Source organism: Metabacillus sp. SLBN-84 (genome assembly GCF_053629595.1).
Genome location: NZ_JBRJIP010000001.1, coordinates 288,356 through 346,026 on the forward strand (window position 1 = coordinate 288,356; position 57,671 = coordinate 346,026).

The window sequence follows — 57,671 nt, forward strand, 5'->3', positions numbered from 1 at the left end:
AGCGATCGCAAAACTGATCACGGTTGCCGAATCGCAAATCGGCAGCAGGCAGGAAGCGGCAGCTGCAGCAGAAAAAGTCATTTCAGAGGTCAAGCAGCATGCATCCGATGCACCTGTCCTTGGGATTACCGGTACCGGCGGGGCAGGCAAAAGTTCACTGACAGATGAATTGATCAGGCGTTTTTTAAATGAAGTGCCTGAAATTAAGATTGCCGTCATTTCCATTGACCCGACAAAACAGAAAACAGGCGGAGCTCTGCTTGGTGACAGAATCCGGATGAATGCGATATTTTCTCCTCGGGTATATATGAGAAGTCTTGCGACGAGACAGTCCAGATCAGAGCTGTCGCTTGCCATCCATGACGCCATCGCCGTTGTGAAAGCAGCAGGCTATGATTTAATTATTGTAGAAACAAGCGGAATTGGGCAGGGCGATGCAGCCATCACTGAGATTTGCGACATGTCCATGTATGTCATGACAAGCGAATTCGGTGCGCCGTCCCAGCTTGAAAAAATCGACATGATTGACTACGCGGACTTGATCGTCATCAACAAATTTGAACGTAAAGGGTCCCAGGATGCAAAACGCCAGGTGCAAAAGCAGTACCAGCGCAGCCATATGCTGTTTGAAAGTCCTGCTGAGGATCTTCCGGTTTACGGAACGATTGCAAGCCAGTTCAACGATCCCGGCACAAACACCCTGTTTGTAGCTCTGCTTGACCTCATCAACAAAAAGAAAAATAAAAACTGGTCTTCAAGTCTGCCTGTTGTCAAAGATGTTGAAAAACAGAATGTCATCATTCCGACAGACCGCCGCTACTATTTGAGGGAGATCAGCGAATCTGTCCGGAACTACCACAAAAATGCCGAATATCAGGCTGATACTGCCAGAAGACTGTTTCAGCTTCAGGGTGCGATTGAAAGTGTCAAAGAGCAGAACGGGGCACCCGAGGTGATTGACTCTCTTGAAGCAATTAAAAAGAAAACAGAAGAAGAGCTTTCTCCGGAATCAAAGCGGATCCTTGACGGGTGGGGAGAGCTAAGGGAGAAATATGAAGCGGATCAGTTTGTGACAAAAATCCGCGATAGAGAAATTGTGACATCATTAAAGACGGTTTCCCTGTCAGGACTCGCGATTCCGAAAGTCTCGCTCCCAAAATACAAAGACTACGGGGAAATTCTAAAGTGGGTCTACAAAGAAAATGTACCTGGAGCATTTCCGTATACCGCCGGCGTCTTCCCGTTCAAGCGGGCAGAAGAAGATCCGAAGCGGCAGTTTGCAGGGGAAGGAACACCGGAACGGACGAACCGCCGTTTTCATTACCTTTCAAAAGATGACCCTGCAAAACGCCTGAGCACCGCATTCGACTCTGTTACCCTTTACGGAGAAGACCCTGCATACCGTCCCGACATTTACGGGAAAATCGGCGAGAGCGGAGTCAGCATCTGTACGCTTGATGACATGAGAAAGCTTTATGCAGGCTTTGATTTGTGCGCGCCGGCCACATCTGTTTCAATGACCATCAATGGACCTGCGCCAATCATCCTGGCCATGTTCATGAACACGGCCATTGCCCAGCAGGCTGAAAAGCAGCGGACAGAGCTTGGACGGGAGTTAACGGCAGAGGAAATGATGCAGGTAAAACGAAAGAACCCTTCAAACGGTCCGCGGAACGGTTCAGGCAGACATTCTGAAAGAAGACCAGGGACAGAACACCTGCATCTTCTCAACAGAATTTGCCCTGAAAATGATGGGGGACATCCAGGAGTACTTTATCAATGAAAAAGTGAGAAACTATTACTCTGTCTCCATTTCCGGGTATCATATTGCAGAAGCGGGAGCAAACCCGATTTCACAGCTTGCGTTTACACTCGCAAACGGGTTTACGTATGTCGAATACTATTTAAGCAGAGGCATGAAAATCGATGACTTTGCGCCGAACCTCTCGTTCTTTTTCAGCAACGGCCTTGATCCGGAATACACCGTCATCGGACGTGTGGCACGCCGCATCTGGTCAACCGTTATGAGGGAAAAATACGGGGCAAACGAACGGAGCCAGAAGCTGAAATACCACGTTCAGACATCCGGCCGTTCTCTGCACGCCCAGGAAATCGACTTTAACGATATCCGCACAACACTGCAGGCTCTTATGGCGCTTCAGGATAACTGCAACTCGCTGCACACAAATGCGTATGATGAAGCCATCACGACACCGACAGAAGAATCGGTCCGCAGAGCCATGGCCATCCAGCTCATCATCACAAAAGAGCACGGACTCGCCAAAAACGAAAATCCGCTGCAGGGCTCTTTCATCATTGAAGAACTGACAGACCTTGTTGAAGAAGCTGTCCTTAAAGAATTCGACAGCATCAACGAGCGCGGCGGAGTGCTTGGTGCAATGGAAACCCAGTATCAGCGCGGAAAAATCCAGGATGAATCCATGTACTACGAAATGCAGAAGCATTCAGGTGAACTCCCGATCATCGGCGTCAACACGTATATCAATCCGAACAAGCCATCTGAAGATTCCGTTGACAACATGGAAGTAGCCAGGGCCTCTAAAGAGGAAAAAGAAACACAAATTCAAAACTTAAAAGCATTCCAGGAACGCAATGCCGCTCAAGCTGATGCAGCCATCGAAAGACTGAAGCAGGCAGCCATCCACAATCAGAACATCTTTGCTGAACTGATGGAGACGGTCAACTACGCAAGTCTCGGCCAGATCACGCAGGCACTATACGAAGTAGGCGGACAGTACCGCAGGAATATGTAGGAAGAGGGAGCTCCCGGTTTTAGAGGGGGCTTCTTTCTTTTTGTGAAAGGAGATCACTGATTTTGTAGAATGGTGCCATCAAGAAGAGAAATTCCTGGGTTGATGGTACTTACCGGGAAGAATAGAACCATCAAAAGGAAGAATGTTTTGGTTGATGGTACTCATCCGGGAGAACAGTGCTATCAAAAGGAGGAATAATCAGGTTGATGGTACTTATCAGGAAGAACAGTGCCACCAAAAGAAAGAATATTCAGGTTGATGGCACTAATCTGGTAGAACAGTGCTATCAAAAGGAGGAATCCGGAGGTTGATGGCACTTATCGGGAAGAATAGAACCATCAAAAAGAAGAATCCGGAGGTTGATGGCACTTATCAGGAAGAATAGAACCATCAAAAAGAAGAATCCTCAGGTTGAAGGCACTTATCAGGAAGAATAGAACCATCAAAAAGAAGAATCCTCAGGTTGATGGCACTTATCCGGGAGAACAGTACCATCAAAAGGAGGAATCCTCAGGTTGAAGGCACTTATCAGGAAGAACAGTACCACCAAAAGAAAGAATCCTCAGGTTGATGGCACTTATCCGGGAGAACAGTACCATCAAAAGGAGGAATCCACAGGTTGAAGGCACTTATCAGGAAGAACAGTACCATCAAAAGGAAGAGTCAGCTGGTTGAAGGCACTTATCAGGAAGAACAGGACCACCAAAAGAAAGAATCTTCAGGTTGAAGGCACTTACCGGGAAAAACAGAACCACCAAAAAGAAGAATCCACAGGTTGAAGGCACTAACCCGGAAAGAAATTTTTTCCCAATGACTTATCTTCCCGTTTTATGTAAAATGAAAGAAATAGAAAACTTCGGACTGTTCCGAAGAGAGGGGTTTTTCTGAAAAATGAGTACATATAAAATCTGGTTCAACCGCTGGTTCTCGGTTGCCTATCACTATATTGATATGATTCGGAACAATGAAGACGGGATTAAGTTTGAAGTGTACGGGACGCATCCGGATGCTGATCATGTCATGCTTGCCAACTGCGATTATTCAGAGGTTGAACCGAAGTGCGAAACGGATGAGGAATATGTTCAGTACTGTCTTGATTTCTGCCGAAAACATGGCATTGAGCTGTTCATCCCAAGGTATAAAATGCTGCCAATTGCAAAAGCGCTGGACAAGTTTGAAGAGCTCGGTGTAAAGGTATTAGTCAATAGAGATGCTGAGCTGCTAGAGGCTATAGACAATAAAGATGATTTTTACGAGATTTGCAGAGAGAAGGGCTTATTTGATATCCCTTCCTTTTATACAGCAAAAACACCTGAAGAATTCAAAGATACATATGAAAAATTGAAAAACGAAGGACTCGGTGTCTGCTATAAGCCTGTGGTCGGAGAGGGAGGATACGGGTTCAGAATCATCGATGACAATGTTGATCCCCTTAAAGAAGTGATGGCGCCGAGCTACCGGATTCCGTTTCAGAGAGTCTACGACGGGCTGAAAGCTGCCGGAGAGTTCCCGGAGCTTATGGTCATGGAATTTCTCGAAGGAGAAGAATACAGCATTGACTGCCTCGCCTTTAATGGCGAACTCATCGCAGCTGTGCCGCGCAGGAAAGGCGGAGGGAGAATCCGGATTCTTGAAAACAACAAAGAATTAATTGAACTTGCAGAGGCATTCACCAAGGAATTTAAGCTGGACTACATTTTTAATATCCAGGTCAAATATAATCAGGGGCTTCCAAAGCTGCTTGAGATTAACCCGCGGATGTCGGGCGGCCTGTATTTCAGCTGCCTCTCGGGAGTGAACTTCCCGTATCTGGCGGTCAAGCTGCTGCTTGGCGAAAAAGTAGAAAAGCAGGAGACAAAGCTTGATATAAAGGCAACCTTCCTGGAAAAGGAAATTATTTTATCTTAGCTTCTATGAAACTTTTCTTCTTTTAAAACGTATGAAATAGTGCGGGCCAGTAAAAGGTTTTTAGTTGAAATTTGCTCAGATATTGGTAGTATAAGACTTGTGGTCACGTTATCGTGACAATAGACCGAATAATACATAAAGAAGTATGGCTCAGGTCTCTGTTTGCAAGTTTCCCCATTACCCAGAAAGGGAGAGTGAAGAAATGGCAATTACACTGCAAAAGGGTCAGAAGATTGATCTGACAAAAGGAAATGCCGGTCTTAAAAACATTATGGTAGGACTAGGATGGGATCCTGTCCAGCAAAAAAGCGGCGGTCTTCTCGGCGGACTCTTCGGAGGCGGCGGAAGCAACGTTGACTGCGATGCTTCAGTATTAATGCTTGATGAAAATGACCGTCTGCTTGATAAAAAGAGCGTCATTTATTTTGGCAACCTTACAAGCAAATGCGGTTCAGTTAAACATACCGGAGACAACCTGACAGGAGACGGCGATGGAGACGATGAGCAGGTGCTGATCGATCTGAGCAAGGTTCCTGCAAATGTTCATAAGCTTGTGTTTGTTGTTAACATCTATCAGGCTGTCCAAAGAAAACAGCATTTCGGCATGATTCAAAATGCCTTTATCCGTGTAGTGGATTCTGCAAGCCGCACGGAACTTGTTCAGTTTAACCTGAGCGATGATTACTCCGGTCTAACATCCCTTATCCCGGGCGAAATCTACCGCCACGGAGGCGAGTGGAAGTTTTCCGCAGTCGGTTCAGGTACAAAAGACGCTTCCATTACAGAAATTGCAAACCGTCACGCATAATTTCTTTCCGGAATCCTGACACGGGATTCTGAAAGACATAAAAAATAACAGGATAAAAGGAGTCGAATTCAAAATGGCAATCAGCTTATCTAAAGGTCAGAAAATCGATTTAACAAAAACAAACCCTGGTTTAACAAAAGTATTGGTCGGTCTTGGCTGGGATACAAACAAGTATGACGGCGGAAAAGACTTTGACCTTGACACATCTGTTTTCTTATTGGATGAAAACGGCAAAGCAGCAAGCGAAGCAGATTTCATTTTCTACAACAACCTTGTTGGCGGAAACGGATCAGTTGAGCATACTGGCGACAACCGTACGGGCGAAGGTTCAGGTGACGATGAAGTCATCAAAGTTAACCTTTCACAAGTTCCTGCTTCTATCAGCAAAATTGCGTTCACAATCACGATTCATGATGCAGAATCACGCAGCCAGAACTTTGGACAAGTTTCCAATGCTTACGTGCGCATCTTGAACGAAGACAGCAATTCAGAGCTTATCCGCTATGACTTAGGGGAAGACTTCTCTATTGAAACTGCAGTCGTTGTAGGCGAACTTTACCGTCACGGCGCAGAGTGGAAATTTAATGCAATCGGAAGCGGCTACCAGGGCGGTCTTGGTTCACTTGTAAAAGACTACGGCTTGGACGTTTAATTGCAGAAGTGTAAATAAACATGAAGGGGTGCGTTGTTTTTATAAACAACGCGCCTTTTTCAAAGCTGAAAGAACAGCAAGGCGAACCGCCCGGCCATCCGGGCGATTCTGCTTTTAATAGTGTCCAGCTCCACCTTCCAGCTCCTCCGCCAGAACAAAATCCCCCAAAAAGTCTAAAAGCGGACTTTTCGGGTGATTTCTTTTCTGTCTGTCGGAGCTAAACGGAAGGTTCCGCATTTCGTATTGTCCAGCTGCATCGCCCAGCTCCTCGGCCAGAACGGCTCCCATAAAAGCAAAACCCGCTTTTTCTGCCGGATCCTTTTCTGTCTCTCCGAGCTAAACAGGCGATTCCGCATTTCGTATTGTCCAGCTGCATCGCCCAGCTCCTCGGCCAGAACGGCTCCGCCATAAAAAGCAAAACCCGCTTTTTCTGCCGGATCCTTTTCTGTCTCTCCGAGCTAAACAGGCGATTTCGCATTTCAGTGTGGAAATTTACCACTTAGTACATCACGAACGGTCCCTGAATGGAGGAACAATCTTGAAACATTTTCAATATTTAAGCAAGGAAAAACGCAGCGAGATTTTTTTATATGAGCCGATTCACTTTTCAAAGGAGACCGAGCGGGAAATGCTTGCCTATGCTCTGGGCGCAACTCTCTATATGCCCGGAAGCAGGACAGCCATTGCAGGAGATGTACTATCTGGTAAATTTCTTAATGGAAAGCACGAAGGACTGACTTCGATGGTCATTTGTCTTGAAGATTCCATCGGCGATACAGAAGTAGAAGCAGCAGAAGCAAATACTGTGAGCCAGATTCAAACCATTTCAGACAGTGTGCTGAAAGGGCAGTTTGACCAGAGAAACCTTCCGCTTATTTTTATCAGAATCAGAAGCCGGGAACAGATGCAGCGGGTGTCTCGGAAGCTTAAGCATCACATTCAGCTGATCAGCGGATTTGTTTTTCCCAAATTCACATCTGAAAACGGGAGAGGGTATTACACAGCGCTGCAGGAAATTGCATCCGATTCTTCTGTTACGCTTTACGGAATGCCGATTCTTGAAACAAAAGAGATTATTTATAAAGAAACACGCTTGAACGAACTGCTTGGCATCAAAGCGATTCTGGATGATTTTTATGAGTATGTGCTGAATGTAAGGCTTGGAGGCACAGACTTATCCGGTCTGTTTGGAATCAGGAGAAGCAGGGATACGACCATCTATGATATTTCAGTCATCCGGGACTGCATTACGGACATTATCAATGTTTTCGGCCGATGTGAAAAAGAGTACGTCATCTCCGGTCCGGTATGGGAGTATTTTGGAGGCGGACAGCGAATTTTGAAGCCGCAGATCAGACAAACTCCTTTCCAGCAGGCATATGGCCATGAAGGGCTTGAATTCAGAGCGAACCTCATTGACCGTTATGACGACGGACTTATTCATGAGATCGTTCTGGATAATACGAACGGGCTTGTAGGGAAAACGATCATACATCCTCTTCATATTAAAATCGTCAATGCGCTGAACGCGGTCACAAGGGAAGAATATTTGGACGCCTCCTCCATCCTTGATCAGGCGCAGTCCTACAACGGCGTGATCCGAAGCGAATTTTCAAATAAAATGAACGAAATTAAACCCCATTACAATTGGGCGCGGAAAATCATCTTGAAATCTAAACTATACGGGGTGTTCCATGAGCAGCAATCATTTATCGACCTTATCAGCGAAACCGCAAACGAACAGCTATACATTTGACCTGCTGGGTCAGCTTTCGGTAGACATCGAATTGACCGGAAATCCTTATCTTCTACCGCTGGACAGGCTGTTCCAGATGGCGGCGCGCATTAACAAAAAGCGCTCGTTTCTTTTTGTCAGCACCGTTCTCGGCAAGCATATTCCTGTTGATCCTTCGCTTGCTCTTCTTACTGGTCAGGCGCTTGCAGCCAGATACATGGAAGTCGTTGAGGCAAAAACGCATCCGGAGCGGGATCAGATTCTTGCAGGATTGATGGGCGGACAGGCAAAGAAAAGCGAATACCGCCATGCACTAGCTAGACCGGCATTATTTATCGGGTTTGCAGAAACAGCGACAGCTCTTGGGCACGCGGTGTTTGAGAACTTCAGAAATGCGGCTTTTTTCCATACGACAAGAGAACAGGTGTCTGAAATGGATTCTATTATTAACTTTGAAGAGGAGCATTCTCACGCCACTTCACACCGGTGCTATGTTGATGAAAAGCTTTTTGATAACACGAGGCCGATCGTTCTTGTTGATGATGAAGTCACAACAGGGAAAACGGCGCTGAATATCATTGAATCCATTCAGGAAAAATTCCCGCGCAGCGAATATACGGTCGTATCCATCCTCGACTGGCGTTCAGAGGAAGATCAAAAGAGATTAAGAGATACAGAGAAACGGCTGGGCATTACCATTCATGAGGTTTCTCTTGTAACGGGACTGATTACAGCAAATGGAGATCCGGTTGCAGAAAGCAAACCCCAAAACCCGTTCTCTGTCTTCACTCCATACAGAAATGGAGGAAATCGTGATTTCTCCGGAAGAAGGCGATCTTACGTCATGTGCGTCAGAACAGCTGTCTTCCCCATATGTGAAGCATACGGGAAGGTTCGGTCTGACTGATGCAGAACAATTGGAGGCAGACATTTATTGCCTGAAGGCGGCAGCAAGGCTGCGCGAAGCCAGAAAAGGAAAAAGAACCCTTTGTCTCGGTACAGGGGAATTTATGTACATTCCTATGAAAACAGCCTCCTACATGGGGGACGGCATCTACTATCAGTCTACGACAAGAAGCCCGATTCATCCTGTTAACCGCGTGAATTACGCTGTGAACAGCGCGTTCCCGTTTTCAAATCCAGAAGACGGGGAAACAGCAAACTTTTTCTACAATGTCACAGAGGGCCAGTATGATGAAGTTTTTGTCTTCTTCGAACGTTCTGTTCCTGAAGAGAGACTGCAGCCGATGCTTGATCAGCTGAAAACTGTTTTCCCGGTGATTCATTTTGTATATTTCAGTACAAACCAAAAAGGAAGTGCATCTGATGAGTAAGGTGGAGCAGCAATTGCCGAAGCCGGCAGCAATGGGAAGTTATTCAGAAAAGGACGTTGTTTTCCTGCTGAAGGACTTGAGCCAAATTAGTCTTGAAAAATCAACACTCGAACGGGAGCAGGCTGTTCAGAGCGGAACACATTATTCTGAGATGCTTCCAATTGAATATAAGCCGACCGATGAATATTTGCAGCTTTTTCATCACTCATTAGACATGTATAAACAAAAGCTTGCAGCTGCTGTTGGAACGGTGTCAGAGCAGATTTTAAAAACAAAGGGCAAGAGCATCGTGCTCGTTTCGCTTGCCCGCGCAGGCACTCCGGTAGGAATTCTGATGAAGCGCTATTTGCAGGAGGTGCATCAGATCGATGTTCCTCATTACAGTGTCTCCATTGTGAGAGGACGCGGCATTGATGCCAACGCCATGAATTATATCGCCCATAACCATCCGGATGAAAGCGTGCAGTTTGTGGATGGCTGGACAGGAAAAGGCGCCATCACAAGAGAGCTTAGAGAAGCAATGGAAGTTTTCAACAGCAAACACGGCCTTGCCATTGATGACTCGCTCGCGGTCCTTGCAGATCCCGGTTATTGCACGGATATTTATGGAACCAGAGAAGATTTCCTGATTCCGAGCGCCTGCCTGAACTCAACTGTATCAGGCCTTGTCAGCAGAACTGTCCTGAACGATGCCTTCATCGGGCCGGATGACTTCCACGGTGCCAAATATTACGAAGAACTGCTGCCGGAAGACGTGTCCAATCATTTCATTGACGTAGTAGTCTCTCAGTTTCCAAACGTTAAAGAGGAGATCTCAAAGCAGGTTTCGCTGCTTGATAAAGAGGACCGGACACCGACATGGAAAGGGATTGAGGATATTAAGCAAATTCAGGACGAGTTTGGCATTGAAAACATCCACCATGTGAAGCCGGGAGTGGGAGAGACGACGCGTGTACTGCTCAGAAGAGTGCCATGGAAGATCCTTGTTAAGGATTTAGGCAATAAAGACCTCGAGCATATCTTCCTGCTCGCAAAAGAACGGAACGTCCCTGTCATTGAATACAAGAATATGTCTTACTCATGCTGCGGGATTATCAAGCCCTTAAACTAGGAGGTACTGCTGTGATTTTTGCAAGTGATCTGGATCAGACGCTCATTTATTCGAGAAGATCGTTCCGTGAGCCGGTTGGAGAAGAGGATATTCAATTGATTGAAACTCTCGACGGCCAGGAAATTTCGTTCATGACGAAAAAAGCGATTTCCATGCTGAAGGAAATAGCCGGACAGATGACGTTTGTTCCTGTAACAACCAGAACCCCGTCCCAATACGGACGGATCTCCATCTTTCAGCAGGAAATCCTTCCGCGCTACGCTGTAACGAGCAACGGCGGACATGTATTCAAAGAGGGGAAGCTTGACGAGGAGTGGAAACAGCATCTTGAAGCACGCATGAAAGATGAGTGTACAAGTTTGGAGGATGTCTCCCTTAAATTTCAGGAGATTGCTTCAGATGACTGGGTGCTGAAGCAGAAAAACGCCGAGAATCTCTTTTTATACAACATTATTGAACGCGGAAATATTCCGGAGGCTCGCCTGCAGGAGTTTATCCTCTGGGCGGACCGTCACGGCTGGAAGCATTCACTGCAGGGAAGAAAGCTGTATTTTGTGCCGAAACCGATTAATAAATGGGACGCCGTTGCCTATGTGAAAGAAGCTGCCGGTGCAAAAACCGTGATGACTGCGGGCGACTCCCTGCTTGATTTGTGCATGCTTGAAGAAGCCGATCTTGCCTTTTCACCGTTGCACGGCGAGCTTGGCGAGTCAGGCGCAAGGCTGTCTGGAACCATACAGCGAACGTCGAAAAATGGAATCTTCGCTTCAGAGGAAATTCTGGAAAATGTCCTGGCGAAAATCAAGCCTGTCCCTGCTGAACAGTAAATAGAAATATTTACCTGTATAAGGTGGTACAATAGGAGCAGGGTGTTCTCAGGGTACCTATGGCTGCACGGCTGATTTTCTCAGTTCTTATTGGAGTGAACGTCTTGGCAACAGCAGAAAAAACAAAAACCAATCTATTGGATAAAAACATTATGAGTTCCGCTCAGGCCTGCAAAGAATGGGGGATTGACGATTCTGCTCTCAGAAAAAGGGTCAATCAGTTTCCGCCGGGCACCATCCGGAAGTTCGGAAAAACATGGGTGGTTACGAGTGAAGGAATGTGCCACGTCTTTGGCGAAAAAAGACGAAACGGTCAGTAAACATGGAGATATTTTCAGAGGAGGGAAGAGAGATGATAAGAACATATAAGCCTGCGCTTGCAGAACATCTGGATACAGACTGGCAGACTCTTCTTTTTATGCCGCTGCCTGAGCGTCCGGATTATGTGAACACTCCCTCTGAAGTGAAAATTCCGCAAGTCGCCATCCGTCTGCTTGGAACACCATTAACAGACGATGAATACTATCAAATGCTTTTTGACCTTGTTCATCACGAGGAACTCGGTGTGCATTTTCTAAGTGAATCTTTAGATAAAAACATCCCGCAGGAAAAATTTCAGGCGATACAGAACCTGCTGATTCTGCATAAAAACGAAAAGCTCTCCGTGAACCGGTTTGTTGCTTTTATGGACAGAGACCGCCTGCTTCCGGTTCTTTCCGATCCGGAGTTAAACCGCCACCTGCGGACTTGTGTCATTCATATGCTTTCGCGCTTCTTTCCTGACAAAGCGAACGACAGTGCCGATTTCCGGCGCATCATTGTTGATTTGATCAAATGGACCTGGAACCACCTGCATCCTGAGCTGCAAAAAACAGACGGCGTCCGGCCGCCTGCGTTTTTCTGGTACGGAAATGCAACGAAAAGCGAACAGTTCTTCCTTCATTTCCTGATCCGGTTCGGATGCGATGTCATCATTGCCCATCCGGAGGGGATAGACATCCTGAAGGAGGAAGATCCGGAAGAAACGGTCAGCAAAATCGTCCGTTTTCCGGGGACTCACAAACTGACAGCGTTCCCAAAGGTAAGGCCTGAGCGCACATCAACTGTGGCATACAAAGCTTCAAAACAAATTGACCAGGTTCTTCATTCAGATGAATCCATGCTCTATAAGCCATGGCAATTCAGAAATTATTCCCCAAATGCACGGACGCTGAAAACAACGTATGATGAACTTTTTATTCTTATAAAAGAAAGAGCATTTCTGCGTCCGGACTTTGAAGTCCGGGATAACATGGTTCATATACCCGCTATTTTTTCAAAAATCTTCGGGGTGACAAAAAACAGACGCTCGTACTGGGGCAAAATTCAGGACCTTGCTGACTATGAACATGCGGCTGTCGTAAAGTACTTTCCGTTTACCTGGGAGGCTAAAGGCAATCCTCATTTTCATTATCAGAACGCTCTGAACGAAAGTCAGGTGCTGCAGGCTGATAAAATGATGGGAAGCCACTGGTGGAAGTATTCAAACCTTCCGACCGGCCTTCAAAAAGGGCTGGCTGATGCGATTTCGAGGTATAGTGCTGATCCAAAACTTAAAAGGCTGGAACAGGAAAGTCCTTATGATCTGCAGCTTTACCTGTTCAATCAGGCGCTTAATATTCCGGAAACCCTTATTAAATTGATGCAGAATTTTGATTACTCCCAGCATGTGCCCCGGCTCATTCTTTATAATAATGAAAACAACGGCTACATGACGCGCTCAGACGCTGCGATGCTTATGCTGATGAATGAATTCGGCCTGGATATCGTGATCTGCAATCCTCCCGGCCATAATGACATTGAAAATTTTGTCGATGAAAAGCATTACGACAGCCACTGGCTAGAGGAAATGAGCTTTAATGAAGTCTACCAGGAGCCGTCGAAATTCAAAAAATTCATCCGGAAAATCTTTTAAGCCGCATCATTTATGCGCGCAGAATTGCCTGTGTGAACGGGCATCCAAACTATATTGAAGGAGGATTTCGCGTATGTCTCAAGTACCTGGACTCAGCAAAACGGATCAGATGGAAGAGGTTCTCGGACAAGGACCGAACAATATGAAGCTTCAGCTTCAAAAAGAGCCTGAGGTTCAAAAGCTTGCAGAGAGCATTGACCACAAGAACCAGGTGGCAATCCTTGAATACGGAAAAGCACCTGCTGATGAAATTTCAGCTTTTTCAGGAAAAATCCTGAACACCATGAAGTCAAGCAGCATGGAAGAATCAAGCGCCCTCCTGAAACATCTCGGGAGAATCATGGACCGCTTTGACCCGAAAGACTTTGCCGAGCAAAAAGGAATAAAGAAATTCTTCAGCCGCGGCCAGAAGCTGGTAGAGAAAATCATGTCGAAGTATCAGACAATGGGCGGCGAAATTGATAAAGTCTACCTTGAAATTGTGAAATACGAGGATGAAATGAAGCGTTCAACAAATACGCTTGAGCAGCTTTACGAACAGAACTTCAACTATTATATGGAGCTTGAAAAATATATTGTGGCAGGAGATATGAAAGCAGCTGAACTGAAGCAGCAGCTGCCGGCATTAGAAGCAAAAGCTGCGGAGGGAAACCAGCTTGCTCAAATGGAGCTTGATACGATGCGGAACTCAATTGAGGTGCTTGAGCAGCGGGTATACGATCTCGAACTTGCCAAACAGGTAGCCTACCAGTCCGCACCGCAAATCCGTCTTCTGCAAAGAGGGAACACAAAGCTGATTGGAAAAATCAATTCTGCGTTTGTCACAACGATTCCTATCTTCAAAACCGGCCTGATCAACGCAATAGCAGCCAAAAGACAGAAGCTCGTCGCAGATTCAATGAATGAGCTTGAAAAACGCACAAATGAAATGCTTGTCCGAAACGCACAGAATATATCAAAACAGAGTGTGGACATTGCAAGACTTGCAGGAAGCCCCGGCATTAAAATGGAAACAATCGAAGAAACATGGAGCATCATCCTAAAAGGCATGCACGAAACAAAAGCCATCGAAGACGAAAACAAACAGCTTCGCGAACAAGGAAGAGTGCGCCTTGAAGAACTGCAGAACAACTTTAAGCAGCTGAATAATGGCCGCTGATAGTTAATAGCAAATAATAATCCGGACTGGCGTTAAATAGTCCGGATTTTTTCTATATTGACCAGTGTACTCTTTGTGAATCTAATAGATCGTTGAAGAGGGGAAGAGATTTAAATGCTTGAAGTAGTGCTGCCAGTTTTATAGGTGGGTGAACCTCAAAAGTGGCGTCACTCCCCTGAGTGCTGCAACTTTTACCGGTGGGTGAACCCTAATAGTGGCGTCACTCCCCTGAGTGCTGCAACTTTTACCGGTGGGTGAACCCTAATAGTGGCGTCACTCCCCTGAGTGCTGCAACTTTTACCGGTGGGTGAACCCTAATAGTGGCGTCACTCCCCTGAGTGCTGCAACTTTTACCGGTGGATGAAGCCCAAAAGTGGCGTCACTCCCCCGAATGCTGCCACTTTTATAGGTGATAGAACCTCAAAAGTGGCGGCACACTCCGCCTAGTAATGACTTATATCTATGGTGTTTCTCATCTTCGATCCGTGTTCATACCTTTGATCATATGAGCAGGATTTTTCAGCACATTAATTATTGATGCAAGCAAAAAAACTCCAGTGAACTGCAGCGGAAGGCACTTGACTCCTGCGGGATGAAGAGGGCACGGGAGACCCCGCAAGCGAAGCTGAGGAGGCTCCCGGCACTCCCCGCGGAAAGCAAGTGACTGGAGCGAAAGAGAACGGGTACAAATGAAATCAAAGTTCAACAATCTATGGGGAAAGACATTATAAAAACATGAGTCTGCGCAGTTTTGACAAAAATTATTCCGATTTATTAGAAGGAAGAAGATTAAGGTAGCATAAAGTGTTAGAATTTGTTTATAATGAATGGTATGACTTGAATACATAGGATTCGGACAGTACTAGCAATCTCACTTCCGGATTTCTTAAAAGATGAGAATAGAACCTGCTCTTATCTACAAATAGATGAACGACTAGAAAGGGAGTGCCTCACTTTGAGTATTTCACAATATTCTAAGGACCAGCTTAAAGAATTGTCAATGGTTGAAGTAGCCTACGACCTGATGACTGAAAAGAAACAGCCGTACGTTTTCATGGACCTGGTAAAGGAAATCAGCCAGATTATCGGTCTTACGAAAAGCCAGGTGGAAGATAAAATTTCGCAATTCTACACAGATCTTAACATCGACGGCCGTTATATTTGTGTTGGAGAAAACACTTGGGGACTGCGCAGCTGGTACCCGTACGAGCAAATCGAAGAAGAGGTTGTGCCTGTTGCAAAACCTAAGAAGAAAAAGGCGAAAAAAGCGGTTGATGAGCTTGAGCTTGAAGACTTCGATGAAGTGGATGAAGAAGAACTAGAATACGATGATATTGAAGAGTATGAAGATGATACGGACGACGATCTGGACGACGATGATCTCGAAGATGATGCAGAAGAAATCGACGAAGTCATTGAAGACGAAGATTTTGATCTTGAAGAGGAAGAGCTTGACGAAGACCTTGATGAAGATCTTGAAGAAGACGAAGAAGAAGATAAATAATCGTCTTGACTTTAGAGGTCCAACTAGGTAGAATCTTATTTGGGCTCTTTAAAAGCTATACCAATGGTTTATATATACCATGCTCCCTTTCGCAACGCGCAAGGGAGCTTTCTTTTTTTAGCGCAGTTAAGCCTTCAGGCTGACATAGGCGCTTTTCCTTTTTTCAGGCATGAAAGACCCCCTGACAACACTTATAAAAGATAAATCGTTCCCATTCGATTGGGAATGTTTTCTTTTGTGCACATTAATCTTATACATCTTTTGAAGGGAGAAGAAGAACAAATGACAAAGTATATTTTTGTTACAGGAGGCGTTGTATCCTCACTTGGTAAAGGGATTACAGCAGCTTCTCTTGGACGCTTGCTTAAAAACAGAGGATTAAAGGTGACAATCCAGAAGTTTGATCCATACATCAACGTGGATCCGGGAACAATGAGTCCGTATCAGCACGGTGAGGTTTTCGTAACAGACGACGGAGCAGAAACAGACCTTGACCTTGGACATTATGAGCGCTTCATCGATATCAATTTAAATAAATACAGCAACGTCACTACTGGTAAAATTTACTCTTCTGTCCTTAAAAAAGAGCGCCGGGGCGACTACCTTGGCGGAACCGTACAGGTTATCCCGCATATTACAAATGAAATCAAAGACCGCGTCTTCCGTGCAGGAAAAGAAACAAACGCAGACGTTGTTATTACAGAAATCGGCGGAACAGTAGGAGACATCGAATCTCTTCCATTCCTTGAAGCAATCCGCCAGATGAAGAGCGATATCGGACGCGACAACGTGATGTACATTCACTGTACACTTGTTCCTTACATCAAGGCAGCGGGCGAAATGAAAACAAAACCGACACAGCACAGCGTAAAAGAATTAAGAAGCCTCGGCATCCAGCCAAACGTGATTGTTCTGCGTACAGAAATGCCGATTTCACAGGATATGAAGGACAAAATTGCGCTGTTCTGCGACATTGATACAAATGCAGTTATCGAGTGCCGTGATGCAGATACGCTTTACTCTATTCCATTGGCGCTTCAGGAGCAGCATCTTGATCAAATCACTTGCGATCACTTAAAACTTGATTCACGCGAGCCTGAAATGTCGGAGTGGATTGAACTCGTTCAAAAAGTAACCAACCTTTCAAAGAACGTTCGTATTGCCATCGTCGGAAAATACGTTGAACTTCAGGATGCCTACATTTCTGTTGTTGAAGCTCTTCGTCATGCAGGATATGCATTTGATGCAGATATCAGCATCAAATGGATCAATGCAGAAGAAGTAAATGCTCTTAATGCACAGGAGCTTCTTTCTGATGTAGACGGAATCCTTGTCCCTGGCGGATTCGGAGACCGCGGAGTGGAAGGTAAAATCCTTGCAACTCAATATGCGCGCGAAAACAAGGTGCCGTTCTTTGGAATCTGCCTTGGCATGCAGGTTGCTTCTATTGAATATGCACGCAACGTTCTTGGCCTTGAAGGAGCACATTCTTCTGAGCTTGACGTCGCTACGCCGTATCCTGTCATTGACCTGCTTCCTGAGCAAAAAGACATCGAGGATCTTGGAGGAACACTCCGCCTGGGCCTTTATCCGGCTAAGCTTGACACGTCTTCACGTGCATTTGAAGCTTACCAGGACGAAGTGATTTATGAGCGTCACCGTCACCGTTATGAGTTCAACAACGAATACCGCCAGGCTATGGAAGATGCAGGCTTCATCTTCTCTGGTACAAGCCCTGACGGCAGACTTGTTGAAATCATTGAGCTTAAAGATCATCCTTGGTTCGTGGCTTCCCAGTTCCACCCGGAATTCACATCAAGACCGACAAGACCGCAGCCGCTGTTCCGCGAGTTTATCAATGCATCGCTTACAGCATCTGAAAAGAAATAACAATAAACAAAACCCCTGACACGCCTGTCAGGGGTTTTTTACATAAATGCGGCATTGTTTTTACTCGTACTCACTTACCATCTCTTTGATCGTAAAACTCAGGGCATAATAGGCAAAAAGCGATGTCATCAGAGCGGGGTAGCCGTAGCGGCTGCCGTCTTCATCCGGAATAAGGGCTTTTTTCAGTTTTGAATCAATATGGACATCGGCAAGCTCTTCCAAGCCGCCCGGTTCTTCTTTCATATAACATGAGACTGCCGCGGTCCCGATCATGTCTTCGCGGAGCTTTTTCGCAAGTTCAACCGCTTCTTTGTCATTTGAACGGTGCGAGAATAGAAGCACGCGGTCAGCATCCGTCAGTGCATTCATTGTGCCGTCCGTAAGAAAAAGCGGTTTTGCACCTGGCAGGGGGTTTGAACCTGCTGTTGCTTCGAGCGTAATCCCTTCAAGCTCTCCAAAGCCGTGCACATAAATCGTGCCGCTTCCGACTGCAGCCTGAGCGAGCAGTCTTGCGCCGTCTTCAATGGCTTCTTCCTCCTGCTCATGAATGCGGCTGAAATGGCCGGTTAACTGGGTTGAAAATATCTTCATCATCTGTCTGAACACTCCTTTACGACTCCATTATAACGAATGAGAGAGCCAATACCTAACCGGACAGGTTCAGAAATTTGTCGATAAGTTTAAGCAGGAATAAGAATACACACAACCGAATAACTATCGTATGTTTCACCGGACTGTTTTATACTAAAGAAAGGCAAATCGGGCATGCGTTAGGCGCCTTATTTGTTTTTATGATGCAAACAGTTTTCCGGACGTTTTGGTTCCTTGCAATACATGCTGACCGGCAGAATAGCTGGATAATCCAAATATGAAGAGGTGCAGGAAGATGAATGAAAAAATCTTAATTGTAGACGATCAATATGGAATCCGTATTTTATTAAACGAAGTGTTTCAAAAAGCGGGATATCAGACCTTCCAGGCAGCAAACGGTTTTCAGGCTCTGGAGATTGTAGACAAGCATAAGCCGGATCTTGTGCTTCTTGATATGAAAATTCCTGGTATGGATGGAATAGAAATCCTGAAAAGAATGCGGGTGGTTGAGCCGGATATCCGCGTCATTATCATGACTGCTTACGGTGAACTGGACATGATTCAGGAGGCGAAAGACCTTGGGGCTCTAACGCATTTCGCAAAGCCGTTTGATATTGATGAGATCCGCGACGCTGTCCGCAAGTACCTTCCAATCCGCTCGAACTGACGCCGCCCTAAATCGGCAAACTTATGTCGAAAAGTTGCCGTTTTTCTCAGAAGTTGGTATGCTAGTGAATGAGAAAAGCCCGTGTACATTTTAATCAGATTACATACATTGCAATCGTTCTGGTCATGCTAGATGTTACGTAAGCTTTTCGGGTTTAGCAAATTAGCTGCATAGGGAGGATATTTCGACATGCCTTTAGTATCAATGACAGAAATGTTGAATAAAGCAAAAGAAGAAGGTTACGCTGTAGGTCAGTTTAACCTGAACAACCTTGAGTTCACTCAAGCGATTCTTCAAGCTGCTGAAGAAGAAAAATCACCGGTTATCCTTGGTGTATCCGAGGGCGCTGCACGTTACATGAGCGGCTTCAAAACAGTTGTAAAAATGGTTGAAGGTCTTATGGAAGACCTGAACGTAACAGTTCCTGTTGCGATTCACCTTGACCATGGTTCAAGCTTTGACAAATGTAAAGAAGCAATCGATGCAGGTTTCACATCTGTAATGATCGACGCTTCTCACCACCCATTTGAAGAAAACATCGAAACAACAGCTAAAGTTGTTGAATATGCTCATTCAAAAGGCGTTTCTGTTGAAGCTGAGCTTGGAACAGTAGGCGGACAAGAGGACGACATTATCGCAGAAGGCGTTATCTACGCTGACCCTAAAGAGTGCGAAGAGCTTGTTAACCGCACTGGCATCGACTGCCTTGCTCCTGCACTAGGATCTGTACACGCGCCCTTACAAAGGCGAGCCTAACCTTGGCTTCAAAGAGATGGAAGAAATCGGCAAAGCTACTGGCATGCCTCTAGTTCTTCACGGCGGAACGGGTATCCCTACTCACGATATCCAAAAAGCAATCTCTTTCGGTACAGCTAAAATCAACGTAAACACTGAAAACCAAATCGCTTCTGCTAAAGCTGTTCGCGAAACACTTGCAGCTAAGCCGAACGAATATGACCCACGCAAATACCTTGGACCTGCCCGCGATGCAATCAAAGCAACAGTTGCAGGCAAGATGAAAGAATTCGGTTCTGCGGGAAGAGCATAATTTATTTTGAAAAAAGAAAAACCGCCTCTGATACACAGGAAACGACAAGGCGGTTTCCTTTTTAAGTGAAAGTAAGCGTAAACAAGTTCTATTTTTCTGATATCTTAGGAGGATGGCAGAATGTTATTTTTCATTGATACAGCAAATGTCGAAGAAATTAAAGAAGCACAGGCACTCGGTGTCTTATCCGGAGTAACAACAAACCCGAGCTTAGTAGCTAAAGAGAACGTATCCTTCCATAACCGCCTTAGAGAGATTACCGGAATCGTATCCGGGTCTGTCAGTGCTGAAGTCATTTCCTTAAAGGCAGAGGAAATGATTGAAGAAGGCAAAGAGCTTGCTGAAATTGCCCCTAATATCACAGTTAAAGTGCCAATGACGCCGGACGGCTTAAAAGCAGTAAAAGCCTTAACGGACCTTGGCATCAAAACGAACGTGACCCTGATTTTTAACGCGAACCAGGCGCTTCTTGCAGCAAGAGCAGGAGCGACATATGTATCGCCGTTTGTCGGACGTCTTGATGATATTGGCCAAAATGGCATGGAGCTGATTTCTACCATCGCACAGATCTTTGATTTACACGGAATTGAATCAAAGATTATCGCGGCATCAATCAGACATCCAATGCACGTGACAGAAGCAGCGCTGCACGGCGCCCATATTGCGACCATTCCATTCAGCGTCATCAAACAGCTCTGCAAACACCCCCTGACAGATCAGGGCATCGAAAAGTTTCTGGCAGACTGGAACAGCAGACAGCAATAGATTGCAAGATAAATAGATAACAGGAATGGCAAGCCTAGGCTTGCCATTCTCTACTAGAAAAGCGGAGCCGACTGTTTAATCCTTTCAGTCAGATAAGAAATTACCGGAAAAGTCCGGGTCCCGCCTTTTTCGGGGATTTTGTTCTGACAGAAGGGCTAGGAGGCGCAGCTGGACAATGAGAAAAGCAGACCATGAAGTTATAGAAACTCAGTCCGCAATAAATAAAACAATGCGATTCTTCCATCCATTCAGGCAATGACCCTCATTTTACATGCCTCCACAGGAACCATATCGTGCACTAAAATAATTTCATATGTCATAATAGGTTAAAGAAAAAAAACTTGAACTTGTATTCTTTGTCGGATTAATGGAAAATATTTGTTGAAAAGAGGCATTTTTTGTTGCTCTTTCGTCTCAACCCGAAACGTCAGCTTGATTTTGGTCACAGTACCACCATTTTATTCTCATAACATGATGGCTTTTCAAAAAGGAGCCGGCTTTTCAGTTCTGAATGAAACTGAGAGGGCGAAACCTGACAAGACATCGAAAAGCCAACTTCTTTGAGAAAGGAGACTATCATGGAAAAATTAAAAATAGCAGGCGGTTACCCTTTAAAAGGGACGGTAAGCATCAGCGGCGCCAAAAACAGTGCGGTTGCCCTTATACCGGCGACAATACTGGCACAGTCACCCGTCACCATTGAAGGTTTGCCCGATATTTCAGATGTACATATTTTAAAGGACTTGCTTGAGGAAATCGGGGGAACCGCAGAGTTTAAGAATAACGAGATGTATGTGAATCCTGCGGAAATGATTTCAATGCCTCTGCCAAGCGGAAAAGTGAAAAAGCTCCGTGCTTCCTACTACTTGATGGGAGCGATGCTCGGACGCTTCAAAAAGGCAGTGATCGGCCTTCCTGGAGGATGCCATCTTGGTCCGCGTCCGATTGATCAGCATATCAAAGGCTTTGAGGCTCTCGGAGCACAGGTCACAAATGAACAGGGCGCAATCTATCTGCGTGCCGAGGAGCTTAAAGGGGCCCGCATTTATCTTGATGTCGTCAGTGTTGGTGCAACCATCAACATCATGCTTGCAGCTGTGCTTGCTAAAGGACAGACCATTATTGAGAATGCAGCAAAGGAACCTGAGATCATCGATGTCGCCACGCTTTTATCAAGCATGGGTGCAAGAATTAAGGGAGCCGGAACGGATGTAATCCGTATCGACGGCGTTGAAAGCCTTCACGGCTGCAGACACTCTATTATCCCTGACCGGATTGAAGCCGGCACGTATATGATTATTGGAGCTGCCATGGCGCAGGAAGTGCTGATTGACAACGTTATTCCGCTTCACCTTGAATCTCTCATTGCAAAATTCAGAGAGATGGGGATTCATGTTGAAACAAACAACGAACAGATCTGGATTGTCGGCGGACAGAAGGAATTGAAATCAGTCGACATTAAAACACTCGTCTATCCTGGTTTTCCTACAGATCTGCAGCAGCCGTTTACGTCACTTCTTACAAAGTCAACCGGAACAAGTGTCGTGACAGATACAATCTATTCTGCGCGCTTTAAGCATATTGATGAGCTCCGGAGAATGGGAGCCAAAATTAAAGTGGAAGGCAGATCTGCTATTGTTACAGGTCCGACAAAGCTTCAGGGTGCGAAAGTGAAAGCGAGTGATCTTCGTGCAGGAGCTGCGCTAGTCGCAGCAGGCCTGATGGCGGAAGGTGTAACCGAGGTAACAGGACTTGAGCATATCGACCGCGGATACAGCCAGCTTGAAGAAAAACTGACAAGCCTTGGCGCGACAATCTGGCGCGAAAAGCTGACAGAACAGGAAATTGAACAGCTTCAAAGTTCTTAAGTAAATAGATACCTATAACAACAGGGGATACATGGGGAGGAAGAAACAATGGAGAGAAGTTTATCAATGGAGTTAGTCCGTGTAACAGAAGCGGCTGCACTTGCATCTGCACGCTGGATGGGACGCGGGAAAAAAGACGAAGCAGACGATGCTGCAACATCAGCTATGAGAGATGTTTTTGACACCATTCCGATGAAAGGAACGGTTGTGATCGGGGAAGGCGAGATGGATGAAGCGCCGATGCTCTATATCGGTGAAAAGCTTGGGACAGGCTATGGCCCGCGCGTTGACGTGGCCGTTGATCCGCTTGAAGGAACAAATATCGTTGCCTCCGGCGGCTGGAATGCCCTTGCTGTTATCGCAATCGCAGACCACGGCAACCTTCTGAATGCACCGGATATGTACATGGACAAAATAGCAGTCGGTCCTGAAGCAGTAGGCTGCATTGATATTAACGCTCCAATCATTGACAACCTTAAGGCGGTTGCAAAAGCTAAAAATAAAAATGTGGAAGATGTCGTCGCCACAATCTTAAACCGCGAAAGACATGAGCATATCATTAAAGAGCTTCGCGATGCAGGCGCACGCATCAAGCTGATCAATGACGGTGATGTCGCAGGTGCCATCAATACGGCTTTTGACCACACAGGCGTCGACATCCTGTTCGGTTCAGGCGGCGCACCTGAAGGCGTTCTTGCGGCAGTTGCCCTAAAATGCCTCGGCGGAGAAATCCAGGGCAAGCTTCTTCCGCAAAATGACGAAGAAATCGCACGATGCGAGAAAATGGGCATCGACACAAGCAAAGTTCTCCGCATGGAGGACCTTGTAAAAGGCGATGACGCGATTTTCGCAGCAACCGGCGTTACTGACGGCGAGCTGCTGAAAGGCGTTCAGTTTACAGGCACCGCGGGAACGACTCAATCTCTCGTCATGCGTGCCAAATCAGGAACCGTCCGCTTTATCGACGGAACTCACAGCCTAAGCAAAAAACCGAACCTTGTCATAAAGTAAAACGCAGCCACGCTGCAGACAGCCGGGTATAGAAATGGTTTGTTCTATTTCCGGCTGTTTTTTCTTGTGGGGAAGACCAATGTGATTCCGCATTTCGTGGTGTCCAGCTGCATCGCCTAACTCCTCGGCCAGAACGGCTCCGTCAAAAAAAGCAAACCCGGCTTTTTCTGCCGGATCCTTTTCTGCCCTTCGGAGCTGACCAAGGCGATTCCGCATTTCGTCTGTGTCCAGCTGCGCCTCCTAGTCCTTCTGTCAGAACAAAATCCCCGAAAAAGTCAAATTCGGACTTTTCCGGTGATTTCTTATCTGACTGCCAGGCCTGATCAGTCGGCTCTGCATTTCAATGTTTCATTCTCATTTCAAAACCCGAAATCTGTTGATTAAATCCATCAAATAAGGTAAAACTAAAGAGTGCTGCGTAATTTGAAAGGGCTGCCTTTCACACTGCTTTTCCTACTTCTAGCCTATCTTCTCTTTCTTCTCTATATCTGATCCTTTTACTAGTTTTTTTCTCGCATATAGATGGAAGAACAACTGTATTTATAATTTATAAAGTGTGGTGCTGTTATGAGCGAGGTTTCTATTTCCAATCTCGAACATCTTAAATTAAAAGAATTATATGAGCTTGCACGTCATTACAAAGTGTCGTATTACAGCAAGCTGACGAAAAAAGAATTGATTTTTGCCATTTTAAAAGCGAACGCTGAGCAAGAGGACTTATTGTTCATGGAAGGCGTTCTTGAAATCATTCAGTCTGAAGGATTCGGGTTCTTAAGACCTATCAACTATTCTCCAAGCTCTGAGGATATTTATATTTCGGCTTCACAGATCCGCCGTTTTGATTTGCGGAATGGGGACAAGGTGTCCGGAAAAGTCCGTCCGCCAAAGGAAAACGAGCGTTACTACGGCCTGCTTCATGTGGAAGCCGTTAACGGAGATGACCCTGAGTCTGCGAAAGAGCGTGTTCATTTCCCGGCTTTGACGCCGCTTTATCCGAACCGCCAAATCATCCTTGAAACAAAACCGAGCGACCTTTCAACACGCATCATGGATGTGATTGCTCCTGTTGGATTCGGACAGCGCGGACTGATCGTTGCGCCTCCAAAAGCAGGTAAAACGATGCTGCTGAAAGAAATCGCAAACAGCGTGACAACCAATCATCCGGAAGCTGAACTGATTGTTCTCCTCATTGACGAGCGTCCTGAGGAAGTAACGGACATTGAGCGTTCTGTAGCAGGAGACGTTGTCAGCTCAACATTTGATGAGGTTCCTGAAAACCACATCAAGGTTGCTGAGCTTGTTCTTGAACGTGCGATGCGCCTTGTCGAGCATAAGAAGGACGTTATTATCCTTATGGACAGCATTACACGTCTTGCCCGTGCGTACAACCTTGTGATTCCGCCAAGCGGACGTACACTATCAGGCGGTATTGATCCGGCTGCGTTCCATCGTCCAAAGCGCTTCTTCGGGGCTGCGCGGAATATTGAAGAGGGTGGAAGCCTCACCATTCTTGCGACTGCTCTTGTTGATACAGGATCCCGCATGGATGATGTGATCTATGAAGAGTTTAAAGGAACAGGCAATATGGAGCTTCATCTTGACCGCTCCCTTGCAGAAAAACGCATCTTCCCGGCCATTGATATTCGCCGCTCAGGTACCCGCAAGGAAGAACTGCTTATTCCGAAAGACCACCTTGAGAAGCTGTGGGCCATCCGGAAATCAATGTCAGATTCGCCTGATTTTGCTGAAAAGTTCCTGAAAAAACTGCGCAACTCCAAATCCAACGAAGAATTCTTCAGTATTCTTGATGCGGAATGGAAGGCAGCAGGCGTTTCCGGAAAACGATTGTAAAATTAGTTGCAAATTAACTGGAAGCTTGTTATACTTTTTTTATGTGCTTTTCCGGAAGAACCTCTTCTGGAAATGATAACTCTGTTTCGGTAAACGAATCAGGGCGGAAGGAGATGAAACGGAATGAAAGCAGCTATCCATCCTAACTACAAAAAAGTTATGGTTAAATGTGCTTGCGGAAATGAATTTGAAACTGGTTCTGTAAAAGACGAGGTGCGCATCGAGGTTTGCTCTGAGTGCCATCCATTCTACACAGGACGTCAAAAGTTCGCTTCTGCTGACGGTCGTGTTGATCGCTTCAACAAAAAATACGGTCTTAAATAATTATAGATTGAAGGAAACAGGCAAGATTTCTGTCTTGCCTGTTTTTTTACGCCGTTTCCCGCTATTTTTGGGAAAAACAGCCATAATAAGCAGTATCCATGTACATATGGAACCTTACAATGAACGGCATTCCGTTCATTTAAAGATAGAAAGCAGCAAAAGGCTCGGGACCATAGAACAACGTTTAAGAAATGAAGGGAGAGGCCGTTTTCATGTATGTTATGAAACAAAGCGGGTGGCTTGAGGTCATCTGCGGAAGCATGTTCTCAGGTAAATCTGAAGAACTGATCAGAAGAGTCCGCCGTGCGCAGTTTGCCAAGCAGGAAGTGAAAGTATTCAAGCCTGCCATCGACAATCGCTACAGTGAAGATGAGGTTGTTTCGCATAATGGCACGGCCGTCATCAGTCATGCCGTTGCTTCTTCAAGCGACCTTTTTAAATACATTACACCAGAAACAGACGTGATTGCGGTTGATGAAGTGCAATTTTTTGACGATGAAATTGTCCAGGTCATCACATCACTTGCCAATCAGGGCTACCGCGTCATCGCTGCAGGGCTTGACCAGGATTTCAGAGGAGAGCCCTTTGGCACCGTCCCTGCGTTGATGGCCGTTGCGGAGCTCGTCACAAAGCTTCAGGCCGTCTGCTCAGTGTGCGGTTCACCTGCGAGCAGAACGCAGAGGCTGATCAACGGAAAGCCTGCATCCTACCATGATCCAATCATTCTGGTCGGAGCTTCTGAATCATACGAACCAAGATGCCGCCACCATCACGAGGTGCCGGAAAAGCCGGCTCAGTCAAAACAATCAGAGCCGGAAACACAAAATTTGTCATAAAGATGAAAGCTGCCTGAATTTTTTATAGGGCAGCTTTTTTTCATACCCTTTTGGGCACCTTACAAATGGAGGTGTTTTTATGAAAATGTTATGGATCCTTTTTTTAATCCTGGTTCTTGGCGCATGCGACAATCCATCGAATCAGTCTGAAATCCAGCCTGAATCAGACAAGGGCAGTGAGCTGAGAAGGACAGGGGAGAGTGTTTCCAATAACCGGGGAACAACTGAGCAGAACCCGAACTTCTTGAATCTGTCCAAAAACAGGGAGCAGAATGAGGATGAAATGGATAAGCTTCGTGAGGTCATCCGCAATGACCCGTCACTGAAAATTGAGAACATCACGATGAACGGCGGAAAAATCAGCGTGGATGTCGTGTCCTCAAAAGATATGACCGATCAGGAGATACGTGACAAACAGAAAGAACTGCAGAGGAAAATGCAGAACATCATCCCGAGATATGACGTTCATGTCGACTTGGAGGCAAAATAAAAAACTCGTTTCTGATTAAACGAGTTTTTGTTTTGTTCAGAAGCTGAAAAGAGAGCTGATCAGACTTCTTCGCTTCTGTTTTTTAGGCGGTTTTACATGGTCAAACACGAGAGCGTGCTCCATCGGATGTTTTTCTTTCTGCTTCTCAAGTGTCTGTACTTTAGCTTCAAGCTCTTCAATGCGGCTGTTCAGTTCTTCAATTTCTCTCCGGTGCTGGAGAAGCTGATAGGAGACGACGCTGTCTGCCTTGCTGCTGATTTTTTGGTCCAGCGCCTTCAGCTTTTGCATAATTTCCTCATAATTAAGATCAGCGGGTGGCGCTTCCGCTGTTTTTATGACCGCTTTTCTAGGCGGTTTTTTCTCCGTTACTTTTACTTCCTGAAAAAGAATCCCCTTACCCAGCTGATCCTTAATATCCCGAAGCGTGTTAATATCCTCATCCGTAAAAAAGTAATGTCCAAGCTCATTCCGCTCCATCTGAAGATTCAGCTGCTTTACCCAGCGCTGAACGGTTTTAGGCGAAACACCCAGCAGTTTGGCAACCTGGCTTGTATTCATCTCCATTCCCCCTTGTCCAGTTTTCCCGAAACATACAAAACACGATGAACAACATGTTCGATAAGAGAAAGTCCGATCCCTTCCGGCCAGACAAAAGAAGAATCAATTCGCCAAAGAAAGTGCTGATTTTACGAATTCCGCCAACTCTTTCGACTTAATCCTCATACAGCTCAAGCGGCAGCCCGTCCGGATCCTGGAAAAACGTAAATTTTCTCTCTGTAAACTCATCCACCCGGATCGGTTCTGTCTCAATGCCCAGCGCATTAAGCTCTGCGACTGCATCATCTATATTTTCAACAGAGAAAGCAAGGTGTCTGAGACCTGCCGCCTCAGGACGCGATGGACGCTCCGGCGGTGTGGGAAAAGAGAACAGCTCAATTTGTGTGTGACCGCTGACAGCAAGATCAAGCTTGTATGAATCTCTTTCTGACCTGTAAGCCTCGTTTAGAACGCCAAAACCAAGCTTGTTCACATAAAAATCCTTTGAAACCTCATAATCTGTACAGATAATGGCGATGTGGTGCACTTTTTTGATGTTCATGGAATTGTCCCTTTCTATTTTGGTGTCCAGCTCCGCCTCCTAATCCTTCTGTCAGAACAAAATCCCCCAAAAAGTCTAAACCCGGACTTTCCGTGTGATTTCTTTTCTGCCTGTCAGGTCTAAACGGGCGATTCCGCTTTTCTGTCAATTTGCTTTTGACGCTTTGAATAACCTATACTATAATTATAACGTTATGGACGAAAATAGAGGTGAATAACGTGCTGGACCGCTTACAATCCGTAGAAGACCGCTACGAAAAGCTAAATGGACTACTGATGGATCCTGATATTATCAACGATTCAAATAAGCTCCGTGAATATTCAAAAGAACAATCCGATTTGCAGGAAACAGTTGACGTATACCGTGAATATAAATCAGTAAAAGAACAGATTGACGACGCCAAAGCCATGCTTGATGACAAGCTGGACGCTGATATGCGCGATATGGTTAAGGAGGAGCTATCTGAGCTGCAGTCACAGGAGAAAGACCTGGCTGCACGCCTGAAGATTCTTCTGATTCCAAAGGACCCGAACGATGACAAAAACGTTATCATGGAGATCCGCGGCGCTGCAGGCGGAGATGAGGCAGCCCTGTTTGCAGGAGACCTTTACCGCATGTACAGCCGTTTTGCTGAAGCTCAGGGCTGGAAGACGGAAGTTATGGAAGCCAACACTACCGGTGTCGGCGGCTATAAAGAGATCATCTTTATGATTACCGGCAACGGCGCATTCTCAAAGCTTAAATATGAAAACGGTGCACACCGTGTGCAGCGTGTCCCTGAAACAGAATCCGGCGGAAGAATTCACACGTCTACAGCGACGGTTGTCTGCCTTCCGGAAGCGGAGGAAGTGGAAGTGGAAATTCATGATAAAGACATCCGAGTCGATACATTTACTTCAAGCGGACCGGGCGGACAGAGTGTCAACACGACAATGTCAGCCGTACGCCTGACGCATTTGCCGACAGGAACAGTGGTTTCCTGCCAGGATGAAAAATCACAGATTAAAAACAAAGAAAAAGCCATGAAAGTACTCCGCGCGCGCGTATATGACAAATTCCAGCGCGAGGCACAGGCTGAATACGATCAAAACCGGAAGCTTGCTGTCGGTACTGGTGACCGTTCAGAACGGATCCGCACGTACAACTTCCCGCAAAACCGTGTAACAGACCACCGCATTGGCCTGACGATCCAAAAGCTTGATCAAATCCTGCAGGGGAAACTGGATGAGTTTGTCGATGCTCTAATCGTAGAGGATCAGTCAAGCAGACTCGACCAGGCAGACCGTTAAGCATGATTAAGGTGTACGAAGCCCTGAAGTGGGCTTCTTCTTTTTTGGCAGAAGCAGAGCGTGATCATAATGCGGGAGAGCTCCTGCTTCGCCACCATCTGAACATGAGCCGTTCAGAAATGCTTGCCTCCCTGAGGATGGAACTGCCTGACGGAGTCTGGGAACCATTCAAAGCAGACGTTCACCGTCATGCGGACGGAGTTCCTGTACAGCACATGATTGGATCAGAAGAATTTTACGGCCGTTCGTTTACGGTCAATAAAGAAGTGTTAATTCCGCGCCCTGAAACAGAGGAACTGGTTGAAGGGATTTTGTTTAAAGCGAAAAGCCTGTTTAAAGGCTATGAAACGATTGCTGCAGCAGACATCGGGACAGGCAGCGGAGCTATTGCCATTTCCCTCGCGCTTGAAAATCCTGCTTTTAAAGTAAGGGCTGTCGATATTGCGCCTGAGTCGCTTGAAGTCGCAAGCATGAATGCAGAAAGCCTCGGAGCTGAAGTGGAATTCATGCATGGAGACTTGCTTGCGCCGGTGATGGAAAGCGGAACGAAAATGGATGTGGTAGTCTCGAATCCTCCGTATATCCCGGATGCAGAAGTGCTTGAGCTTTCACCGGTCGTAAGAGACCATGAACCGCACCGCGCGCTTGCAGGAGGAGTAGACGGACTGGACTTTTACCGCAGACTGGCAGCTGACATTCCGCGCGTCATCAGCACGCGTGCCTTGATTGCATTCGAAGTCGGAGCAGGTCAGGGCGAAGACGTTAAAGCCCTCCTGCTTGAACAGCTTCCGCACGCACAGGCTGAAGTCAGATACGACATCAACGGCAAGGACAGAATGGTATTTGCTGTTGTAGAAGGAACGCCTCATGATTGAGGCGTTTCTTTCTGTTTGAGGAGATAGCGGCGGTTGCGGTAGGTGCCTGTAGATTGAAGGTTGAGGGAGAGCAGAATTCGTGTTGCATACTGAGAGGAGCTGATTTTTAAAAAACGGCGAAGCTCGCGGTTTGACATCGTCTCTGACACCAGGAGATGGTAATCATTTAATGCAGGAATGTGTGCGTCTTTGCTTGTGGTCCGGCAAAGGCTGCATAACCAAAGTCCGTATATTCTTTTCATCGGAAACTTTTTACAGGACGGACATTGTACTCCAGAAATTAAATCGTCTGCTGATAGTTTAAATTGAGCCAATACATCCGGGTTTGCAGGAATATGGCATTTGATCAAATGCTTTGAGAGTTTATTCTTTTCCCTTGTGGATAAGGAAAGATTGTGCGGACGCTTGCTTAAAAGTTCCAATCTGCTGATTAACTGAGAAGAGTGAAGAACCGTTTTTGCTACAGTTTCCGAGTAAGGTGGAATAGACTTGATAATGGTGGAGGGGTGACTGACGACAACCAGTGTATAAATAGGCAGGTCCGGAAACTGGTGCTTTGAAAACCAGTATCTCAGCAATTTTTGGTGACGATGAACCTGTTCAATCGGATCTGAAAAAGCATCCTCTCTCCCGTGTTGAGTCCGGATCAGCTGATGAAACGTCCGGTCAAAACAAAGGGTTCCGCTCGCATTCTTTATTTCAAGGATGATAACGTGGCTTTCATGTAAAAGCAAAGTATCCATTTGGAAAAAATCAGAGGGCTGGTGCTGCAGTCTCAGACTGTGGAAAATGAAGTAGTTTTTCTCATCTTTAAGATAATAGTCAATTGATTGCTCTCCTCTGAATCCAGCTCGCAATTTCGCTATTTCTTCTTCAATTTTCCCCCTTTTAGGATGATTCACAGGCAAGCGGCTGATCAGCGCTTCAAGTTTCACTAACTTGATGGGAATTTCTCTTTCTTTTTTAATCATACTACTCTCCTTTTGTTTTTTGTACTCTATTTGTATTCAATGGTTATTTGGAAAAACCTTTCTATGCGGGGAATCGAATTTTAAGCACGTACAATTTGCTTTCTGCTTAGAAAAAAGAGTGTTTTGAGCAGTAAATGAAGTGATTTTTTCACGTGAATGTTAATTTTAGCAACGTACCGGCGGGAAAATATTTTAGCGGGTGTCACGTTGCAGAGAATACTTGTATAACAACCAACAATACGTACAATACACCCAACTTCAATGGTTTTACATCCAACAATGATTGCGTAACAGCCAACTTTGCCCCATTTACATACAACCCCCAATTCAACCGCAAACTACCTCTTTTTCTAGCAAAATCTTGGGCATTTATCACTTAATTTACGATTCTGGACTGCATCGGACAGCTAATTCAAGATGCAGCACCTATCCCAATGCGGAGAATACTTGTATAACAACCAACAATACGTACAATACACCCAACTTCAATGGATTTACATCCAACAATGATTGCGTAACAACCAACTTTGCCCCATTTACATCCAACCTCTAATCCAACCGCAAACTACCTCTTTTTCTAGCAAAATTTTGGGCATTTATCACTTAATTTGCGATTCTGGACTGCATCGGACAGCTAATTCAATGTGCAGCACCTGTCCCGCAGCGTAAAATTCTTGTGTATCTGCCAATAATTCGAACAAAACATCCAACTTCATTAGTTATACAACCAACAATCATTGCATAACAACCAACTTTGCTGCATTTACACCCAACCCCAAACTACCTCTTTTACTAGCAAGATCTTGGGCATTTATCAATTGATTTTATCAGTTGATTTGCAGTCATGGACTGCGTATGGTACTTTCCAGTTGCAAAACACTCAAAAAATAGATTACTAGTTTTCAAAAAGCTAGTTTAAGATTCTGCCTCCCTGTCCATACTGGTTGCTAGAAGGGGATGGTGATGAAAATGAAGAAGCATTATATGGCATTTATATATATTTCATTATTAATGATCGGGGCGGTTATGAACGTGTATAAGGAGCCGCTTGCAGCTGGTGCGCAGCAGGTGAATGAGGCGGTTGTGATTCCGGAAGAGGCGATACGCCTGCGGATTCTTGCTAATAGTGATTCGGATGAGGATCAGGTGCTGAAGCGCAAGATCCGCGATGAGGTAAACAAGGAAATTACTGTTTGGGTGGAGAAGCTGACATCGGTTGAAGAGGCAAGAGAGCTGATCAAGTCAAGGCTTCCTGAGATTGAGAAGATTGTCCAGGCGACACTTGTGAGAGAGAACATGGTTCAGGAGTTTACAGTTGATTTCAATAATGTAAGCTTTCCGACGAAGATGTACGGCAACTACATTTACCCTGCTGGTGATTATGAGGCGATTTTAATTACGCTCGGCGAAGGAAAAGGCGCCAACTGGTGGTGTGTGCTGTTCCCGCCTTTATGTTTCCTTGATTTTTCAAACGGGCAGGCTGTTCAGGCAGCTGAACTTGAGGAAGAAGCGCCGCCTGCTGCTGAAGAGGCAGATGCATCTGAGGAGCTGGCTTCGTTGCTTGCAGATGAGGAAGAGACAGCTGAAAAAACATCTGAAGAGATGACATCCCTGATTGTGGATGAAGAAGAGGAAAAAGAAGAAGTAGAAGTGAAATTCTTTCTAGTAGAGTGGTTTGAAGGAGTATTTTCGTAAAAGGCGTACGGTTTGACCGTACGTCTCTCTTTTTTCAGAGACTAGATTGTACCTTGAGTCATATCCCATCATTTTTCGTCATAGAGTTGAAGTAGAAACGAAAAACGGGGGGGATTGGATGTACTATCAGTTAAGAATTGCTGAAAAAAAGGATGTACAGGCTATAAAAGCGTTTATTGAGAAAGCCGGCTTGAGATCGGACGGAATTGAAGAGTTTGCGGAGTATTTTGCCCTGCTGGAAAGTGATGGACAGATCACCGCTACGCTGGGAGTGGAACCGGTCGGCGGGGACGGCCTGCTGCGGTCGCTTGCCGTTTCGGAATCTATGAACCAGGCGCATCTGCTTTCTCTTTTTGAGAGTGTTTATGCGCTTGCGAAAGAAAAGGGGATGGGGAGCTGTTATCTTGTGGCAAACAGCAGAAGTGCAGTTGATTTTCTAAGCATCATTGGCTTTCAGGCTGTGGAAAAAGAAAACATTCCGCAGCATTTGCTGCAGTCAGCGCATTTTAAAGAGTCTTTCAGCAAGGAACATGCAGAAGTCATGGCAAAAACATCCTGATGTGGATATATCCACATAGTTATCCACTAATTCACTCTCCTTATCCACAATTTGTGGATAAGGCTTGTATTCTTTTAGGGGTTCTTTTATACTTTCATGAGGAATGAATGAAAAGTGCGGGAAATACAAAGTTATTCACATGTTAGACAGGAGAGTAAGGAAAATGAAGACAAATGTTTGGATTGTGGATAATTTGGAGGATTTATCTTCAAGTTATCCACAAATTGCACAGGCAGCAGCACAATTAAGGGAAAATGAGGTTGTTGCTTTTCCTACGGAGACGGTTTACGGCCTTGGTGCCAACGCAAAATCGGACGAAGCTGTGGGTAAGATCTATGAGGCTAAAGGCAGACCTAGTGATAATCCCCTGATTGTCCACATTGCATCCATTGAACAGCTGCATGAGATTGCAGCGCATGTGCCTGCTTATGTGGATAAACTGATTCACGCTCTTTGGCCGGGGCCAATTACATTTGTATTGCCCAAAAAACCCGGTTTGTCAGACCGTGTAACAGCCGGACTTGATACAGTGGCTGTGAGAATGCCGGATCATCCGCTTGCGCTTGCTCTTATAAAGGAAGCGAATCTCCCGGTAGCAGCACCGAGTGCGAATCTCTCGGGAAAACCAAGCCCGACACGGGCGTCGCATGTTTTTGATGATTTAAATGGAAGAATTGCGGGAATAGTAGACGGCGGATCAACAGGCGTAGGCGTGGAATCCACCGTTTTGGACTGCACGCAGCAAATCCCTGTCATCCTGAGACCGGGCGGCGTCACAAAGGAACAGCTTGAAACACTGATTGGAGAAGTCACCGTTGACCAGGCGCTGGTTGACGAGAACCAGGCGCCAAAATCACCGGGAATGAAATATACACACTATGCCCCCGCTGCACCGATGACGATTGTTGACGGCACACCTTCCTTCCTTCAGAAATTAATCAGCGAGGCAAAAAGCGAAGGGAAAAAAGTCGGCGTTCTCTCTGCAGCAGAAACGGCAGGTAGCTATGAGGCCGACGTCGTCCTTTCCTGCGGAAGCAGAGAGGACATGCAGACAGTCGCTTCAGAGCTATATGACGTTCTGAGGGCATTTAATGAAACGGATGTAGACTGTATTTTCAGCGAAAGTTTTTCGTCGGCCGGTGTCGGCCAGGCAGTGATGAACAGGCTTATGAAGGCGGCTGGCCACCGTTTAATAAAAGAATAGGACGAATTGTCCAAACCGGAAAATTGAAATGTTCTAAGCCTTCCCGGACATGCATAAGTTTGATTGAGGCGTGTCCGGGGAGGCTTGTATATGAATCTGGAAGCATTGATTGGCGAACTGATTACGTTATTTATGATGGCATTTGCGCTTGGAATGGATGCATTTTCGGTCGGACTTGGCATGGGGATGATCAAACTCAGGCTTCGGCAGATTTTTTATATTGGCCTGACAATCGGCCTGTTTCATATATGGATGCCGCTCGCCGGCATGTGGATCGGCAAAGTCCTTTCAGGAACTTTCGGCCATATAGCTTCGCTTGCAGGCGGGGCACTGCTTATCATTCTTGGGGTCCAGATGATTCTTGCCTCATTTAAAAAGGACCAAGAATCATTGATCACTCCAGTTGGATTCGGCTTACTTTTTTTCGCGCTCAGTGTCAGCCTCGACAGTTTTTCAGTTGGCCTGACGCTTGGGATTTATGGGGCGAGGACGCTTTTGACCATTTTGATGTTTGGTGTTGTGAGCATGCTTCTCACGTGGACCGGCCTGCTGATTGGGAGACGCGTTCAAACCTGGCTTGGTACATACGGCGAAGCTCTTGGGGGCAGTATTCTGCTCGGCTTTGGGCTGAAGCTTATTTTTCCGATGTAGGGAAGGGTCCGGAAACGGGCTTTTTTTGTTGTTCACCAGAAAATTATTTAGTCTATAACATGACAAAGGCATCATCGTCTAGCTCCAGCGCCTAGATCCTCTGTCAGAACAAATCCGCCAAAAAAGGCGGGACCCGGACTTTTCCGTCGGATTCTTATCTGTCTATCGGATCTGACCAAGGCGCCTCCGCTTTTGTTAGAGCCGGGTCACTATGTTCCCGGCGTTTTTCAGGTTATAATAACAGAAAAGGGGGAACACGAATGACGAATATCCTTTTTGTTTGTACGGGAAATACATGCAGAAGCCCGATGGCTGAAGCATTGTTGAATCATATGAAAGAAGACAGGCAGCTGTCCGTTAAGTCTGCCGGTGTGTTTGCAAGCGACGGCAGCGATGCCTCGCATTTTGCGAAACAGGCGCTTGATGAAAAAGGCATCGCCTGCAGTCATCAGTCGTCTCTGCTTGACGAAGAGCACATCAAGTGGGCGACGTACATTCTGACGATGACGGAAAGCCATAAAGAGCTGATTTTTGAAAGGTATCCGCAGGCGATTGAAAAAACGTTTACGCTTTCAGAATTTACCGCCGAAGATGAGCATTCACGCAGGGATGTGATGGATCCGTTCGGCGGGTCGCTTGAGGTATACAGAATGACACGCGAAGACTTGGAGAAGATGATTGTACGATTAATGGATAAGCTCAAAGACTAATTAATGTGGAGGGTATTTTCATGAAAATTGCGATTGCATCTGATCACGGCGGTCTAAGACTGCGCGAGGAAATAAAAAGCTTGATGGACGAGATGAATATTCCATATGAAGATTTCGGCTGTGAGTGCGAAACGTCGGTTGATTATCCTGACTATGCACTTCCTGTTGCTGAAAAAGTGGCAAGCGGGGAATTTGACCGCGGCATTCTAATTTGCGGAACTGGTATCGGCATGAGCATTTCTGCCAACAAAGTGAAGGGCATACGCTGTGCGCTTGTGCATGATACGTTCAGTGCGAAGGCAACGCGTGAGCACAACAACAGCAACATGCTTGCGATGGGCGAGCGCGTCATAGGGCCCGGACTTGCACGTGAAATTGCGAAAATTTGGCTGACAACTGAGTTTGAAGGCGGACGGCATGAAAACCGCGTGAATAAAATCACTGAGTTTGAAAATAAGCTCTGAGGGTGAAGAGAAAATGACTGACATTCAGGAGTGGAAGGTTCAGCTTGGAACCATGCTTGCCGACTTGGAGGAGCAGTCCTCTTTCAGACCCGGCATGGTGTTTGCGGTCGGCTGCAGCACGAGTGAAGTGATTGGCGAAAAGATTGGTACAGCAGGCACCACTGATGTGGCAGAGATGATCTTTTCAGAGCTTGAGGCTTTTAAAGAGCGGACTGGCGTGCATCTCGCTTTTCAGTGCTGTGAACATTTAAACAGAGCCCTTGTGGTGGAGCGGGAAACGGCTGAGAAATACGGGCTTGATGAAGTAACGGTTACACCTGTCCGCTCAGCGGGAGGGGCAATGGCCACATACGCCTATTCAGTTTTTAGAAATCCTGCCGTTGTTGAGTTTATTAAGGCGGACGGCGGAATAGATATAGGTGATACCTTTATCGGCATGCACCTCAAGCATGTGGCGGTTCCGGTGAGAAGCTCTTTAAACCAAGTCGGACATGCCCATGTGACGATGGCGAAAACCCGTCCCAAGCTGATTGGCGGAGAGAGAGCGGTCTATTCTGCTTCAAAAAAAGAGAATGAACAATGCACGTCATAATACGAACGATAAATATATATAGATGTGTTTTATTCGTTATTTTAGTGCTTTTTTATCAAAAATAACGCAATTAGACGAAAATCACGCATAAATCTATTACATTCTTCTTTCTGAACGTGTACAATGTAGATGAATGAAAATGTGAAACTGTCAGCAAAATCGTTTGAATTGGATAGGGGGATTCTTAGCATGAAACATTTAAGCAAGCAGGATACTAGTGTATTTGAAGCAATTCAGGATGAACTGCAGCGCCAGCGCACGAAAATTGAGCTGATCGCGTCTGAAAACTTTGTAACAGAAGCAGTCATGGAAGCCCAGGGCTCTGTGTTAACAAACAAGTATGCAGAAGGCTATCCTGGACGCCGCTATTATGGCGGATGTGAGCACGTAGATGTTGTGGAAAACATTGCAAGAGACCGCGCGAAGGAGATTTTCGGTGCCGAGCATGTGAATGTTCAGCCTCATTCAGGCGCACAGGCGAATATGGCTGTTTACTTCACGATTCTTGAGCATGGGGATACTGTTCTTGGCATGAACCTTTCACACGGCGGCCATTTAACTCACGGCAGCCCGGTCAACTTCAGCGGAGTTCAGTACAATTTCGTTGAGTACGGCGTTGATAAAGAAACACACCGCATCAATTACGAAGACGTCCTTGAAAAAGCGCGCCTTCACAAGCCGAAGCTGATTGTAGCAGGTGCGAGTGCTTATCCGCGTGCCATTGATTTCAAGAAGTTCCGTGAAATTGCAGATGAAGTCGGCGCTTATTTTATGGTCGATATGGCCCACATTGCAGGCCTCGTTGCTGCAGGCCTTCATGAAAACCCTGTCCCTTACGCTGATTTTGTGACAACAACGACTCATAAAACGCTTCGCGGTCCGCGCGGCGGCATGATTCTCTGCAAAGAAGAATTTGCTAAGAAAATCGACAAATCCATCTTCCCTGGCATTCAGGGCGGACCGCTCATGCATGTGATCGCTGCAAAAGCTGTTTCGTTTGGAGAAGTCCTGCAGGAAGATTTCAAAACGTACGCTTCAAACATCATTGCCAATGCCAACCGTCTGGCTGAAGGTCTGAAAAGCCAGGGTCTGAATCTCGTATCTGACGGAACGGACAACCACCTCATACTGATTGATGTCCGCTCACTTGGCCTGACTGGAAAAGTGGCTGAGAAAGTACTTGATGATGTCGGCATTACAGTTAACAAAAACACGATTCCATTTGATCCTGAAAGCCCGTTTGTAACAAGCGGCGTGCGCATCGGAACGGCTGCAGTAACAAGCAGAGGCTTCGGTCTTAAGGACATGGATGAGATTGCTTCTATTATGGTGCTTGCCCTCAGTAACCCTGAAGATGAGACGAAACTTGAGGAAGCGAAAAACCGTGTAGAATCTCTGACAGCTAAATTCGATTTATACGTGTGATTTTTCCATACAAAAAGAGCAAATCCCCGTGGATTTGCTCTTTCTCTTTTACAAGAATACGAAATATATAACGGCTGCAAGCACGATGCGGTAAATCGCAAACGGCACAAGCTTTATTTTGTTGATCAGAGCCAGGAAGAAACGGATGGAAATGAGTGCAACAATGAATGCACTGATAAATCCGGCAATGAAAAACGGCAGGGCGTCCAGAGAAAAGTGCTCCCAGTTTTTAATTAAGGAAAGTCCGCTTGCTCCGGCCATAATCGGCACGGCCATAATAAACGTGAAGTCTGATGCTGTTCTGTGGTTCATGCCGAGCATGACGCCTGCAGACATCGTCGATCCGGAACGTGAAAATCCCGGCCATAATGCAATACACTGTACAAGACCGACAATTAGAGCCTGTTTATTTGTAATCTGGTCCACACTTTTCGTCGTGATTGTGCGGCGTTTCTGAACAAAGTCGGCAACAATCATTAAAACGGCACCAGCAAGCAAACTTAACACCACGTAATTAATCGTAAATAAGTACGTGTCGATGATATCTTCAAACAGAAAGCCAAGGACCGCTGCCGGCAGCAAACCGATGATAACCTGAGACAGCTTCAGTTTTGATTCTTTCCTTGCTTCCGTTTCCTTCTTTAATCCAAGCAGGCTTAGAAATCTGTCTTTGAAGATGATTACAACCGCTAAAATGGAACCAAGCTGAATGACAATTTTAAAGGTATTGGCAACTTCCGGGCCAAAAATGTCTTTTGACTGAAACAGCAGATCATCAAATATAATCATATGTCCAGTAGAAGATACCGGTGCAAACTCTGTTAATCCTTCCACAATGCCAAGTACAACTGCAACAAAAATCTCCCACAAATTCAAAATTCCATTCACCTCATGTCTGTCTTTTTAAAAAACACTCTTTGATGATTTTAAACGTTAACCAGGTAGAAGTCTATGAATTTCATGAAATTGTCAATCTGTGTCAAAAAAGAGTAGGCAAATGGACACAACTTTCATTTTTAGAAAATAGGAAAATAGAAGTTTGTGTATATTCTGAAAACTTATTACGATCAGGATAGATAAAAACAGCGAGTGCGATCATCTTAACTTGAGGGCCATGCATTGTCTCCGGACAACAACCCCGTTATTCATTTATGAATAGCGGGGTTTTATTTTTGGGAAAAGGAGGGCAGTAAAGACTCGTATTCTTATTATTACTATCAGGGGAGATGGGGAAATGTTGAAAAAAGCAGTAAGTCTCGGTTTTGCAGCAGCACTGGTATTAGGCAGTTTTGGACCTATTACGGACAATTATGCAAACGCTTCCATAAACAATAAGGTCAACTACTCAAATGATGTCATCTATCAAATTATGACGGATCGTTTCGTTGATGGAAATCCGGCGAACAATCCGACAGGGTCTCTTTTCAGCTCAGACTGTTCAAATCTCAGAAAATACTGCGGGGGAGACTGGCAGGGAATCATCAATAAACTGAATGACGGCTATTTCACGGATCTCGGAATTACCGCTCTCTGGATTTCCCAGCCTGTTGAAAATGTCTATACCGTACTGAATGATGCGGCGGGAACAACTTCCTATCACGGTTACTGGGGACGGGATTTTAAAAAGACAAACCCTTTCTACGGGACGATGCAGGAGTTTCAGACACTTATAAACACGGCACACCAGAAAGGAATAAAAGTCATTATCGATTTCGCACCGAACCATACATCGCCAGCTTCAGAGGACACACCGTCCTATATGGAAAACGGAAAGCTTTATGATAACGGCACGCTTGTCGGCGGCTATACAAATGATACGAAAGGTCTGTTTCATCACAATGGCGGCACGAACTTTTCATCTATTGAAGACGGGATCTACCGAAATCTCTATGATCTGGCCGATTTTAATCACCAGAATCCGACTGTCGACAAGTATATGAAAGATGCCGTCAAGTTGTGGCTTGATATGGGAATCGACGGGATCCGCGTTGATGCTGTGAAACACATGCCGTTTGGCTGGCAGAAGACCTTTATGGAGACGATCTACAGCCACAAGCCGGTGTTCACTTTCGGGGAATGGTTCCTTGGAGAGAATGAAGTCGATCAGAACTACTACAACTTTGCCAACAGCACAGGCATGTCCCTGCTTGATTTCCGCTACGGCCAGAAGCTGAGACAGGTGCTGCGCAACGGTTCTGACAACTGGTACGGTTTTAATGCCATGATAGCAGAATCAGAGGCGAAGTATGAGCAGACCGCCGATCAAGTAACATTCCTTGATAATCATGATATGGACCGTTTCCACTTTGACGGAGCCGATGTGAAAAATACAGACCTTGCCCTCGCTGTTATGCTTACCTCGCGCGGTGTACCGAATATTTACTATGGAACAGAGCAGTACATGACAGGAAACGGCGATCCAAACAACCGTAAAAAGCAAACATCCTTCAATAAAACAACAAAAGCCTATCAGATTATCAGTAAGCTTGCTGCTCTCCGCAAGAATAATCAGGCGTTAGGCTATGGAAAAACTAAAGAAAAGTGGATTAATAATGACGTATACGTTTATGAACGCACATTCGGGAAAGACGTCGTTTTAACAGCGGTCAACAAAAGCAAAACAGCATCTTACAACATCAGCGGCCTCACATCAACGCTGCCTGCAGGCACATATACTGATCAGCTCACAGCACTCCTGGGAGGAAGCAGCATTTCAGTAGGAAGCGGAGGAGCGGTATCAGCTTTTGACCTCTCGCCTGGAGAAGCAGCTGTTTATTCTTTTAATGGAAGCGCAGCAGCCCCATCTATCGGGCAGGTCGGTCCTGTTATGGGAGCGCCTGGAACGACTGTAACCATCAGCGGAGAATCATTCGGATCCACAGCAGGCACTGTGAAATTCGGAACCGTCAATGCCTCTGTCGTTTCATGGTCCAATACGGAAATCACCGTCAAAATCCCGACAGCTTCAGCCGGAAACTACCAGGTATCTGTCGTCACATCAGGCGGTGCGGCAAGCGGCGCGTACGGACCAGTTGAAGTTCTTTCAGGCAAGCAGTCATCCGTTCGATTTATCGTAAACGGTGCTTCCACCAATCTCGGCCAGGCCATTTATATAGTAGGAAACGTAAGCGAGCTTGGCAATTGGGATGCTGCAAAAGCAGTCGGACCATTCTACAATCAGGTTATCACCAAATATCCTAGCTGGTACTACGACGTAAGCGTGCCGTCCGGACGTTCAGTCGAATTCAAGTTTATTAAAAAAGACGCAAGTGGAAACGTTGTATGGGAAAGCGGCTCAAACCACGTCTACACAACTCCGGCAAGCGGACCGGGAACATCGGTTTCAAGCTTTCAGAATTAATTACTGCAAAGAAGTCCCAAAAGAGAATGGCCTTTGGGGCTTTTTCTTTTAGTGAACATGATACTGATGGAAGGAGATCAACATGAAGCATAATAAACAAAAAAAGCTGCCTGACACGATGCCGGCAGCATAAATATGGCCATTTCCAGCTGCTGCATTCAACATTCTTGCAGGCTCTCAGACCGCAGGCTATAAGCCACTGTTTTCTTTTTTCCGTGCTTGAACACATCTGCATGACCGCTGTAAATATACACAGACAGCGTTACACCTCTTTTACCCGTATTTGTATTAATAATAAAAGGAGTGCCCGTATTGCTTGCAGGCAGATTATATTCATTATATTTATCAAAAAATGTTGCTTCATTAAACATGCGGATAAATTGAGTTTTGTCTTCGCCTTCCAAACGTTTTCCGCTGAGGGTTACAGTGGCACTCTCTTCACTAAGCTTGGAATGAAGGGCAAATTTGCCGAGCAGCCATTCGACAACGAAGGTTGGCGGACTTGCAAGAATTACTTTAAGCATACTAATTGCAATTGTCAGAATGATAATACCGATTGTCATCTATCGTTCATCTCCATAAAGTGAATGTATAGCCAGAATAGCTTTATGTTAACATAGATGGGTTTTTCAATTTGTGTATGTTATATGAAAGTTGCCATTACATGAAATTGCGGCTCTCCATAAGAATTCCTTTCCCAATTGATAACACTGCCAAATGATAGAGGCTGTCAATAGTTCAAGCATCAGTCTCCATCCGTTCAGGAACACCGTGAAGATGCATCCCATATAAACCCATAAAAATAAATCTCCGATCCTCCTTGAAACGGTTCTTCTTTTTCTGTAAAATCTATTGAAGTGTATTAGAAAAGGAGATGAGCTGATGGGCAAAGTTTACGTGTTTGATCATCCACTTATTCAGCATAAACTGACATATATCCGCGATGTGAAAACAGGCACGAAAGAGTTTCGCGAGCTTGTTGATGAAGTGGCGAGCCTGATGATGTTTGAAATCACAAGAGACATGCCTCTTGAAGAAGTAGAGGTTGAAACACCTGTTCAGATGGCAAAATCCATGGTGCTTGCAGGCAAAAAGCTTGCGATTGTTCCAATTCTGCGTGCCGGTCTTGGAATGGTAGACGGTATCCTTAAGTTGATTCCGGCTGCAAAAGTTGGACATGTAGGGCTATACCGTGACCCGGAGACGCTAAAACCGGTTGAATATTACGTAAAGCTTCCATCAGACGTAGAAGAGCGCGAGTTCATCGTCGTCGATCCAATGCTTGCTACTGGCGGCTCAGCGGTAGAGGCGATTAACAGCGTGAAAAAACGCGGCGCAAAGAACATCAAGTTCATGTGCTTGATTGCAGCTCCTGAAGGCGTTGAAATTGTGAAAGAAGCTCATCCTGATGTCGACATCTACATCGCGGCACTTGATGAAAAATTAAATGATCACGGATATATTGTCCCTGGCCTCGGTGATGCCGGAGACCGTATGTTTGGAACTAAGTAGAGACAAAAGCGGAAGCGCCAAGGCCCGCTCCTATAGGCAGATAAGAATCCGTCAGAAAAGTCCGGTTCCCGCCTTTTTTGGCGGATTTGTTCTGACAGAGGAGCTAGGCGCTTCCGCTAGCCGAGGATAACTTTATAACGTTATTCTTTTTATATGAACCGCGAATCCTCCTTACACAAGGGGGATTTTTTTATACCCGTTTGAGAAGGATAAAAGAGAGGTGACGGTGATGACAAGGAAATTCATTCTCTCTTTTTTTCTCATAGCATCTATTTTTCCAATACATACAAGTGCAGTAAATTATCCGGATGTGCCTGCCATACCGGACGTTTCTCCCGACCGCACGGAAACGGTAATGATTATTGTGGATAAAGCTCATGCGCAGGCCTTCTCTGAAAAAATCAAAGAAAACTATCCTGGAGTAAAAATCCGCCGAACGTTCAAAAAAGTGTTCAGCGGCTATTCGCTAGAAGGCAGCCATAACGATTTAATCGCTCTCCAAAAGGATCCTCATATTATCCATGCCAGTCCGGTTGCGTCTTATCGGGTGGATCTTGAGGAAAGTGTGCCGTTTATTGGCGGTGACGATGTGAGGGGGCTCTTTGATTCTGAGCAGCACCGCCTGACAGGAGAGGGAGTCAAAGTAGGCATTATTGATACAGGCATCGATTACACTCATCCGGACTTATCCCGCAGCTATGCGGGCGGGACAGACATCATTGACGGTGACGATGATCCAATGGAGACGAAAGCGACTGACGGCACAGAAACTCTCCATGGCACACATGTGGCAGGGATTATTGCGGCAAACGGCAGGCTGAAAGGGGTAGCGCCTGAAGCGGAAATCATTGCATACCGCGCACTTGGCCCGGGAGGATTCGGGACAAGCGAACAGGTCATTGCGGCAATCGAAAAAGCGATTGAAGACAAAGTAGATGTGCTGAATCTGTCGCTCGGCAATATGGTCAATGGACCGGACTGGCCGACTAGTCTTGCGCTTGACCGTGCGGTAGAACACGGCATTACAGCTGTTGTATCCACCGGAAATTCCGGTCCCGGTGTCTGGACAGTCGGTTCACCGGGGACGTCCAGCAAGGCCATTTCTGTTGGCGCCTCAACTCCTCCGCAGCGGATTCCCTACCTCACAGCAAGTGGTTCAAGGAAAGAAATACCGGTCACTCAGATGGCGGGTGCAAAAGAGTGGACGCTGCATCAGGGAGAAGAGATGGTATTTGCCGGAATTGGCGAGGAACATCAGTATTCCCCAGACATGAAAGGGAAAGTAGTGCTTGTTGAGCGCGGGAAAATCACCTTTACCGAAAAAGCTCTTTTTGCTGAAAAGATCGGCGCAAAAGCGGTTGTGATTTATAACAATATGAAAGGAAGCTTTGCGGGCAACCTTGAACTTCCGGCAAACATTCCGGTTGTCTCCATTTCAAAGGAAGACGGCTTGTGGCTGAAAAAACAACTGGACAAAAAACCGGTGATTCGAACAGTTTACCGGAACGAATCAGATCAGATGGCTGATTTCAGTTCAAGGGGCCCTGTTACCCGCACATGGGAAATCAAGCCTGACGTTGTTGCCCCCGGAGTAGCAATTGACAGTACAGTGCCTGAAGGGTACTTAAGCCTTCAAGGTACAAGTATGTCAGCCCCTCATGTGGCAGGTGCTGCTGCACTGATTAAGCAGGCCCATCCGGAATGGAAACCGGAGCAAATCAAGGCTGCCCTCATGAATTCGTCCAGGCCTCTGAGCGGGAAAAAGGCGGATTATTACCAGCCGATCGAACAGGGTGCCGGACGAATAGACGTCATGAAAGCACTTGAAACAGAAGCGCTGATGTATCCGGGTACACTGTCATTCGGCCAGGTCATTGCAAAAGGCGGGGGAAGCATTCAGAAAAAGGTAAAGCTGACACTTGATAATCAATCAGACAAAGAAGTCGTCTATTCGTTCTCGTATCCTTTCTATAAAAAAGGTGTGCAGTGGGATATGCCTGGAAAAGTGACAGTTCCCGCCGGCGGAAAAAGAGAGATATACGTAAAGTTGAATATCTATGCAAGCAAACTGGAAAAAGGCCTGCATCAGGGCTGGATAAAAGCAGAAGCGGACGAAACGGTCAGGGAACTCCCGTACTTGTTTGTTGTGGATGAACCGGATTACCCGCGGGTGATGGGCTTTGAGTTCGGATTCGGAGATTCTGCAGGAGTCTATCAGTATGAACTGTACCTGCCGGGAGGCGCGGATGAAATGGGCATTGCGCTCTATGATCCAGACACTCTTAGGTTTGTTGCGTTTCTGGACTGGGGCAGGGATCTTCAGAAGGGTGCGGTTAAAAAGACGTTCAGACAAAAGGATCTAGGTCTTGAGGACGGGCTTTACAAAGCAGTCGTTTTTGCCAGAAAAGGGGACAGGGAGGACACGTTCGAAACGGACCTGATCTTAGAAAATCCCAAGACAAAACTGGGAAACTGAGTAAATGTGAACTTTTTGTGATAGGCTTTTTTGATTGTCAAGTTTTTGGTTTTAAAGCAATTGACATTAAATAGAGCCTATTGTATGCTAGACGAGGGTAAATGATAAGGTTTTCATACCGCTTTCAATTACCCGTTTCTATCCCCAGATAAACCCTTTATTAATCTATTAGCGAGGCGGTCGAATGCGCAAAAAAGAGCGTCATCCCATGCAGGCAATGGCCCTTATGACAGGCATTCTGTCTCAGCTAGTCGGTTCAACACTAATTGGCATCTTTTCAGGAAGATGGCTCGACCGTTATTTCCATACAGAACCGCTTTTTATGATCATAGGCCTTTTACTGGGCCTTGCAGCCGGAATTGCCGGCATGATCAAGCTTGTCCACCACTTTTTTTCAGGAGACTGAATCATTCATGTTTGATTTGCACCAGATATTTAAAAGGCAGCGCAAATACATATTCTTTCTGCTTGCCATCTATGTGTTAGGCTGGGGCTTTACGAGATATCAGTCTGTATTTCTTGGTCTTATAGTAGGAACAGCCATCAGTTTTTACAGTTTATGGCTTCTCGTGCGCAAATACCATCAGTTCTCGCAGGCGATGGAGCACGGTCGGAAAATCAGATCTCTGGGGACAGCTGCCCGGATGGCTGCTGCGGGTTTTGGTGTGCTCATTTCAGCACAATATCCCGAGTACGTACATCTAATAGGCTTGGTTATTGGATTAATGACAATCTATATTGTTATTATGATAGATTATTTTTTTTATGCAGCATTTAACCGGGAAGAGAGGTGAATATAGTTGGATCACGGTGCTCCTATAGTTGAATTTCTAGGACTTAACTTCAATTTATCCAATGTTTTAATGATAACGATCGCCAGTTTGATTGTTTTCCTGATTGCGGTTTTGTGTACACGCACTCTTGCTATGAAGCCGACAGGTGCACAGAACTTTGTAGAATGGATAGTGGACTTTGTCCGCAACATTATCAAAAGCACGATGGACTGGCAGACAGGCGGCCGTTTCCTGACTCTTGGAATCGCATTATTTATGTATATTTTCGTAGCGAATATGCTGGGACTGCCTTTTGCGATTGTAGTGGGGCATGAGCTATGGTGGAAATCACCTACTGCCGATCCGATCATTACATTAACACTCGCAGTTATGGTCGTTGCACTGACGCATTATTACGGCATCAAAATGAAGGGTGCTGCGGAATACGGCAAGGATTTTCTTAAACCGCTCCCGTTTCTTTTCCCTCTTAAAATCATAGAGGAATTTGCAAACACCCTTACACTCGGACTTCGTTTATACGGTAATATTTATGCCGGTGAAATTCTGCTTACGCTTCTTGCAGGTCTTGCAACAGCAGGATATGCAGAAGGATTTGGCAGCGGAATTCTTGGCACAGCCATTGCTGCCGTGCCAATGATGATATGGCAGGCATTCAGTATCTTTGTAGGTTCAATTCAGGCGTTTATATTTGTTATGTTAACGATGGTGTATATGGCACACAAAGTGAGTCATGACCATTAATATAAAAGTTCATTCATTTGGACAAAGCATTTAATACCATTTTTCATACATTAAAAGGAGGACATTTACAATGGGTTTATTAGCAGCTGCAATTGCAATTGGACTAGCCGCACTTGGTGCAGGTATTGGTAACGGACTTATCGTTTCACGTACAGTTGAGGGGATGGCCCGCCAGCCGGAAGCGAAGAGCATGCTTCAAACAACAATGTTTATCGGGGTTGCACTAGTAGAGGCGATTCCAATCATCGCAGTAGTAATTGCATTCATCGTAATGGGAAGATAATTATCCCGCGCTTACAATACGTTCCAAAATGGCGAAGATCATTCATAGCGAACCTTCGCCTTTCCTTTATGTAAACAATTTTTAATGATTTCAGGCTGAAAGAAGCCTTTGATTTTTGCCATACCCATCATGCTACTCTTGAAGGGAGTGAAACCGAGCTATGTTATCAATGGATTTTGTATTAGGAGCAAGTGCAGGAACTTTTAATGGAGGAGATGCCATTTTCCAGCTTGTCATGTTCCTGATTCTACTGGCTTTGCTTAGAAAATACGCGTTTGGCCCTGTTATGAATATTATGAAGCAGCGTGAAACATACATTGCTGATGAAATTAGCTCTGCTGAATCAACACATCAGGAAGCGAAAAGACTTGTTGAAGAGCAAAAGGATCTGCTAAAGCAGGCTCGTACTGAAGCTCAGAGCTTGGTAGAGAACGCGAAGAAAATCGGCGAACAGCAAAAAGAAGAAATTCTTCTTGCCGCCCGCGCTGAGTCAGATCGTATGAAAAAAGCCGCTATTCAGGAGATTGCTACGGAAAAAGAGCAGGCTATTACCGCTCTTCGTGAGCAAGTTGCATCACTCTCTGTATTAATTGCAACAAAAGTTATCGAAAAAGAATTGAATGAGAAAGAACAAGAAAAGCTTATCCACGATTATATCAAAGAGGTAGGCGAAGGTCGATGAGTAAAGAAATAGTTGCAGCTCGCTATGCATTGGCTCTTTTTCAAATCGCTAAGGAAAACGGCACGATTGACCAGATTGAAGAGGAACTGCTTGTCATCCAGAAGGTGACGTCAGAGAATCCTGAATTACTGAACGTGCTTACACATCCAAAAGTGCTGCTAGAAAAGAAAAAATCCATGATGAGTGAAGCGTTCGCTTCTTTATCTCAACCTGTTTTAAGTACGATTCTTCTATTGATTGAGCGTCAGCGGATCAGTGTGATTCCTGATCTTGCCGAGCATTTTGTGAAACTTGCAAACGACGAGCGGGGCACAAAGGATGCTATCGTCTATTCTGTAAGACTGCTTGATCAGGATGAATTAACAGCGCTGTCTGATACATTTGCCAAAAAAATCGGCAAATCTTCTCTTCGTTTAAGAAACGTAATTGATCAGAATCTGATCGGCGGAGTGAAGCTTCGTATCGGCAATCGCATTTATGATGGAAGCATAAGCGGTAAGCTTGAACGTATAGAGCGACAATTAGTTGCAAAAAGATCGTAGATAGGGGTGAAACTCATGAGCATCAAAGCAGAAGAAATTAGTGCACTGATTAAAAAGCAAATTGAAAGCTATCAGTCTGATATCAAAGTTAGTGATGTAGGTACAGTTATCCAGATTGGTGACGGTATCGCCCGTGCTCATGGCCTCGACAATGTCATGGCTGGAGAGCTTGTTGAATTTTCAAACGGCGTAATGGGTATGGCTCAAAACCTTGAGTCAAACAACGTGGGTATCATCATCCTCGGACCATACGCAGACATCCGTGAAGGCGACGAAGTGCGCCGCACTGGACGCATCATGGAGGTTCCTGTAGGTGAGGAACTGATCGGACGCGTTGTAAACTCTCTGGGACAGCCTGTTGACGGCCTTGGTCCAATCGAAACAAAACATACACGCCCAATTGAGAGCCCTGCTCCAGGCGTTATGGATCGTAAATCTGTTCATGAACCGCTTCAAACAGGAATTAAAGCGATTGATGCTCTTATTCCGATTGGCCGCGGACAGCGTGAGCTTATCATCGGTGACCGTCAGACTGGTAAAACATCTGTAGCCATCGATACCATTCTTAACCAAAAAGACGAAAACATGATCTGTATCTATGTTGCTATTGGACAAAAAGAATCGACTGTCCGCGGCGTAGTAGAAACACTGCGTAAAAATGGCGCATTAGATTACACAATCGTTGTTACTGCATCTGCTTCACAGCCTGCACCGCTATTGTTCTTAGCTCCTTATGCCGGTGTAACAATGGGTGAGCATTTCATGTACAATGGCAAGCACGTTCTTGTTGTGTATGATGACTTAACAAAACAGGCATCTGCATACCGTGAACTTTCCTTGCTTCTTCGCCGTCCTCCAGGCCGTGAAGCATATCCTGGAGACGTTTTCTACTTGCATTCACGCCTTCTTGAGCGTGCTGCAAAACTCAGTGATGCAAAAGGTGCCGGTTCACTTACAGCCCTTCCGTTCATTGAAACGCAGGCGGGCGATGTATCTGCATACATCCCGACAAATGTTATCTCCATCACTGATGGACAGATTTTCCTTCAGTCTGACCTTTTCTTCTCAGGTGTGCGTCCAGCGGTTAACGCCGGTCTTTCCGTATCACGTGTTGGAGGATCTGCTCAGATCAAAGCAATGAAAAAAGTATCAGGTACACTGCGTCTTGACCTTGCTTCATACCGTGAGCTTGAAGCATTCGCTCAGTTCGGCTCTGACCTTGATAAAGCGACTCAGGCTAAACTTAACCGCGGTGCGCGTACAGTTGAAGTTCTAAAACAGGGCTTGAACAAACCGCTTGCAGTTGAGAAGCAGGTTGCCATTCTTTATGCATTGACTAAAGGATTCCTGGATGACATTCCAGTTGAAGATATTAAACGCTTTGAAGAAGAGTACTTCTCATTCCTCGAGCAAAACAACAAAGCAATGCTTGATCACATCCGCACAACTGGCAATCTTCCTGAAGACAGTGAGTTCCAGTCTGCGATCACAGCATTCAAAAAGACATTCGCGATTTCTGAATAAACTTGGTAAAGTATGAAGGTTTGCCTTCATACTTTATCTTCACGTAAATGGATCAGGTTGATTTTTATAAAAAGGTGGTGAGAACCTTTGGCATCATTACGCGACATTAAATCAAGAATCACCTCAACAAAGAAGACGAGCCAGATTACAAAGGCGATGGAGATGGTTTCAGCAGCGAAGCTGAACCGTGCCGAAAACAATGCAAAGTCGTTTGGACCTTACATGGATAAGATTCAAGAAGTCGTTGCAAGCATTGCACTTGGCAGCACGGATGTATCCCACCCGATGCTCGTCAGCCGACCTGTGAAGAAAACAGCTTATCTCGTCATCACGTCTGACCGCGGACTTGCAGGTGCCTTAAACAGTAACGTACTGCGTACTGTGCATCAGGCAATCCAAAAGCGTCATTCGTCTAAAGATGAATATGCTGTTATCGCAATCGGTAAGATCGGACGCGAATTCTTCAAAAAACGCGGTGTGCAGATCGCACTTGAGGTAACAGGAATTGCAGATGACACGTCATTTGCCGAGATAAAAGATCTTACAGCAAATACGGTGAATATGTTCAATGATGGCACATTCGACGAAATCTATGTGTACTACAACCATTTTGTAAGTGTCATCCAGCAGGACGTAACAGAGAAAAAGCTTCTTCCTCTTACTGATCTTGGTGCGTCATCAGCAAAGAAAACATCTTATGAATTCGAACCATCCAAAGAAGAGATCTTAGAAGTACTGTTACCACAATATGCTGAAAGTCTCATCTACGGCGCGTTACTTGACAGCAAGGCTTCTGAGCATGCTGCCCGTATGACGGCAATGAAAAATGCGACAGACAATGCAAAAGAACTTATTAACAGTCTTACTCTTTCTTACAACCGTGCACGTCAGGCTGCGATCACTCAGGAAATTACGGAGATCGTCGGCGGGGCTGCGGCACTCGAATAGAATAACGCCCATAAAGGGCTTTCAGACAGCAAGTTAGGAGGGAAAACGATGAATAAAGGACGCGTTACTCAAGTTATGGGTCCGGTTGTTGACGTAAAGTTCCAAAGCGGTCAGCTTCCTGAAATCTATAACGCCCTTAAAGTTACTTTCCAGGGACGCACTGAAGGCGAAGCAGCTTCAGAATTAACATTGGAAGTTGCCCTTCACCTTGGTGACGACACAGTTCGTACTGTTGCAATGGCTTCAACAGACGGTCTTGTGCGCGGAAGTGAAGTACTGGATACAGGTGCGGCAATCTCTGTACCGGTTGGAGACGTTACACTTGGACGTGTATTCAACGTACTTGGAGACAATATCGATTTGGATGCAGCAATTCCTGCTGAAGCTCGTCGTGATCCAATCCACAGACAAGCGCCAAAATTCGATCAGCTTTCTACTGAGGTAGAAATTCTTGAAACTGGAATTAAAGTAGTAGACCTTCTTGCTCCATACATCAAAGGCGGAAAAATCGGTCTTTTCGGTGGTGCGGGTGTAGGTAAAACAGTACTTATCCAGGAGCTTATCAACAACATCGCTCAGGAGCATGGCGGTATCTCTGTATTCGCCGGCGTAGGTGAGCGTACTCGTGAAGGAAACGACCTTTACCATGAAATGACAGACTCTGGTGTTATCAAGAAGACTGCCATGGTATTCGGACAGATGAATGAGCCGCCTGGCGCACGTATGCGTGTTGCACTGACAGGTCTTACAATGGCTGAATTCTTCCGTGATGACCAAGGACAGGACGTTCTTTTCTTCATGGATAACATCTTCCGTTTCACACAGGCAGGTTCAGAGGTATCAGCCCTTCTTGGCCGTATGCCATCTGCGGTAGGTTACCAGCCGACACTTGCAACTGAAATGGGTCAGCTTCAGGAGCGTATCACGTCTACTAACGTTGGTTCAGTTACATCGATCCAGGCGATCTATGTACCGGCCGATGACTATACGGATCCGGCTCCTGCAACAACATTCGCTCACTTGGATGCAACAACGAACCTTGAGCGTAAACTATCTGAAATGGGTATTTACCCGGCAGTGGATCCGCTTGCTTCGACATCACGCGCATTGTCTCCTGAAATCGTTGGAGAAGAGCACTACGCGGTTGCACGTCAAGTACAGCAGACACTGCAGCGTTATAAAGAGCTTCAGGATATCATCGCGATCCTTGGTATGGATGAGCTTTCTGATGAAGATAAATTAGTCGTGCACCGTGCACGCCGAGTTCAATTCTTCCTGTCCCAAAACTTCCACGTTGCTGAGCAGTTTACTGGCCAGGCAGGTTCATATGTACCTGTTAAAGAGACGGTTAAAGGCTTCAAGGAAATCCTTGAGGGCAAGTACGATCATCTTCCTGAAGATGCTTTCCGTCTTGTGGGACGCATTGAAGATGTCATCGAAAGTGCGAAAAGCATGGGTGTAGAAGTCTAATTTTGGGACGCAGGAGGGTATAGAGTATGAAGACAGTACAAGTCAATGTCGTTACTCCCGATGGCCCAGTTTACGATGCAGACGTCGAAATGGTAAGTGTAAAAGCTCAAAGCGGTGAGCTTGGAATCTTGCCAGGTCATATTCCAATGGTAGCTCCACTTCAAATCGGCGCTGTCCGTTTGAAAACAAGCAAATCCACGGAACTCGTGGCTGTTAGCGGCGGCTTTTTAGAAGTACGGCCTGACAAAGTCACAATCTTGGCACAGGCTGCCGAGACTGTAGAAGATATTGATTTAACTCGTGCACAAGCAGCAAAGGAACGCGCTGAAGAACGTCTGAACACAAACAAAGACGACATCGACTTCAAGCGCGCCGAGCTTGCTCTGCGCCGGGCAATGAATCGTATTAACGTATCACAGAATAAGATCTGACCATTAAACCCCCGGATTTCCCGGGGGTTTTTGTTTTGGGCTGAAATCGAAGGTACACCCCGCCAGTTATCCCGCCGGCTTGTTAGGTTGCATGGTTTGGCTTGTAAGAGCGTGAGTTTGACTTGTTACATTGCCGTTTTGGCTTATTAAACGACTGGTTTGGATTGTTAGCAGCCTGTTTTGGACTGTAAACGTTCAAAACCGGACTGTTATCAGAGCAGCAGCCCCATGTTTGATCGCAACGCTGAAAATAAAAGCGTTTACAATACCGCCCAATCCCTTATAATGAATGAAAAGTCCTATAAAAATGGTGATTTCATGACACGTCGTATAAAACTGGTTCTGTTTGCTTTTATTCTTCTTTCTCTTTTTCCTCTCTATCAGCTTTTTCAAATCTATCAATCCAGTCAATCGTTTTCTGCGCAGGCTGAAGCGGAGGAGTACCGGTACCGGCTTGTGCTGATTTCCCCTTATCTTGGCGATGCCTACTGGAATCAGGTGATCACAGGGGTAGAATCGGCCGCCGTTCAGGCTAAGGTCAGCCTCGACATTAAAGGGACCAATCTGCCTGATAATGAAGAGCTGCAAAAAGCGATGAATATGGCAATTTCCTCGCAGGTTGACGGCATATTACTGCTCGGCATTGACGATGCTTCTTTTAAAGAGACGATCCAAAAGGCCACGGTACAGGGGATTCCGGTGGTGACGATCATGGCGGACCTGCCTGACAGTCTCCGGAAATCCTACATCGGATCCAATCACTATGAGACCGGCCTCGAGCTTGGAAACTATTTAAAAAAGACTCTCACCGGCAGTGAAACGATCGGCATGATTAAAGGAAACATGGTGACATCTATTGAAAACGAGAGAATGAAAGGACTGACGGACAGCCTTAAGGGCTCCTCTATTAAACTGGCTGAAACAAATAAACAGCATCCTGAGGACCAGACCAATGAGCTGCTTAATCAATATCCGTCCATGAAGGCGTTAATAGGGACGGGAGTGGATGACGGGGACATCATCGTACGGACAATTGAAGCGAGATCGGCCCTTTCAGGGTTTAAGGTCTATACATTTGATAATACCCAGGAAACGATGAATCTTCTGCGGAGCGGAAAGATTGAAGGCACAATCAGCCACAGTCAGGCCTTAATGGGTGAAAAAGGCGTCGAAACCATCGTGAAATGGCTTGAAAAGAAGGACTTGCCTCTGCCCGTCACGACTTACACGAAAACAGGCGTCATGACGGAGGGAACCAGGCCGTGACGAGAATTCAGAGAAAAATCCTCACGATGTCGCTCATCATTATCATGATCATGGGCGCCTTCTGGACAGCCATCAGCTATATTAATCAAAAATCCATTTATGAGTACAACAATATCCTTGAACGGTATCTACTGCTGAATCATGTCTCAACGACGAGTCAGGCTGCGCTTGCAAAGCTCAGCCAGTATGTCAGCACCCCTTCTCCTGCCAATCAGGCAAGCTATGAAATGCACCGCAAAAGACTGAATGACTCCAAAAAGAAGCTGGATCTGCTTAAGAATCAGGCGAATGCAATTGCTTTGACAGATTATATATTCATGCTCGACAGCCAAATTGAAGCCATGGATTTAACAATGATGATGCATAAGCTCGATAAGCGGCAGAACTCACAGGCTGCTTACGATGAAGCGCTGCAGATCTCCAAATTCATTGATGAAACGACGCTGCTGCTGTTCAAAAAAGAACTGACGAATCAGAAGCAGTTTTATGAATCGATGATTGAGGTCACAAACAGACTCAGGTCTCTCGGCCTCTGGATTCTGGGGATCGTTCTGATCATCTCCATTGGTTTTTCGTACTGGTTTTCAAAAGGCATCACCCGCTCGATTTATCTTTTAACTCAGGGAGCAAAAGAGGTGGCCGCGGGGAATTTTGATCATCCGATCAGGGTCAAAAGCAACGATGAAATTTCGTTTTTGGCCAAGACGTTTGACAGGATGCGGGAAAATATCAAAGAGCTGGTAGCCGAAATTCAGGAGAAAGCCAAGCTTGAAAAAGAAATTAAAGAGTATCAGCTGCTTTTAAAAGAAAGTGAGTTAAAGAGACTGCACAATCAGATCAATCCGCATTTTCTGTTCAATACGCTGAATACCCTGTCGAAAAAAGCGTATTTGGAGGATGCCCTTGAGACCAGCGACTTAATTTCGACAGTCGCAAACCTTTTGAGGTATAACCTTCGAAGTGTGGATGAAAATGTGTCACTCCGGGATGAGCTTGAGCTTGTGAAGGAATACTTGACGATTTTAAAAGCGCGGTTCTCATCCCGGATTTCCTATGATTTTAAGGTGGAAGAAGCGTGTCTGGACGTTGAAGTTCCGCCGTTTTTTCTGCAGCCGATTGTTGAGAACGCGTTTAAATACGGTGTGGAGCCGTTTGAAGAGGGCGGATACATCGGAATAAAGGTGTTTAGAGAGAACGGAGAGGTTGTTGTTTCCGTAGAGGACCATGGCCTTGGGATGACAGATACTGTGAAAGAACAGGTGCTGTCAGAGCAGCAGACAGGGATCATTCAAAGCAAATCAACCGGAATCGGTCTGAGAAACGTTGTTCAGAGACTGCGCCTTTTTACAAACGAACGAGATGTGATGGACATTCAGTCATCAGCTGAGGGCACAGTCATCGCGGTCAAATTTCCTTCAGAGGGGTGAAAAAAATGAAGCTTTTGATCACGGAAGATGAAGAGATTGAAAGAATCGCGTTAAAGAAAATCATTGAAACAGAATTCAGGGACATTCAAATTGTCGGACTCGCGGAAAACGGCAGAAGAGCGATTGAACTTGCGGCAGAGCATAAGCCTGACATTCTGCTGATGGATATAAAAATGCCCGGCATCAATGGTCTTGAAGCGATCAAGGAAATCCAGAAAATCGTGCCGGATGCTAAAATCCTGATTGTATCGTCCTACGATACGTTTGACTATGCCCAGCAGGCGCTGCGGCTCGGGGTAAAAGATTATCTGCTGAAGCCGAGCAAGCGGGAGGTCATTCTTTCCACGATTCAGAAGGTCATCGATGATATTAAAAAAGACAAGCTCGAATCTGAACGAAAGCAGCAGACAGAAGAACGCATGCAGAAAATGATCCCGATCGTAGAGGCGGACCTCGTCACACAGCTCTTATTTGATCATGTTCACGATGTTCATCTCCATGAGTGCATGGGCCTGCTGAATGTTGACCAGAAGCAGCCTTCCTATGTGGTTCTGATCCACTTTCCCCAGGATACGCTTACCGGACGGCTCGAGCAAATGTACGGAGAGCTGAAACGGACCATCCAGCTGCATACAAAAGGCTGGGTAGGGCCGATGTCCGGCCTGCAGGTGCCGATTATTGTGTTTGCAGAAGGAGAGATTCACCAGTACCGCCGGAACGCGGTATCGCTCGTGCAAAAAATTCTGCATAATCTAAGCGGTGTATTTTCTGCATCAGCAGCGATTGGAATCGGCAAGGCATACCCGGCGCTCGAGCAAATCAGACAGTCGTACTACGAAGCGCTCCGTGCCTCTATATCAGCAGGTTCTAAAGCAAGATACAGCTTTTACAGCGATATCATTTCCAATGAAAAAATCAAAGACAGAGACATGCACCACATTGAAGAGCTGATTCTTGAGGAATTGCGGATCGGTGAGTGGGAAGGAGTTCGCAGTCATTTTCAGGCAATGACCGCTTATTTTGAGAAATTTCAGCATCCGCTTGCTGAAGCAGAGCAAAAAGTCTATGACACTATGACATTAATGATCCGCTACTTGGATGAAATGGGCTTTGTGATCAGAAAACCAGTTTTTTCATTCAGCGCAGCATCCTATCTGCAAATGAAAACAGAAGTGAATTTTATCCTGGAAGATGTCATGAGCCAATACAAGCGGGTGACTGAAAATCTTCAGGAGGATATCCCGAACCGCATGAAGCAGCATATCAGGAAAAACTGCCACACCGATTTGTCGCTTGAGGCAATGGCAAAGGAGTTTAACCTTTCCCCGCAGTATGTGAGTAAAATTTTCAAAGAAGAGCTCGGCATCAGCTACATCGATTATTTGACAAAATGCCGGATTGAAAAAGCAAAAAAGTTAATGGGAAAAGGCTCCCGCAGCTTAAAGGAAATTGCTTTTGAGGTAGGCTATAACGACCCGAACTACTTCAGCCGTGTCTTTAAAAAAGTATGCAAAAAGTCTCCCAGCCAGTATAAGGATTCGCTGGTCTCCATCGGACAAAAAGATAAGTAATT

General features: G+C 45.7%; 53 protein-coding genes and 2 pseudogenes (1 of these 55 cut by a window edge). 49 read left to right on the forward strand and 6 right to left on the reverse strand.

Annotation, left to right across the window (positions count from 1 at the left end):
• The 14 genes and pseudogenes from icmF to RKD52_RS01500 form a co-directional block, all read left to right on the forward strand.
• A pseudogene (icmF, locus tag RKD52_RS01435) lies at nt 1-2,774 on the forward strand (fused isobutyryl-CoA mutase/GTPase IcmF); it begins 491 nt to the left of the window's first position.
• Between the two features lie 891 nt (nt 2,775-3,665).
• Complete coding sequence (locus tag RKD52_RS01440) at nt 3,666-4,682, forward strand: ATP-grasp domain-containing protein (RefSeq protein ID WP_454098369.1); 1,017 nt, start codon at nt 3,666-3,668, stop codon at nt 4,680-4,682.
• A 202-nt stretch (nt 4,683-4,884) separates the two neighbouring features.
• Complete coding sequence (locus RKD52_RS01445) at nt 4,885-5,490, forward strand: TerD family protein (RefSeq protein WP_454098370.1); 606 nt, start codon at nt 4,885-4,887, stop codon at nt 5,488-5,490.
• Between the two features lie 73 nt (nt 5,491-5,563).
• Entirely contained in the window at nt 5,564-6,142 is a 579-nt protein-coding gene (locus tag RKD52_RS01450; protein WP_454098371.1) for a TerD family protein, read from the forward strand.
• Between the two features lie 538 nt (nt 6,143-6,680).
• Nucleotides 6,681-7,898 carry an HpcH/HpaI aldolase/citrate lyase family protein gene (locus RKD52_RS01455; RefSeq protein WP_454098372.1) on the forward strand — a complete coding sequence of 406 codons (1,218 nt, stop codon included), beginning with the start codon at nt 6,681-6,683 and terminating at the stop codon, nt 7,896-7,898.
• Nucleotides 7,837-8,784, forward strand: a complete 948-nt coding sequence (locus RKD52_RS01460) for a phosphoribosyltransferase domain-containing protein (RefSeq protein ID WP_454098373.1) — start codon at nt 7,837-7,839, stop codon at nt 8,782-8,784. Before RKD52_RS01455 ends, RKD52_RS01460 begins: the two co-directional genes overlap by 62 nt.
• Entirely contained in the window at nt 8,753-9,211 is a 459-nt protein-coding gene (locus RKD52_RS01465; protein ID WP_454098374.1) for a TRSP domain-containing protein, read from the forward strand. Before RKD52_RS01460 ends, RKD52_RS01465 begins: the two co-directional genes overlap by 32 nt.
• On the forward strand, nt 9,204-10,322 hold the full coding sequence (locus RKD52_RS01470) for a cysteine protease StiP family protein (RefSeq protein ID WP_454098375.1): 1,119 nt from the start codon (nt 9,204-9,206) through the stop codon (nt 10,320-10,322). Before RKD52_RS01465 ends, RKD52_RS01470 begins: the two co-directional genes overlap by 8 nt.
• Before the next feature lie 11 nt (nt 10,323-10,333).
• Nucleotides 10,334-11,149, forward strand: coding sequence for an HAD family hydrolase (locus tag RKD52_RS01475; protein WP_454098376.1), 816 nt, complete (start codon nt 10,334-10,336; stop codon nt 11,147-11,149).
• A gap of 104 nt (nt 11,150-11,253) precedes the next feature.
• Entirely contained in the window at nt 11,254-11,469 is a 216-nt protein-coding gene (locus RKD52_RS01480) for a helix-turn-helix domain-containing protein (protein WP_454098377.1), read from the forward strand.
• Nucleotides 11,470-11,501: 32 nt separating this feature from the next.
• Nucleotides 11,502-13,103: a YceG family protein gene (locus RKD52_RS01485; RefSeq protein ID WP_454098378.1), complete on the forward strand. Its 1,602-nt coding sequence runs from the start codon at nt 11,502-11,504 to the stop codon at nt 13,101-13,103.
• 73 nt (nt 13,104-13,176) lie between these two features.
• The gene (locus tag RKD52_RS01490; protein ID WP_454098379.1) at nt 13,177-14,262 is read left to right on the forward strand and encodes a toxic anion resistance protein; all 1,086 of its coding nucleotides are present in this window, start codon (nt 13,177-13,179) and stop codon (nt 14,260-14,262) included.
• A gap of 955 nt (nt 14,263-15,217) precedes the next feature.
• Nucleotides 15,218-15,766: a DNA-directed RNA polymerase subunit delta gene (rpoE, locus tag RKD52_RS01495; RefSeq protein ID WP_454098380.1), complete on the forward strand. Its 549-nt coding sequence runs from the start codon at nt 15,218-15,220 to the stop codon at nt 15,764-15,766.
• Nucleotides 15,767-16,048: 282 nt separating this feature from the next.
• Entirely contained in the window at nt 16,049-17,656 is a 1,608-nt protein-coding gene (locus tag RKD52_RS01500; RefSeq protein ID WP_029283296.1) for a CTP synthase, read from the forward strand.
• 60 nt (nt 17,657-17,716) lie between these two features.
• On the opposite strand, the gene RKD52_RS01505 is transcribed toward RKD52_RS01500, so the two are convergent.
• On the reverse strand, nt 17,717-18,250 hold the full coding sequence (locus RKD52_RS01505) for a DUF2529 domain-containing protein (RefSeq protein WP_454098381.1): 534 nt from the start codon (nt 18,248-18,250) through the stop codon (nt 17,717-17,719).
• 292 nt (nt 18,251-18,542) lie between these two features.
• On the opposite strand from RKD52_RS01505, the gene RKD52_RS01510 reads away from it, so the two are divergent.
• From RKD52_RS01510 to RKD52_RS01550, 9 genes and pseudogenes are all read left to right on the forward strand, one after another.
• Nucleotides 18,543-18,914: a response regulator gene (locus RKD52_RS01510; RefSeq protein ID WP_029283300.1), complete on the forward strand. Its 372-nt coding sequence runs from the start codon at nt 18,543-18,545 to the stop codon at nt 18,912-18,914.
• 189 nt (nt 18,915-19,103) lie between these two features.
• Nucleotides 19,104-19,962 (forward strand): annotated as a pseudogene (locus RKD52_RS01515) (class II fructose-bisphosphate aldolase).
• A gap of 120 nt (nt 19,963-20,082) precedes the next feature.
• Nucleotides 20,083-20,727, forward strand: a complete 645-nt coding sequence (gene fsa, locus RKD52_RS01520) for a fructose-6-phosphate aldolase (protein WP_454098382.1) — start codon at nt 20,083-20,085, stop codon at nt 20,725-20,727.
• Between the two features lie 578 nt (nt 20,728-21,305).
• A complete protein-coding gene (locus tag RKD52_RS01525; RefSeq protein ID WP_369735081.1) occupies nt 21,306-22,595 on the forward strand; it encodes a UDP-N-acetylglucosamine 1-carboxyvinyltransferase in 1,290 nt (429 codons plus the stop codon).
• Nucleotides 22,596-22,643: 48 nt separating this feature from the next.
• Complete coding sequence (gene glpX / locus RKD52_RS01530; protein WP_029283308.1) at nt 22,644-23,606, forward strand: class II fructose-bisphosphatase; 963 nt, start codon at nt 22,644-22,646, stop codon at nt 23,604-23,606.
• 567 nt (nt 23,607-24,173) lie between these two features.
• On the forward strand, nt 24,174-25,457 hold the full coding sequence (gene rho / locus RKD52_RS01535; protein ID WP_029283310.1) for a transcription termination factor Rho: 1,284 nt from the start codon (nt 24,174-24,176) through the stop codon (nt 25,455-25,457).
• A 123-nt stretch (nt 25,458-25,580) separates the two neighbouring features.
• Nucleotides 25,581-25,781 carry a 50S ribosomal protein L31 gene (gene rpmE / locus RKD52_RS01540; protein WP_029283312.1) on the forward strand — a complete coding sequence of 67 codons (201 nt, stop codon included), beginning with the start codon at nt 25,581-25,583 and terminating at the stop codon, nt 25,779-25,781.
• A 212-nt stretch (nt 25,782-25,993) separates the two neighbouring features.
• Entirely contained in the window at nt 25,994-26,617 is a 624-nt protein-coding gene (locus tag RKD52_RS01545; protein WP_029283314.1) for a thymidine kinase, read from the forward strand.
• A gap of 79 nt (nt 26,618-26,696) precedes the next feature.
• Complete coding sequence (locus tag RKD52_RS01550) at nt 26,697-27,107, forward strand: hypothetical protein (RefSeq protein WP_454098383.1); 411 nt, start codon at nt 26,697-26,699, stop codon at nt 27,105-27,107.
• 36 nt (nt 27,108-27,143) lie between these two features.
• Here RKD52_RS01550 and RKD52_RS01555 read toward each other — a convergent pair whose 3' ends face one another.
• On the reverse strand, nt 27,144-27,665 hold the full coding sequence (locus RKD52_RS01555) for a MerR family transcriptional regulator (RefSeq protein WP_454098384.1): 522 nt from the start codon (nt 27,663-27,665) through the stop codon (nt 27,144-27,146).
• A 154-nt stretch (nt 27,666-27,819) separates the two neighbouring features.
• The gene (gloA2, locus tag RKD52_RS01560; RefSeq protein WP_454098385.1) at nt 27,820-28,206 is read right to left on the reverse strand and encodes an SMU1112c/YaeR family gloxylase I-like metalloprotein; all 387 of its coding nucleotides are present in this window, start codon (nt 28,204-28,206) and stop codon (nt 27,820-27,822) included.
• A gap of 218 nt (nt 28,207-28,424) precedes the next feature.
• Between gloA2 and prfA the strand changes: the two genes are divergently transcribed.
• The gene (gene prfA, locus RKD52_RS01565; protein ID WP_454098386.1) at nt 28,425-29,495 is read left to right on the forward strand and encodes a peptide chain release factor 1; all 1,071 of its coding nucleotides are present in this window, start codon (nt 28,425-28,427) and stop codon (nt 29,493-29,495) included.
• Between the two features lie 5 nt (nt 29,496-29,500).
• Complete coding sequence (gene prmC / locus RKD52_RS01570) at nt 29,501-30,370, forward strand: peptide chain release factor N(5)-glutamine methyltransferase (protein WP_454101116.1); 870 nt, start codon at nt 29,501-29,503, stop codon at nt 30,368-30,370.
• Here the strand turns inward: prmC and RKD52_RS01575 are convergent.
• Nucleotides 30,361-31,341 carry a nuclease-related domain-containing protein gene (locus RKD52_RS01575; RefSeq protein ID WP_454098387.1) on the reverse strand — a complete coding sequence of 327 codons (981 nt, stop codon included), beginning with the start codon at nt 31,339-31,341 and terminating at the stop codon, nt 30,361-30,363. The two genes, prmC and RKD52_RS01575, sit on opposite strands and share 10 nt — an antisense overlap.
• 969 nt (nt 31,342-32,310) lie before the next feature.
• Between RKD52_RS01575 and spoIIR the strand changes: the two genes are divergently transcribed.
• The 8 genes from spoIIR (at nt 32,311) to RKD52_RS01615 (ending at nt 38,641) form a co-directional block, all read left to right on the forward strand.
• Nucleotides 32,311-33,036 (forward strand): stage II sporulation protein R, encoded by a 726-nt coding sequence (spoIIR, locus tag RKD52_RS01580; protein ID WP_454101117.1) that lies wholly within the window; start codon nt 32,311-32,313, stop codon nt 33,034-33,036.
• Between the two features lie 118 nt (nt 33,037-33,154).
• Nucleotides 33,155-33,595, forward strand: coding sequence for a GNAT family N-acetyltransferase (locus RKD52_RS01585; RefSeq protein ID WP_454098388.1), 441 nt, complete (start codon nt 33,155-33,157; stop codon nt 33,593-33,595).
• Between the two features lie 163 nt (nt 33,596-33,758).
• Nucleotides 33,759-34,799, forward strand: coding sequence for an L-threonylcarbamoyladenylate synthase (locus tag RKD52_RS01590; protein ID WP_454098389.1), 1,041 nt, complete (start codon nt 33,759-33,761; stop codon nt 34,797-34,799).
• 90 nt (nt 34,800-34,889) lie between these two features.
• On the forward strand, nt 34,890-35,450 hold the full coding sequence (locus tag RKD52_RS01595) for a manganese efflux pump MntP (RefSeq protein WP_454098390.1): 561 nt from the start codon (nt 34,890-34,892) through the stop codon (nt 35,448-35,450).
• Between the two features lie 260 nt (nt 35,451-35,710).
• Nucleotides 35,711-36,160 (forward strand): low molecular weight protein arginine phosphatase, encoded by a 450-nt coding sequence (locus tag RKD52_RS01600; protein WP_454098391.1) that lies wholly within the window; start codon nt 35,711-35,713, stop codon nt 36,158-36,160.
• A 20-nt stretch (nt 36,161-36,180) separates the two neighbouring features.
• Complete coding sequence (rpiB, locus tag RKD52_RS01605; protein WP_369735097.1) at nt 36,181-36,624, forward strand: ribose 5-phosphate isomerase B; 444 nt, start codon at nt 36,181-36,183, stop codon at nt 36,622-36,624.
• A gap of 13 nt (nt 36,625-36,637) precedes the next feature.
• On the forward strand, nt 36,638-37,216 hold the full coding sequence (locus tag RKD52_RS01610; protein WP_454098392.1) for a TIGR01440 family protein: 579 nt from the start codon (nt 36,638-36,640) through the stop codon (nt 37,214-37,216).
• Nucleotides 37,217-37,405: 189 nt separating this feature from the next.
• Entirely contained in the window at nt 37,406-38,641 is a 1,236-nt protein-coding gene (locus tag RKD52_RS01615) for a serine hydroxymethyltransferase (RefSeq protein WP_454098393.1), read from the forward strand.
• A gap of 48 nt (nt 38,642-38,689) precedes the next feature.
• On the opposite strand, the gene RKD52_RS01620 is transcribed toward RKD52_RS01615, so the two are convergent.
• Nucleotides 38,690-39,511 carry an undecaprenyl-diphosphate phosphatase gene (locus RKD52_RS01620; protein WP_454101118.1) on the reverse strand — a complete coding sequence of 274 codons (822 nt, stop codon included), beginning with the start codon at nt 39,509-39,511 and terminating at the stop codon, nt 38,690-38,692.
• Nucleotides 39,512-39,875: 364 nt separating this feature from the next.
• Between RKD52_RS01620 and RKD52_RS01625 the strand changes: the two genes are divergently transcribed.
• Nucleotides 39,876-42,002 carry an alpha-amylase family glycosyl hydrolase gene (locus RKD52_RS01625; protein WP_454098394.1) on the forward strand — a complete coding sequence of 709 codons (2,127 nt, stop codon included), beginning with the start codon at nt 39,876-39,878 and terminating at the stop codon, nt 42,000-42,002.
• 158 nt (nt 42,003-42,160) lie between these two features.
• Here RKD52_RS01625 and RKD52_RS01630 read toward each other — a convergent pair whose 3' ends face one another.
• On the reverse strand, nt 42,161-42,565 hold the full coding sequence (locus RKD52_RS01630; RefSeq protein WP_454098395.1) for a YfmQ family protein: 405 nt from the start codon (nt 42,563-42,565) through the stop codon (nt 42,161-42,163).
• A 319-nt stretch (nt 42,566-42,884) separates the two neighbouring features.
• Here RKD52_RS01630 and upp point away from each other — a divergent pair, with 319 nt between their 5' ends.
• The 15 genes from upp to RKD52_RS01705 all read left to right on the forward strand — a co-directional run bounded on the left by upp (nt 42,885) and on the right by RKD52_RS01705 (nt 57,669).
• Entirely contained in the window at nt 42,885-43,514 is a 630-nt protein-coding gene (upp, locus tag RKD52_RS01635) for a uracil phosphoribosyltransferase (RefSeq protein ID WP_369735102.1), read from the forward strand.
• Nucleotides 43,515-43,743: 229 nt separating this feature from the next.
• On the forward strand, nt 43,744-45,990 hold the full coding sequence (locus tag RKD52_RS01640; protein ID WP_454098396.1) for a S8 family serine peptidase: 2,247 nt from the start codon (nt 43,744-43,746) through the stop codon (nt 45,988-45,990).
• A 184-nt stretch (nt 45,991-46,174) separates the two neighbouring features.
• On the forward strand, nt 46,175-46,396 hold the full coding sequence (locus RKD52_RS01645; RefSeq protein WP_454098397.1) for an AtpZ/AtpI family protein: 222 nt from the start codon (nt 46,175-46,177) through the stop codon (nt 46,394-46,396).
• A gap of 7 nt (nt 46,397-46,403) precedes the next feature.
• The gene (locus RKD52_RS01650; RefSeq protein WP_454098398.1) at nt 46,404-46,784 is read left to right on the forward strand and encodes an ATP synthase subunit I; all 381 of its coding nucleotides are present in this window, start codon (nt 46,404-46,406) and stop codon (nt 46,782-46,784) included.
• Nucleotides 46,785-46,790: 6 nt separating this feature from the next.
• Nucleotides 46,791-47,525 (forward strand): F0F1 ATP synthase subunit A, encoded by a 735-nt coding sequence (gene atpB, locus RKD52_RS01655; protein WP_454098399.1) that lies wholly within the window; start codon nt 46,791-46,793, stop codon nt 47,523-47,525.
• 70 nt (nt 47,526-47,595) lie between these two features.
• The gene (gene atpE, locus RKD52_RS01660; RefSeq protein ID WP_454098400.1) at nt 47,596-47,808 is read left to right on the forward strand and encodes a F0F1 ATP synthase subunit C; all 213 of its coding nucleotides are present in this window, start codon (nt 47,596-47,598) and stop codon (nt 47,806-47,808) included.
• 160 nt (nt 47,809-47,968) lie between these two features.
• Nucleotides 47,969-48,490, forward strand: coding sequence for a F0F1 ATP synthase subunit B (gene atpF, locus RKD52_RS01665; RefSeq protein ID WP_454098401.1), 522 nt, complete (start codon nt 47,969-47,971; stop codon nt 48,488-48,490).
• A complete protein-coding gene (locus RKD52_RS01670; RefSeq protein ID WP_454098402.1) occupies nt 48,487-49,032 on the forward strand; it encodes a F0F1 ATP synthase subunit delta in 546 nt (181 codons plus the stop codon). The genes atpF and RKD52_RS01670 overlap by 4 nt, the downstream gene beginning before the upstream one ends.
• A 15-nt stretch (nt 49,033-49,047) precedes the next feature.
• Nucleotides 49,048-50,556, forward strand: coding sequence for a F0F1 ATP synthase subunit alpha (gene atpA, locus RKD52_RS01675; RefSeq protein WP_454098403.1), 1,509 nt, complete (start codon nt 49,048-49,050; stop codon nt 50,554-50,556).
• Nucleotides 50,557-50,643: 87 nt separating this feature from the next.
• A complete protein-coding gene (atpG, locus tag RKD52_RS01680) occupies nt 50,644-51,504 on the forward strand; it encodes an ATP synthase F1 subunit gamma (protein WP_454098404.1) in 861 nt (286 codons plus the stop codon).
• A gap of 48 nt (nt 51,505-51,552) precedes the next feature.
• A complete protein-coding gene (gene atpD / locus RKD52_RS01685; protein WP_369735107.1) occupies nt 51,553-52,974 on the forward strand; it encodes a F0F1 ATP synthase subunit beta in 1,422 nt (473 codons plus the stop codon).
• A gap of 26 nt (nt 52,975-53,000) precedes the next feature.
• On the forward strand, nt 53,001-53,405 hold the full coding sequence (locus RKD52_RS01690) for a F0F1 ATP synthase subunit epsilon (RefSeq protein WP_454098405.1): 405 nt from the start codon (nt 53,001-53,003) through the stop codon (nt 53,403-53,405).
• A 228-nt stretch (nt 53,406-53,633) separates the two neighbouring features.
• A complete protein-coding gene (locus RKD52_RS01695; protein WP_454098406.1) occupies nt 53,634-54,671 on the forward strand; it encodes a sugar ABC transporter substrate-binding protein in 1,038 nt (345 codons plus the stop codon).
• Entirely contained in the window at nt 54,668-56,098 is a 1,431-nt protein-coding gene (locus RKD52_RS01700; RefSeq protein ID WP_454098407.1) for a sensor histidine kinase, read from the forward strand. Before RKD52_RS01695 ends, RKD52_RS01700 begins: the two co-directional genes overlap by 4 nt.
• A gap of 5 nt (nt 56,099-56,103) precedes the next feature.
• Nucleotides 56,104-57,669, forward strand: coding sequence for a response regulator (locus RKD52_RS01705; protein WP_454098408.1), 1,566 nt, complete (start codon nt 56,104-56,106; stop codon nt 57,667-57,669).
• Nucleotides 57,670-57,671 lie beyond the last annotated feature (2 nt).

Bases quoted from the DNA above. Each gene is read 5' to 3' on its own strand.
- RKD52_RS01440 (WP_454098369.1), top strand. From the start codon at position 3,666: ATGAGTACATATAAAATCTGGTTCAACCGCTGGTTCTCGGTTGCCTAT.
- RKD52_RS01445 (WP_454098370.1), top strand. From the start codon at position 4,885: ATGGCAATTACACTGCAAAAGGGTCAGAAGATTGATCTGACAAAAGGA.
- RKD52_RS01450 (WP_454098371.1), top strand. From the start codon at position 5,564: ATGGCAATCAGCTTATCTAAAGGTCAGAAAATCGATTTAACAAAAACA.
- RKD52_RS01460 (WP_454098373.1), top strand. From the start codon at position 7,837: ATGAGCAGCAATCATTTATCGACCTTATCAGCGAAACCGCAAACGAAC.
- RKD52_RS01470 (WP_454098375.1), top strand. From the start codon at position 9,204: ATGAGTAAGGTGGAGCAGCAATTGCCGAAGCCGGCAGCAATGGGAAGT.
- RKD52_RS01485 (WP_454098378.1), top strand. From the start codon at position 11,502: ATGATAAGAACATATAAGCCTGCGCTTGCAGAACATCTGGATACAGAC.
- RKD52_RS01490 (WP_454098379.1), top strand. From the start codon at position 13,177: ATGTCTCAAGTACCTGGACTCAGCAAAACGGATCAGATGGAAGAGGTT.
- RKD52_RS01500 (WP_029283296.1), top strand. From the start codon at position 16,049: ATGACAAAGTATATTTTTGTTACAGGAGGCGTTGTATCCTCACTTGGT.
- RKD52_RS01505 (WP_454098381.1), bottom strand. From the start codon at position 18,250: ATGATGAAGATATTTTCAACCCAGTTAACCGGCCATTTCAGCCGCATT.
- RKD52_RS01510 (WP_029283300.1), top strand. From the start codon at position 18,543: ATGAATGAAAAAATCTTAATTGTAGACGATCAATATGGAATCCGTATT.
- fsa (WP_454098382.1), top strand. From the start codon at position 20,083: ATGTTATTTTTCATTGATACAGCAAATGTCGAAGAAATTAAAGAAGCA.
- RKD52_RS01525 (WP_369735081.1), top strand. From the start codon at position 21,306: ATGGAAAAATTAAAAATAGCAGGCGGTTACCCTTTAAAAGGGACGGTA.
- glpX (WP_029283308.1), top strand. From the start codon at position 22,644: ATGGAGAGAAGTTTATCAATGGAGTTAGTCCGTGTAACAGAAGCGGCT.
- rho (WP_029283310.1), top strand. From the start codon at position 24,174: ATGAGCGAGGTTTCTATTTCCAATCTCGAACATCTTAAATTAAAAGAA.
- rpmE (WP_029283312.1), top strand. From the start codon at position 25,581: ATGAAAGCAGCTATCCATCCTAACTACAAAAAAGTTATGGTTAAATGT.
- RKD52_RS01545 (WP_029283314.1), top strand. From the start codon at position 25,994: ATGTATGTTATGAAACAAAGCGGGTGGCTTGAGGTCATCTGCGGAAGC.
- RKD52_RS01550 (WP_454098383.1), top strand. From the start codon at position 26,697: ATGAAAATGTTATGGATCCTTTTTTTAATCCTGGTTCTTGGCGCATGC.
- RKD52_RS01555 (WP_454098384.1), bottom strand. From the start codon at position 27,665: ATGAATACAAGCCAGGTTGCCAAACTGCTGGGTGTTTCGCCTAAAACC.
- gloA2 (WP_454098385.1), bottom strand. From the start codon at position 28,206: ATGAACATCAAAAAAGTGCACCACATCGCCATTATCTGTACAGATTAT.
- RKD52_RS01575 (WP_454098387.1), bottom strand. From the start codon at position 31,341: ATGATTAAAAAAGAAAGAGAAATTCCCATCAAGTTAGTGAAACTTGAA.
- spoIIR (WP_454101117.1), top strand. From the start codon at position 32,311: ATGAAGAAGCATTATATGGCATTTATATATATTTCATTATTAATGATC.
- RKD52_RS01585 (WP_454098388.1), top strand. From the start codon at position 33,155: ATGTACTATCAGTTAAGAATTGCTGAAAAAAAGGATGTACAGGCTATA.
- RKD52_RS01590 (WP_454098389.1), top strand. From the start codon at position 33,759: ATGAAGACAAATGTTTGGATTGTGGATAATTTGGAGGATTTATCTTCA.
- RKD52_RS01595 (WP_454098390.1), top strand. From the start codon at position 34,890: ATGAATCTGGAAGCATTGATTGGCGAACTGATTACGTTATTTATGATG.
- RKD52_RS01600 (WP_454098391.1), top strand. From the start codon at position 35,711: ATGACGAATATCCTTTTTGTTTGTACGGGAAATACATGCAGAAGCCCG.
- rpiB (WP_369735097.1), top strand. From the start codon at position 36,181: ATGAAAATTGCGATTGCATCTGATCACGGCGGTCTAAGACTGCGCGAG.
- RKD52_RS01610 (WP_454098392.1), top strand. From the start codon at position 36,638: ATGACTGACATTCAGGAGTGGAAGGTTCAGCTTGGAACCATGCTTGCC.
- RKD52_RS01615 (WP_454098393.1), top strand. From the start codon at position 37,406: ATGAAACATTTAAGCAAGCAGGATACTAGTGTATTTGAAGCAATTCAG.
- RKD52_RS01625 (WP_454098394.1), top strand. From the start codon at position 39,876: ATGTTGAAAAAAGCAGTAAGTCTCGGTTTTGCAGCAGCACTGGTATTA.
- RKD52_RS01630 (WP_454098395.1), bottom strand. From the start codon at position 42,565: ATGACAATCGGTATTATCATTCTGACAATTGCAATTAGTATGCTTAAA.
- upp (WP_369735102.1), top strand. From the start codon at position 42,885: ATGGGCAAAGTTTACGTGTTTGATCATCCACTTATTCAGCATAAACTG.
- RKD52_RS01640 (WP_454098396.1), top strand. From the start codon at position 43,744: ATGACAAGGAAATTCATTCTCTCTTTTTTTCTCATAGCATCTATTTTT.
- RKD52_RS01645 (WP_454098397.1), top strand. From the start codon at position 46,175: ATGCGCAAAAAAGAGCGTCATCCCATGCAGGCAATGGCCCTTATGACA.
- RKD52_RS01650 (WP_454098398.1), top strand. From the start codon at position 46,404: ATGTTTGATTTGCACCAGATATTTAAAAGGCAGCGCAAATACATATTC.
- atpE (WP_454098400.1), top strand. From the start codon at position 47,596: ATGGGTTTATTAGCAGCTGCAATTGCAATTGGACTAGCCGCACTTGGT.
- atpF (WP_454098401.1), top strand. From the start codon at position 47,969: ATGTTATCAATGGATTTTGTATTAGGAGCAAGTGCAGGAACTTTTAAT.
- RKD52_RS01670 (WP_454098402.1), top strand. From the start codon at position 48,487: ATGAGTAAAGAAATAGTTGCAGCTCGCTATGCATTGGCTCTTTTTCAA.
- atpA (WP_454098403.1), top strand. From the start codon at position 49,048: ATGAGCATCAAAGCAGAAGAAATTAGTGCACTGATTAAAAAGCAAATT.
- atpD (WP_369735107.1), top strand. From the start codon at position 51,553: ATGAATAAAGGACGCGTTACTCAAGTTATGGGTCCGGTTGTTGACGTA.
- RKD52_RS01690 (WP_454098405.1), top strand. From the start codon at position 53,001: ATGAAGACAGTACAAGTCAATGTCGTTACTCCCGATGGCCCAGTTTAC.
- RKD52_RS01695 (WP_454098406.1), top strand. From the start codon at position 53,634: ATGTTTGATCGCAACGCTGAAAATAAAAGCGTTTACAATACCGCCCAA.
- RKD52_RS01705 (WP_454098408.1), top strand. From the start codon at position 56,104: ATGAAGCTTTTGATCACGGAAGATGAAGAGATTGAAAGAATCGCGTTA.